Origin of the sequence: Chitiniphilus shinanonensis DSM 23277 (genome assembly GCF_000374805.1) — a bacterium.
Lineage (GTDB): Bacteria > Pseudomonadota > Gammaproteobacteria > Burkholderiales > Chitinibacteraceae > Chitiniphilus > Chitiniphilus shinanonensis.
Genome location: NZ_KB895334.1, coordinates 194,685 through 251,687, shown reverse-complemented (window position 1 = coordinate 251,687; position 57,003 = coordinate 194,685). Strand labels below are relative to the sequence as shown.

At 67.4% G+C, this 57,003-nt stretch carries 49 protein-coding genes; 22 read left to right on the top strand and 27 right to left on the bottom strand.

Annotated elements, in window-relative coordinates:
- Positions 1-37: 37 nt before the first annotated feature.
- From arsC to C556_RS21270, 3 genes are all read right to left on the bottom strand, one after another.
- Positions 38-391: an arsenate reductase (glutaredoxin) gene (gene arsC, locus C556_RS0101205; protein ID WP_018746396.1), complete on the bottom strand. Its 354-nt coding sequence runs from the start codon at positions 389-391 to the stop codon at positions 38-40.
- Positions 392-493: 102 nt separating this feature from the next.
- Entirely contained in the window at positions 494-1,033 is a 540-nt protein-coding gene (locus tag C556_RS0101200) for a YbhB/YbcL family Raf kinase inhibitor-like protein (protein ID WP_018746395.1), read from the bottom strand.
- Between the two features lie 206 nt (positions 1,034-1,239).
- Positions 1,240-2,115: a helix-turn-helix transcriptional regulator gene (locus C556_RS21270; RefSeq protein WP_018746394.1), complete on the bottom strand. Its 876-nt coding sequence runs from the start codon at positions 2,113-2,115 to the stop codon at positions 1,240-1,242.
- A gap of 195 nt (positions 2,116-2,310) precedes the next feature.
- On the opposite strand from C556_RS21270, the gene C556_RS0101190 reads away from it, so the two are divergent.
- A complete protein-coding gene (locus C556_RS0101190; protein WP_018746393.1) occupies positions 2,311-2,850 on the top strand; it encodes a YaeQ family protein in 540 nt (179 codons plus the stop codon).
- Between the two features lie 295 nt (positions 2,851-3,145).
- On the opposite strand, the gene polA is transcribed toward C556_RS0101190, so the two are convergent.
- A complete protein-coding gene (gene polA / locus C556_RS0101185) occupies positions 3,146-5,935 on the bottom strand; it encodes a DNA polymerase I (RefSeq protein ID WP_018746392.1) in 2,790 nt (929 codons plus the stop codon).
- A 399-nt stretch (positions 5,936-6,334) separates the two neighbouring features.
- Here polA and C556_RS0101180 point away from each other — a divergent pair, with 399 nt between their 5' ends.
- From C556_RS0101180 to C556_RS0101160, 5 genes are all read left to right on the top strand, one after another.
- Entirely contained in the window at positions 6,335-6,658 is a 324-nt protein-coding gene (locus C556_RS0101180; RefSeq protein ID WP_018746391.1) for a DUF2782 domain-containing protein, read from the top strand.
- Positions 6,659-6,880: 222 nt separating this feature from the next.
- The gene (locus tag C556_RS0101175) at positions 6,881-7,387 is read left to right on the top strand and encodes a GNAT family N-acetyltransferase (protein WP_018746390.1); all 507 of its coding nucleotides are present in this window, start codon (positions 6,881-6,883) and stop codon (positions 7,385-7,387) included.
- 101 nt (positions 7,388-7,488) lie between these two features.
- Positions 7,489-8,427, top strand: coding sequence for a homoserine kinase (locus C556_RS0101170; protein WP_018746389.1), 939 nt, complete (start codon positions 7,489-7,491; stop codon positions 8,425-8,427).
- A 161-nt stretch (positions 8,428-8,588) separates the two neighbouring features.
- Complete coding sequence (locus C556_RS0101165) at positions 8,589-9,986, top strand: FAD-binding oxidoreductase (protein ID WP_018746388.1); 1,398 nt, start codon at positions 8,589-8,591, stop codon at positions 9,984-9,986.
- A gap of 31 nt (positions 9,987-10,017) precedes the next feature.
- Positions 10,018-11,151: a M14 family metallopeptidase gene (locus tag C556_RS0101160; RefSeq protein ID WP_018746387.1), complete on the top strand. Its 1,134-nt coding sequence runs from the start codon at positions 10,018-10,020 to the stop codon at positions 11,149-11,151.
- A gap of 167 nt (positions 11,152-11,318) precedes the next feature.
- On the opposite strand, the gene C556_RS0101150 is transcribed toward C556_RS0101160, so the two are convergent.
- From C556_RS0101150 to ftsY, 6 genes are all read right to left on the bottom strand, one after another.
- Entirely contained in the window at positions 11,319-11,612 is a 294-nt protein-coding gene (locus tag C556_RS0101150) for a hypothetical protein (RefSeq protein WP_018746386.1), read from the bottom strand.
- A gap of 213 nt (positions 11,613-11,825) precedes the next feature.
- Positions 11,826-12,677: an RNA polymerase sigma factor RpoH gene (gene rpoH, locus C556_RS0101145; RefSeq protein ID WP_026262712.1), complete on the bottom strand. Its 852-nt coding sequence runs from the start codon at positions 12,675-12,677 to the stop codon at positions 11,826-11,828.
- Positions 12,678-12,980: 303 nt separating this feature from the next.
- Positions 12,981-13,886, bottom strand: a complete 906-nt coding sequence (gene ftsX / locus C556_RS0101140; RefSeq protein ID WP_018746384.1) for a permease-like cell division protein FtsX — start codon at positions 13,884-13,886, stop codon at positions 12,981-12,983.
- 73 nt (positions 13,887-13,959) lie between these two features.
- The gene (gene ftsE, locus C556_RS0101135) at positions 13,960-14,613 is read right to left on the bottom strand and encodes a cell division ATP-binding protein FtsE (protein WP_018746383.1); all 654 of its coding nucleotides are present in this window, start codon (positions 14,611-14,613) and stop codon (positions 13,960-13,962) included.
- A complete protein-coding gene (locus C556_RS18790; protein WP_018746382.1) occupies positions 14,610-15,221 on the bottom strand; it encodes a GNAT family N-acetyltransferase in 612 nt (203 codons plus the stop codon). The genes ftsE and C556_RS18790 overlap by 4 nt, the downstream gene beginning before the upstream one ends.
- 115 nt (positions 15,222-15,336) lie before the next feature.
- On the bottom strand, positions 15,337-16,431 hold the full coding sequence (ftsY, locus tag C556_RS0101125) for a signal recognition particle-docking protein FtsY (protein WP_026262711.1): 1,095 nt from the start codon (positions 16,429-16,431) through the stop codon (positions 15,337-15,339).
- Between the two features lie 105 nt (positions 16,432-16,536).
- Here ftsY and C556_RS0101120 point away from each other — a divergent pair, with 105 nt between their 5' ends.
- From C556_RS0101120 to C556_RS0101100, 5 genes are all read left to right on the top strand, one after another.
- Positions 16,537-17,946: a M16 family metallopeptidase gene (locus C556_RS0101120; RefSeq protein ID WP_018746380.1), complete on the top strand. Its 1,410-nt coding sequence runs from the start codon at positions 16,537-16,539 to the stop codon at positions 17,944-17,946.
- Positions 17,936-19,291: a M16 family metallopeptidase gene (locus C556_RS0101115; RefSeq protein WP_083930212.1), complete on the top strand. Its 1,356-nt coding sequence runs from the start codon at positions 17,936-17,938 to the stop codon at positions 19,289-19,291. The genes C556_RS0101120 and C556_RS0101115 overlap by 11 nt, the downstream gene beginning before the upstream one ends.
- Positions 19,288-19,833 carry a 16S rRNA (guanine(966)-N(2))-methyltransferase RsmD gene (gene rsmD / locus C556_RS0101110; protein ID WP_018746378.1) on the top strand — a complete coding sequence of 182 codons (546 nt, stop codon included), beginning with the start codon at positions 19,288-19,290 and terminating at the stop codon, positions 19,831-19,833. The genes C556_RS0101115 and rsmD overlap by 4 nt, the downstream gene beginning before the upstream one ends.
- A 219-nt stretch (positions 19,834-20,052) precedes the next feature.
- On the top strand, positions 20,053-20,301 hold the full coding sequence (locus C556_RS0101105; protein ID WP_018746377.1) for a YfhL family 4Fe-4S dicluster ferredoxin: 249 nt from the start codon (positions 20,053-20,055) through the stop codon (positions 20,299-20,301).
- 4 nt (positions 20,302-20,305) lie between these two features.
- Complete coding sequence (locus tag C556_RS0101100; RefSeq protein ID WP_018746376.1) at positions 20,306-21,364, top strand: hypothetical protein; 1,059 nt, start codon at positions 20,306-20,308, stop codon at positions 21,362-21,364.
- A gap of 131 nt (positions 21,365-21,495) precedes the next feature.
- Here the strand turns inward: C556_RS0101100 and C556_RS0101095 are convergent, their stop codons facing one another.
- The 4 genes from C556_RS0101095 to C556_RS22690 form a co-directional block, all read right to left on the bottom strand.
- Entirely contained in the window at positions 21,496-23,601 is a 2,106-nt protein-coding gene (locus C556_RS0101095) for a glycosyl hydrolase family 18 protein (protein ID WP_211214642.1), read from the bottom strand.
- Between the two features lie 866 nt (positions 23,602-24,467).
- The gene (locus C556_RS0101090) at positions 24,468-26,534 is read right to left on the bottom strand and encodes a glycosyl hydrolase family 18 protein (RefSeq protein WP_040430084.1); all 2,067 of its coding nucleotides are present in this window, start codon (positions 26,532-26,534) and stop codon (positions 24,468-24,470) included.
- A 355-nt stretch (positions 26,535-26,889) separates the two neighbouring features.
- Positions 26,890-28,029: a multifunctional CCA addition/repair protein gene (locus C556_RS0101085; RefSeq protein ID WP_018746373.1), complete on the bottom strand. Its 1,140-nt coding sequence runs from the start codon at positions 28,027-28,029 to the stop codon at positions 26,890-26,892.
- A gap of 33 nt (positions 28,030-28,062) precedes the next feature.
- Entirely contained in the window at positions 28,063-28,260 is a 198-nt protein-coding gene (locus C556_RS22690) for a hypothetical protein (RefSeq protein ID WP_157235686.1), read from the bottom strand.
- 141 nt (positions 28,261-28,401) lie between these two features.
- Between C556_RS22690 and C556_RS0101080 the strand changes: the two genes are divergently transcribed.
- Both C556_RS0101080 and cysK read left to right on the top strand, forming a co-directional pair.
- Positions 28,402-29,289, top strand: a complete 888-nt coding sequence (locus C556_RS0101080; protein ID WP_018746372.1) for a ZIP family metal transporter — start codon at positions 28,402-28,404, stop codon at positions 29,287-29,289.
- Between the two features lie 474 nt (positions 29,290-29,763).
- Positions 29,764-30,696 carry a cysteine synthase A gene (cysK, locus tag C556_RS0101075; RefSeq protein WP_018746371.1) on the top strand — a complete coding sequence of 311 codons (933 nt, stop codon included), beginning with the start codon at positions 29,764-29,766 and terminating at the stop codon, positions 30,694-30,696.
- Positions 30,697-30,892: 196 nt separating this feature from the next.
- Here cysK and C556_RS0101065 read toward each other — a convergent pair whose 3' ends face one another.
- Positions 30,893-33,040 (bottom strand): CHASE domain-containing protein, encoded by a 2,148-nt coding sequence (locus C556_RS0101065; protein ID WP_026262710.1) that lies wholly within the window; start codon positions 33,038-33,040, stop codon positions 30,893-30,895.
- A 664-nt stretch (positions 33,041-33,704) separates the two neighbouring features.
- On the bottom strand, positions 33,705-34,742 hold the full coding sequence (locus tag C556_RS0101055; protein WP_018746369.1) for an oxidoreductase: 1,038 nt from the start codon (positions 34,740-34,742) through the stop codon (positions 33,705-33,707).
- 103 nt (positions 34,743-34,845) lie between these two features.
- On the opposite strand from C556_RS0101055, the gene C556_RS0101050 reads away from it, so the two are divergent.
- Positions 34,846-35,988 (top strand): GNAT family N-acetyltransferase, encoded by a 1,143-nt coding sequence (locus C556_RS0101050; protein WP_018746368.1) that lies wholly within the window; start codon positions 34,846-34,848, stop codon positions 35,986-35,988.
- Between the two features lie 568 nt (positions 35,989-36,556).
- Here the strand turns inward: C556_RS0101050 and C556_RS0101045 are convergent.
- Positions 36,557-37,873: an NAD(P)/FAD-dependent oxidoreductase gene (locus C556_RS0101045; RefSeq protein ID WP_018746367.1), complete on the bottom strand. Its 1,317-nt coding sequence runs from the start codon at positions 37,871-37,873 to the stop codon at positions 36,557-36,559.
- A 45-nt stretch (positions 37,874-37,918) separates the two neighbouring features.
- On the opposite strand from C556_RS0101045, the gene C556_RS22685 reads away from it, so the two are divergent.
- Entirely contained in the window at positions 37,919-38,056 is a 138-nt protein-coding gene (locus tag C556_RS22685) for a hypothetical protein (RefSeq protein ID WP_157235684.1), read from the top strand.
- Between the two features lie 222 nt (positions 38,057-38,278).
- Here the strand turns inward: C556_RS22685 and C556_RS0101040 are convergent, their stop codons facing one another.
- Entirely contained in the window at positions 38,279-39,172 is an 894-nt protein-coding gene (locus C556_RS0101040) for a LysR substrate-binding domain-containing protein (protein ID WP_083930207.1), read from the bottom strand.
- Between the two features lie 158 nt (positions 39,173-39,330).
- Here C556_RS0101040 and C556_RS18780 point away from each other — a divergent pair, with 158 nt between their 5' ends.
- Positions 39,331-41,025: a methyl-accepting chemotaxis protein gene (locus tag C556_RS18780; RefSeq protein WP_083930204.1), complete on the top strand. Its 1,695-nt coding sequence runs from the start codon at positions 39,331-39,333 to the stop codon at positions 41,023-41,025.
- Between the two features lie 200 nt (positions 41,026-41,225).
- Here the strand turns inward: C556_RS18780 and C556_RS0101030 are convergent, their stop codons facing one another.
- The 3 genes from C556_RS0101030 to C556_RS0101020 all read right to left on the bottom strand — a co-directional run bounded on the left by C556_RS0101030 (position 41,226) and on the right by C556_RS0101020 (position 44,795).
- Complete coding sequence (locus C556_RS0101030; RefSeq protein WP_018746364.1) at positions 41,226-42,167, bottom strand: DegV family protein; 942 nt, start codon at positions 42,165-42,167, stop codon at positions 41,226-41,228.
- Between the two features lie 301 nt (positions 42,168-42,468).
- Positions 42,469-43,770: a DUF3422 family protein gene (locus tag C556_RS0101025; protein WP_018746363.1), complete on the bottom strand. Its 1,302-nt coding sequence runs from the start codon at positions 43,768-43,770 to the stop codon at positions 42,469-42,471.
- Between the two features lie 227 nt (positions 43,771-43,997).
- Positions 43,998-44,795, bottom strand: coding sequence for an inositol monophosphatase family protein (locus tag C556_RS0101020; RefSeq protein WP_018746362.1), 798 nt, complete (start codon positions 44,793-44,795; stop codon positions 43,998-44,000).
- 164 nt (positions 44,796-44,959) lie between these two features.
- Here C556_RS0101020 and hemB point away from each other — a divergent pair, with 164 nt between their 5' ends.
- A complete protein-coding gene (gene hemB, locus C556_RS0101015) occupies positions 44,960-45,967 on the top strand; it encodes a porphobilinogen synthase (RefSeq protein ID WP_018746361.1) in 1,008 nt (335 codons plus the stop codon).
- 67 nt (positions 45,968-46,034) lie between these two features.
- Here the strand turns inward: hemB and C556_RS0101010 are convergent, their stop codons facing one another.
- From C556_RS0101010 to C556_RS0100995, 4 genes are all read right to left on the bottom strand, one after another.
- Positions 46,035-46,823, bottom strand: a complete 789-nt coding sequence (locus C556_RS0101010; RefSeq protein ID WP_026262707.1) for a dienelactone hydrolase family protein — start codon at positions 46,821-46,823, stop codon at positions 46,035-46,037.
- Between the two features lie 109 nt (positions 46,824-46,932).
- Positions 46,933-48,309: an LLM class flavin-dependent oxidoreductase gene (locus C556_RS0101005; protein ID WP_018746359.1), complete on the bottom strand. Its 1,377-nt coding sequence runs from the start codon at positions 48,307-48,309 to the stop codon at positions 46,933-46,935.
- A gap of 180 nt (positions 48,310-48,489) precedes the next feature.
- On the bottom strand, positions 48,490-49,044 hold the full coding sequence (locus tag C556_RS0101000) for a thioredoxin family protein (RefSeq protein ID WP_018746358.1): 555 nt from the start codon (positions 49,042-49,044) through the stop codon (positions 48,490-48,492).
- Positions 49,045-49,086: 42 nt separating this feature from the next.
- Positions 49,087-49,575 carry an Lrp/AsnC ligand binding domain-containing protein gene (locus tag C556_RS0100995; protein ID WP_018746357.1) on the bottom strand — a complete coding sequence of 163 codons (489 nt, stop codon included), beginning with the start codon at positions 49,573-49,575 and terminating at the stop codon, positions 49,087-49,089.
- A gap of 98 nt (positions 49,576-49,673) precedes the next feature.
- Here C556_RS0100995 and C556_RS0100990 point away from each other — a divergent pair, with 98 nt between their 5' ends.
- Positions 49,674-50,978: a D-amino acid dehydrogenase gene (locus tag C556_RS0100990; RefSeq protein WP_026262706.1), complete on the top strand. Its 1,305-nt coding sequence runs from the start codon at positions 49,674-49,676 to the stop codon at positions 50,976-50,978.
- 59 nt (positions 50,979-51,037) lie between these two features.
- Here C556_RS0100990 and C556_RS0100985 read toward each other — a convergent pair whose 3' ends face one another.
- Entirely contained in the window at positions 51,038-51,373 is a 336-nt protein-coding gene (locus C556_RS0100985; RefSeq protein WP_026262705.1) for a cupin domain-containing protein, read from the bottom strand.
- A 121-nt stretch (positions 51,374-51,494) separates the two neighbouring features.
- Here C556_RS0100985 and C556_RS18775 point away from each other — a divergent pair, with 121 nt between their 5' ends.
- From C556_RS18775 to C556_RS18765, 3 genes are all read left to right on the top strand, one after another.
- Positions 51,495-51,830: a PadR family transcriptional regulator gene (locus C556_RS18775; protein ID WP_018746354.1), complete on the top strand. Its 336-nt coding sequence runs from the start codon at positions 51,495-51,497 to the stop codon at positions 51,828-51,830.
- Positions 51,827-52,639: a DUF1700 domain-containing protein gene (locus tag C556_RS21265; RefSeq protein ID WP_018746353.1), complete on the top strand. Its 813-nt coding sequence runs from the start codon at positions 51,827-51,829 to the stop codon at positions 52,637-52,639. Before C556_RS18775 ends, C556_RS21265 begins: the two co-directional genes overlap by 4 nt.
- Positions 52,640-52,916: 277 nt before the next feature.
- Positions 52,917-55,097, top strand: coding sequence for a YgiQ family radical SAM protein (locus C556_RS18765; RefSeq protein ID WP_018746352.1), 2,181 nt, complete (start codon positions 52,917-52,919; stop codon positions 55,095-55,097).
- Positions 55,098-55,152: 55 nt separating this feature from the next.
- On the opposite strand, the gene C556_RS0100965 is transcribed toward C556_RS18765, so the two are convergent.
- Positions 55,153-56,112 carry a LysR family transcriptional regulator gene (locus tag C556_RS0100965; RefSeq protein WP_211214641.1) on the bottom strand — a complete coding sequence of 320 codons (960 nt, stop codon included), beginning with the start codon at positions 56,110-56,112 and terminating at the stop codon, positions 55,153-55,155.
- An 86-nt stretch (positions 56,113-56,198) separates the two neighbouring features.
- Here C556_RS0100965 and C556_RS0100960 point away from each other — a divergent pair, with 86 nt between their 5' ends.
- Positions 56,199-56,798 carry a short chain dehydrogenase gene (locus C556_RS0100960; protein ID WP_018746350.1) on the top strand — a complete coding sequence of 200 codons (600 nt, stop codon included), beginning with the start codon at positions 56,199-56,201 and terminating at the stop codon, positions 56,796-56,798.
- The last annotated feature ends 205 nt before the right edge of the window (positions 56,799-57,003 follow it).

The window sequence follows — 57,003 nt, the reverse complement described above, 5'->3', positions numbered from 1 at the left end:
AGCGCGACGCGGGGCCGGGGTCGGACCGTGGCCGCGCTCAGTCGAACAGCGCCAGCACCTGCTCGGGCGGGCGGCCCAGCGCGGCGCGGGCCTGGTCCACCACCACGATGGGCCGCTCGATCAGGCGCGGATGCGCGACCATGGCGGCGATCAGCTGTTCGTCGCCCAGCGCGGGATCGGCCAGCCCCAGCGCGGCGTATTCGTCCTCGCCGGTGCGCAGCAACTGGCGCGGCGACTTGCCCAGCAACTTCAGCAGATGACGCAGGGTGGCCGCGTCCGGTGGCGTATCCAGGTAGCGCACCACCTCGGGAGCAATGCCGCGCGCCTCCAGCAGCGCCAGGGTGTCGCGCGATTTGCTGCAACGGGGGTTGTGGTAGATGGTGACCTGCATGGCGGCGCTCCGGCGAAAAGCGCCAGTGTAGGGCGAATCGGCCTAGGGCCGAACAGCACGCCGCGCCTTCCCGCCGGGGCACGGGAAGGCGCGCGGCGAACGTCAGCGCTGGTAGTAGGCGGTGAACCCGGCCTGACCCAGGCTGGCGCCCTGGATGGCCTTTTCCTGCTCGGCCGGGCTGGCGTCCTCGGCCAGCTTGAGCTGCTTCACCTTCAACGCGTAGACCACGAAGTTGTAGCGGTGGCGGCCATGGCCGATCGGCGGGCAGGCGCCGCCGAAGCCGTTGCCGCCGAAGCTGGTCAGCCCCTGCACCGCCCCCTTGGGCACCTTGGCGCCGGTGCTGACGCCGGCGCCGGTGGGCAGCGCGGTGACGCCGGCCGGGATGTTGTAGACGATCCAGTGATACCAGCCGCCCGCGACCGGCGCGTCGGGATCGTGCAGCACCAGCGCGTAGCTCTGGGTGCCGGCGGGCGCGCCCTGCCACTTCAGCGCGGGCGAGGTGTTGCCGCCGTTGCAGCCGTAGCCGATGTACACCTGCTTGTCGGACAGCGTGCTCTCGGCCGGCGCGTCGCTGCTGGTGAGGGTGAAGTCGGCCCAGGCCAGGGCGGGAAGGAAGGCGAGCATGGCGAGATAGCGCTTCATCGGGGGAATCTCCGGTAGGTGACGTCCCCACGATACGGCGCCCTTCTCGCATCGTCTCGCCTGAAACGTGCAGGTTATCGCCCGTGGCGCTCAGCGGCCCGGCGGGCACGCCGGTGCGGTAACGGAAGCACTAGCAAGCCTCCGGCTCGGTTCCCGTGGCGTGCCGGCAATGGCGCCCCCCCTGCTCGACTCCACTCCCCCCGGACTCAGCCCGCCACGGCTTCGCGTTCCTGTTCGTGCGCTTCGCGCAGGGCGGTGGGGGTGAGGCCGAAGCGGGCGCGGAAGGCGTCGGTGAAGCGCGACGGCGAGGTGTAGCCGCAGGCCAGGGCGACACGCTGGATCGATTGCTGGGTCTGCATCACCAGCCCCAGCGCGCGGCCCATGCGCACGTCGGCCAGCAACGCGGCGAAGCTGGTGTCCTCGTCGGCCAGGCGGCGGCGCAGCGTGGCCTCGCTCACCGCCAGTCGCCGCGCGACCTCGGCCATGCGCCAGTCCTCGGCGGGGTCGTAGTCGATCAGCCGTGCCACGCGCTCGCGCCAGCTGCCCGGCTGCGCCAGCACCAGGTCGCGCGCGACGCCCTGCCGCGCCAGCGCCAGCCACAACGCCTGCCAGCGGTGCTCGACCAGCGCGGCGTCCAGCGGCGTGCGCTGCGGCAGCAGCACCTGCTCCACGTAATCGGACAGCGTCTTCCAGCACACGGCGTCGGGGGTGAACACCAGTTCGTCGTCGAGCGTGGGCGGCAGCTCGCCGGCGTACTGGTCGGCGAAGCGCTTCATCCAGCCGGTGTCGCCGACGATGGTCAGCCCGGCGAAGTAGCCCAGCCGCGGGTCCGGCAGGTTGGTGAAGCTGACCTCCTGCCCGGCGCCGACGCCGATCCACTGGCCAGGCCGGCACAGCACGACCTCGTCGCCGCGGTGGATGCGCTTCTCGCCCGCCAGCACGGCGATCAGGCACGGCGAGAAGAATGGCGCGCGCAGCACGCGGGTTTCGCGGCGGAACTGGAACAGCCCGGCCCGGCCGAGCTGCATGCGCTCGCCGTGGCGGTCGATGCGCAACAGGTGTTGCAGGATGGTGGCGTGCATCGGGGATCACTCCTGGTAATCGCCTCATGATAGGGGCAACGCCCCTGGGAAGGGAGAAGGGCTGCGCCCTTTGGGAAGGGGGAAGGGTCAAGTCAAAAGCAAAGGCAGGAACAGCGCGGCTTTGGATTTTCACCCTTCCCTCTTCTCCCTTCCCTCTTCCCATCCCATACTTGCCGCCTTTCACAGGGAGGGGCGATGGCGCTCAAATCAACCATCTACAAGGTCGAGCTGAACGTGGCGGACCTGGATCGCGGTTACTACGGCAGCCACGGGCTGACCATCGCCCGTCATCCGTCGGAGACGGACGAACGTATGATGCTGCGGGTGCTGGCGTTCGCGCTGCACGCGAGCGAGGGACTGGAGTTCGGCCGGGGCATCAGCGACGAGGACGAGCCGGCGCTGTGGCGCCGCAACCTGGTCGACGAGATCGAGCTGTGGATCGACCTGGGCCAGCCCGACGAGCGCCGCCTGAAGAAGGCGGCCACCCGCGCCGCCGAAGCCTGGGTCTACGCCTACGGCCCGCGCAATGCCGACGTGTGGTGGCAGGGCGTGTCGGGCCAGGCCGGGCGTTACGACAACCTGCACGTGATGGCGCTGGACGGCGACGCCATGGCCGCGCTGGGCACGCTGGCCGAACGCGGCATGACGCTGCACGTGACGATCCAGGAAGGCGAGATTTCGCTGTCCAACGGCGACGACAACGTGGCGATCACGCTGCGGGCATTGCTGGGGTGAGGCCCGAAAAACCAACCCCAAATCTTGAAACACAGAGCACACGGAGAGCACGGAGTTTCACAGAGGAAACCAGAGAGGGAGAGGGGCCAAACGGCGCGTGACGCGGTCGTTGCTATTGCCCTTCCCTCTTCCCAGGGCAACCGGGAAGGAGAAAGGAACAAGAGTGAAAGTTCCGATTTCCCTCCTTTCCCGCCGATTTCCTCCGTGAAACTCCGTGCTCTCCGTGTCCTCTGTGTTTCAAGACCTGGGGTTCCGGGTTTACGCCGTTGCCCTTCCCCCTTCTCTCTTCCCAGCCTTAGTGCGCCTGTTCCCAGTTGTCGCCGACGCCCACTTCGGCCACCAGCGGCACCGACAGGGTGGCGACGCCGGCCATCTGGCGCGGCAGTTCGGCGCTGACCAGCGCCAGTTCGGCTTCGGGCACTTCCAGCACCAGTTCGTCGTGCACTTGCAGGATCACGCGGCTGGCAAGGCCGGCTTCGTCCAGCCAGCGATCCACCGCCAGCATCGCCAGCTTGATCAGGTCGGCGGCGGTGCCCTGCATCGGGGCGTTGATCGCGGCGCGCTCGGCGCCGGCGCGGCGGGCGGGGTTGGCGGACTTGATCTCGGGCAGCCATAGCCGGCGGCCGAACACGGTTTCCACGTAGCCGCGGTCGCGGGCCTCGCCGCGGGTGCGCTCCATGTACTCGGCCACGCCGGGGAAGCGGCCGAAGTAGCGCGAGATGTAGTTCTGCGCCGCGCTGCGTTCGATCTCCAGCTGCGCCGCCAGGCCGAAGGCGCTCATGCCGTAGATCAGGCCGAAGTTGATGGTCTTGGCGTAGCGGCGCTGTTCGCTGCTGACCTCGTCGCGCGCCACGCCGAACACTTCGGCGGCGGTGGCGCGGTGGATGTCCACGCCTTCGGCGAACGCCTTGAGCAAGGCGGCGTCGCCCGACAGGTGCGCCATGATGCGCAGCTCGATCTGCGAATAGTCGGCCGAGACGATGCGGCTGCCCGGCGGGGCGATGAACGCTTCGCGGATGCGCCGGCCCTCGGCGGTGCGGATCGGGATGTTCTGCAGGTTGGGGTCGGTGGACGACAGCCGCCCGGTGACGGCGACGGTCTGGTTGAAGCTGGTGTGCACCCGACCGGTGGCGGGGTTCACCATCGACGACAGCTTGTCGGTGTAGGTGGATTTCAGCTTGGACAGCGAGCGGTGTTCCAGCAGCACCTTGGGCAGCGGGAAATCCTTGGCCAGTTCGGTGAGCACGTCCTCGTCGGTGGACGGCGCGCCCTTGGGGGTCTTCTTCACCACCGGCAGCTTGAGGCGGTCGAAGAAGATTTCGCCGATCTGCTTGGGCGAGCCCAGGTTGAACGGCTGCCCGGCCAGCTCGTACGCCTGGGATTCCAGCGCCAGCAGCTTGTGGCCGATCTCGTGGCTCTGCTGCGCCAGCTTTTTGGCGTCGATCAGCACGCCGGTGCGTTCCATCTTGAACAGCACTTCGCGCACCGGCAGCTCGATGTCGCGGTACAGCGCCATCAGTTGCGGCAGTTCGGCCAGGCGCGCGGTCAGGCGGCCGGCCAGGCGCAGCGCGATGTCGGCGTCCTCGGCGGCGTAGGCGGTGGCGGTGTCCACCGGCACTTCGTCGAAGCCGATCTGCTTGGCGCCCTTGCCGCACACTTCTTCATACAGGATGGTGGTCTCACCCAATTCGCGCGCGGCCTGATCGTCCAGGTTGTGGCGCTCGTGGCTGGCCAGCACGTAGCTCATCAGCAGGGTGTCGTCGGCGACGCCGCGCAGGGCGATGCCGTGGTTGGCGAACACGTGCTGGTCGTACTTGAGGTTCTGTCCCAGCTTGAGATGCGCGGTGGACTCCAGCCACGGCCGGAGTCGCGCCAGCGTGGGCTCCAGCGGCAGTTGCTGCGGCATGTCCGGGCCGCGGTGCGCCAGCGGCAGATAGGCCGCGCGGCCCGCCTCCAGCGCCAGCGAGATGCCGACGATGCGCGCCTGCATCGGGTCCAGGCTGGTGGTCTCGGTGTCGATCGACACCACCGGCGCGGCCATGATGCGCGCCAGCCAGTCGTCGAGTTGCGCCTCGGTGGTGATGGCTTCGTAGTGCCGCTCGACGGTGGCCGGCTGGTCGATCTCGATGGTGGGCGCGGGGGCCGGGGCGGGGGCGTCGCCGAAATCCAGCGCGCCGCTGGCGCCGGCCGTCGGCTCGGCGCTGGGGAAGGCCGCGGGCGTGGCCAGCCTGGCCTCGGCCTCGGTGGTCCAGGTGCGGAAATGGTAGCGGCGGAACATCGCCAGCAGGGTGGCCCAGTCCTCGGCGACGGGGGCCAGGTCGGGCAGGCCGTGCGGCAGTTCGTCGGCCAGCGGCACGTCGCACTTGATGGTGACCAGCGCCCGCGCGGTGGGCAGCCAGGACAGCGTGTCGCGCAGGTTGTCGCCGACCACGCCCTTGATGGCGTTGGCGTGCAGGATCAGCTGGTCCAGCGTCTGGTACTCGGCCAGCCATTTGGCGGCGGTCTTGGGGCCGCACTTGGGCACGCCGGGCACGTTGTCCACCGCGTCGCCCACCAGGGAGAGGTAGTCGACGATCTGGTCGGGGCGCACGGCGAACTTGGCGAACACACCGGCTTCGTCCAGCACCTCTTCGGTCATCGAGTTCTCGATGCGCACGTGCTGGTTCACCAGCTGCGCCATGTCCTTGTCGCCGGTGGAGATGATGGTCTCGATGCCCAGCTGCGTGGCCTGCAACGCCAGGGTGCCGATCACGTCGTCGGCCTCCACCCCGCTCACGCACAGCAGCGGAATGCCGAACGCCTTCACCGCGGCGTGGATCGGCTCCACCTGCACCCGCAGTTCGTCGGGCATCGGCGGCCGGTTGGCCTTGTAGTCGGCGTAGATATCGTCGCGGAAGGTCTTGCCCTTGGCGTCGAACACGCAGGCGATGTAGTCGGCGGGCGTGCCCTTGCGCAGCCGCTTGAGCATGTTGACGAAGCCATACAACGCGTTGGTGGGCGTGCCGTCGGGCGCGGACAGCTCGCGGATCGCGTGGAAGGCGCGGTAGAGGTAGGACGAACCGTCGATCAGCAGCAGCGTGGGCATGGGGCGATAACCTGGGCAGCGAGGCGTGCTTACCGCCTGCTATACTCGTTGTAAGAAATGGGAAGGCCCCGTGTCGTGATTTCACGGCCGTGCAGCAGCGACAGGGGCGGAACCCGGCCATTATAAAAGAGCGGTCGACAAAACCCAGCGAAGCGGTTCTGGCAAGACGTGCGCTACCAAGACAATGCAAGGCGTACGGCAAGTGAGCACGGCGCCGCCAGCAGGGTTCTGTTCACCGCTCCAGGCACTGCGCGGCTTGACCGACCGCAGCAGACCGCCCGGCCGGACCACGTATCCTTCCCGGCTTTTTCAGCCCGCGCGCAGGCCGCGACGCAGGCACCAGGACAGGCGCCGGACGACCTCGCCGCGCCGCCCGGAAACCCGTAACCGGAGAACCCCATGCCCGTCAGCCCGCGCTATCTCGCTTGCCTGTTCAGTCTGCTGGCCGCCTTCGCGGTGGCCGCCGACGACACCCCGCCGCCGATGCCCGACGAAGGCGCGGACGCCGCCACCGTCGAAGAGCCGGAAGTGCGCATCATCGAGAAGGACGACGCCACCGTCGCCGAGTACCGCATCCAGGGCAAGCTCTACATGATGCGGGTGACGCCCAGGGTCGGTAAGCCCTACTACCTGATCGACCGCGAAGGCAACGGCCGCTTCGACCGCGAGGACATCGGCGGCCCGAATCTCTCGGTGCCGCGCTGGGTGCTGTTCGAATGGTGAGTGCTGGTTGGTAACAGCAAATCTGTGAACACAGAGATCACGGAGAACACAGAGGGCACGGAGAAGATCAAAACCGTATGGAGCGAAAACCCAGGCGTCATCCGCTGACAACTGGGTGTGCCTCTCTCCAGGTTTTCTCTGTGTCCTCTGTGTTCTCCGTGCACTCTGTGTCCACAGGTTTTTTCCCCCTCTCCCCGCCCACCCCGCCCACCCCGCCCCCCCATGCCGACCGATTCCCGCTATACCCATCGCATCGCCAACCGCGCCGACCTGCCGCGCATCATCGAGATCTACAACGCCACCATCCCGTCGCGCCAGGTGACGGCCGATCTGGCGCCGGTCAGCGTCGCCAGCCGCGAGCCGTGGTTCGCCGCCCATCCGCCGGAGCGCCATCCGCTGTGGGTGGCCGAGCGCGACGGGCGGGTGGTCGGCTGGTTGAGCTTTTCGGCGTTCCACAGCCGCTCGGCCTACGACGGCACCGCCGAGCTGGGCATCTACGTAGACGAGGCCGAGCGCGGCCATGGTCTGGGGCGGCAAATGCTGCGCGACGCCATGGCGCAGGCGCCGGCATTGGGTTTCCATACGCTGGTCGGGCTGATCTTCGGTCACAACGCGCCCAGCCTGGCGCTGTTCGAGGCGCACGGCTTCGCGCGCTGGGGCCACCTGCCCGAGGTGGCGATCCTCGACGGCGTGGCGCGCGACCTGGTGATCGTCGGCCGCAAGGTGTGAGCGCTGTCGTGGACTGGCCCTGAACGCGCGCCGGCCATCGTCATCCGGCACCGGCTTGCGTAAACTGCGGGCTTTTCGCGGCCCCTGATTCCGAGCGCAACATGTCCGTCTTCACCACCGTCACCGCCGACGACCTGCAACCGTTCCTGAAGCGCTACGCCATCGGGACGCTGGTCGATCTCAAGGGCATCGCCGCCGGCGTCACCAACACCAACTACTTCGTCACCACCACCCACGGCCGCTACGTGCTGACGCTGTTCGAGACGCTGCGCGCCGACGAGCTGCCGTACTACGTCAACCTGATGGCGCACCTGGCGCAACACGGCATCGCGGTGGCGGCGCCGATCGCCAACCTGGACGACGCCTATACCGACACGCTGAACGGCCGCCCGACGCTGCTGGTGACCTGCGTGCCCGGCCAGGTGATCGACAGCCCGTCTCCGGCGCAATGCGCGCAGGTGGGCGAGATGCTGGCGCAGATGCACCGCGCGGCCGCGCACTACGCCGGCCACATGGACAATCCGCGCGGGCTGGCGTGGTGGCAGGCCACCGCCGAATCGGTCTATGCCTTCATGCCGCCCGCCGAGGCCGACTTCCTGCGCCGCGAGCTGGCGACGCAGGCGCAGGCCGACTTCTCGCACCTGCCACGCGGCGTGGTGCACGCCGACCTGTTCCGCGACAACGTGCTGATGGACGGCGATCAGGTGGGCGGCTTCATCGACTTCTACTACGCCTGCAACGACGTGCTGCTGTACGACGTGGCGATCACCCTCAACGACTGGTGCGTGACCGCCGACGGCGACATCGACCCGGCGCGCGCCCGCGCCTTCCTGGCCGGCTATCAGGGCGTGCGACCCTTGAACGACGCCGAGATCGCGGCGTGGCCGCTGATGCTGCGCGGCGCGGCGATCCGCTTCTGGACCTCGCGCCTGCTCGATTTCCACAAGCCGGCGGCCGGCGAGATGACCTTCGCCAAGGATCCGGGCCATTTCCACCGCGTGCTGTCGCAACACGTGGCGCGGCACGATTTCTGGCTGTGACCGAAGAGCGGGATGCGGGCGGCGCCACGCCGGATGAAGGCATCGCAAGCGGCGGCGCCAGCTTGCAACCATCGCCCCGCGACCCCATCTGAACAGGCATGTCCGGCCCGGCGCCATCACCCGGCAACCGGCCCGCTGCGCTCCGCCCGATAGGCCACCTCGTGAACGAATTCCTTTCCTCCCTCGCAACCCTGCTCGGCGACGGCGGCGTGCTGGTCGGCAGCGCCACCCACGGCTACCTGCTGGACCAGCGGCGGCGCTGGCAGGGCGCGGCGCTGGCGGTGGCCCGCCCGCGCGACACCGCCGAAGTCGCGGCGCTGGTGAAGCTGTGCGCAGCGCACGGTGTCAGCCTCGTGCCGCAGGGCGGCAACACCAGTCTGTGCGGCGCGGCCACGCCCGACGCCAGCGGGCGGCAACTGGTGGTGTCGTTCGAGCGGATGGGCCGCATCGTCGAAGTGGACGCGGCCAACGACACCATCACGGTGGAGGCCGGCGCCACCATCGCCGAGGTGCAGGCGGCGGCGCGCTCGGCCAACCGGCTGTTCCCGGCCGAATGGGCGGCGTCGGCGTCGGCGCGGGTCGGCGGCGCGCTCGGCACCAACGCCGGCGGCGTCAATGTGCTGCACTACGGCAACATGCGCGAGCTGACGCTGGGGCTGGAGGTGGTACTGGCCGACGGCAGCGTATGGAACGGCCTGCGCGGGCTGCGCAAGGACAACACCGGCTACGATCTCAAGCATCTGTTCATCGGCGCCGAAGGCACGCTGGGGCTCATCACCCGGGCGGTGTTGCGGCTGTACCCGGTGCTGTCGGCGCACGCCACCGCGCTGGTCACGGTGGCCGATCCCGCCGCCGCGGTGACGCTGCTGCGCGGCTTGCAGGCGGCGATCGGCGACCGCGTCACCTCGTTCGAGCTGATCTCGCGCCGTTGCTGGGCGCTGCTGGCCGAGCACTGCCCCGAGCTGCCGCACCCGCATGCCACGCCGCCGGACTGGTGCGTGCTGGTGGAGGTGTCCGACGCCGGCGACAGCGAGTCGCTGCTGGAACGCTTCGCCGAGGCGCTGCTGGCGCTGGGCTTCGAGGACGCGCTGGTGGCGCAGTCGTCGCAGGACGCCGCGGCCTTCTGGACGCTGCGCGAATCGATCCCCGAGGCGCAACGGCGGCGCGGCGTATCGATCAAGCACGACGTGGCGGTGCCGATCTCGGCCATCCCCACCTTCCTGGTCGAGGCCCAGGCGGCATTGAAGGCTGAATTTCCCGCCGCCGACATCGTGGCTTTCGGCCATGTGGGCGACGGCAATCTGCACTACAACGTGTTCCTGGACGACAAGACCAACGCGGTCTATGCCCACGAGCCGGCGATCAACCAGGTGATCTACCGGCTGGTGGCGGATCTGCATGGCACCTTGTCGGCCGAACACGGCATCGGCGTGCTCAAGCGCGACGAGCTGGCGCACTACCGCGACCCGCTGGAGCTGGCGCTGATGCACGCCGTGAAGCGCGCGCTCGACCCGCGCAATCTGATGAACCCGGGCAAGGTGCTGCAGGCCGAGGATTGACCGCGCCCCGCCCGCTTTGGCGAGCCAACGCATGATCCATCTTTCCACCGCCTTCGATTCTGGCGCCGTCTCCGTGCTGTCGAGCGCCGATCCGGCCGACATCCGCCTGGCGCTGCGCCCCGACAACGCCGCCGACTTCAAGCAATGGTTCCACTTCCGCGCCAGCGGCGTGCGCGGCGTGGCCTGCGGCTACACCCTGACCGACGCCGCCGACTCGGCCTATCCCGACGGCTGGGACGGCTACGCGGTGCGCGCCTCGTACGACCGGCAGCATTGGTTCTGCGTGCCCAGCCGCTACCGCGACGGCCAGTTGCAGTTCGAGCACACCCCCGAGTACGACACCGTCCACTACGCCTACTTCGAACCGTATTCGTGGGAACGCCACCTCGACCTGGTGGCCGGCGCCCAGACCGCCGCGCCGTGGTGTGCGGTGGAGCGGCTGGGCCTGACGCTGGACGGGCGCGAGCTGGACCTGCTGCGCATCGGCGAGCCGGCGCCCGGCAAGCGCAATATCTGGGTGATCGCACGCCAGCATCCCGGCGAGAGCATGGCCGAATGGTTCGCCGAAGGGCTGATCGAAGCGCTGCTCGACGGCGAACACGCCCCGGCGCGCGCGCTGCTGGAACGCGCGGTGCTGTACGTGGTGCCCAACATGAATCCGGACGGCAGCGTGCGCGGCAACCTGCGCACCAACGCGGCCGGCGCCAACCTCAACCGCGAATGGGCCGAGCCGACGATGGAACGCAGCCCCGAAGTGGCGCTGGTACGGCACAAGATGCTGGAGATCGGGGTGGACGCCTTCCTCGACGTGCACGGCGACGAGGCCATCCCCCACAACTTCGTCGCCGGCTGCGAGGGCAATCCGTCGTTCTCGGCGCGGCAGGGCCGGTTGCAGCAGGCGTTCAAGGCGGCGTGGCTGGCGGCCAGCCCGGATTTCCAGGTGAAGCACGGCTACGAGGAACGGCAGTTCGGCCCGGAACAGATGACGCTGGCGACCAACTGGGTGGGCGACCGTTTCGACTGCCTGGCCTTCACCATCGAGATGCCGTTCAAGGACACGGCCGACCGGCCGCTGCCGGCGGTGGGATGGAACGGGGAACGCAGCCGGCAGTTCGGCGCGTCGGTGCTGCTGCCGCTGCTGTCGGTGCTGGATACGCTGCGCTGAGACGGCGCTCGCGGTACGCGTGGCCGCAATGCGTGCTCTGTCTTGCCGCGTGCCGGCGGGCGCCTGGTGCGAATCGTCTTCGCACCCGCGTTTGAAGGGCGATTCGCCCTAGGGCGTGTCATCCCGAACTGCACCGAACGCTGCCGCGAAACCATTGATGACACGCCCTAGACCTTGAGCGAGATCGAGGTGACGTGATCGGTGGCGCGCCGGCCATGCTGGCGCCGGTCCTGGCTGGCACGGGTATCCAGGGGGGTATCGACCTTGTCGTGACGACGCTGGGCCTGGCGGCGATCCTCGCCGCTGCGACGTTCCACGCCGTCCCACACTGTTTCGGCACGCGCTTGCGAGGCGTCGGCGGGGGTCGGCTTGGGGCCGGCCTGCTGCGGCGGCGGCCCGGCGGTGTCGGCGCCGATGAAGGCCAGCACCGGCTCGATCAGCTGCTGGTTGAATAGACGCATGATAATTCCTTCCGAATCAATGGCTTTGAGCGATATATCGGGAGGTTGTCAGCTTGCTTGACGATGGATGGGACCAGCGGTCGTTTTGCCCGCACAAACGGGAAACATTCGCGTTTCTTTGCAAGAAAGCGCTGCCAACGTGGGGCTTCCACCCGGCCCGCGCCCAAGAAAAAAGCCCGCATACAGCGGGCTTTTTCATCAGAGGCAGTCCGGTCAGGCCGGCACCAGCGCCTGTTTCATCTTTTGCAGCGCCTTGGATTCGATCTGGCGGATGCGCTCGGCCGACACCTTGAATTCGGCGGCAAGGTCGTGCAGCGTCTTGCCCTCGCCTTCGTCGGCCAGCCAGCGCGCCTCGACGATACGGCGGCTGCGGGCGTCCAGCGTGTCGAGCGCTTCGGTGATGCCTTCGGACTGCAAGCGATCGTAGGCGCGGCGCTCGATGGTCGCCACCGGCTCGTTGTCGCTGTCGGCCAGCCAGTCGATGGGCGCGAAGCCGTCCTCGTCGCCGTCGTCGGCCATCAGCGCCACGTCCTGGCCGGACATGCGCATTTCCATCTCCAGCACTTCCTCGCGCTTGACGCCCAGGTCGTCGGCGATGGCCTGCGCCTCGGTATGGGTCAGCGCGGCCAGGCTGGATTTCATCGAGCGCAGGTTGAAGAACAGCTTGCGCTGCGCCTTGGTGGTGGCCACGCGGACCAGACGCCAGTTGCGCAGGATGTATTCGTGGATCTCGGCCTTGATCCAGTGCACCGCGAACGAGAACAGGCGCACGCCGCGCGTGGGCTCGAAACGCTTTACCGCCTTCATCAGACCGATATTGCCTTCCTGGATCAGGTCCGCCTGCGGCAGCCCGTAGCCCGCGTAACCGCGAGCGATCGAGACCACTACCCGCAAATGGGACATCACCAGCCGGCCGGCCGCTTCCAGATCGTTGCCGCGGGTCAGCCGGGTTGCGAGTTCGGTCTCTTCCTCTTGCGTGAGCATGGGGATGGCATTGACGCGCTGGATGTACGCTTCGATGCTGTCGCCGCCCGAGATCACGGGAAGGGTGAGACTGTGACTCATGCGAATCTCCTATCAAACAGAAGCCGGGGCTGATTCACCCCGGCGTTTATGTTAGCACTCGAACCGTAGGAGTGCTAAGCCGTCGGGAAAGTTCATTCCGCCGCTGGGCACCACGCGGCGCAATGCCATCGGAGGCTTCCGATTCAAGCACAGGCGGCAGTGGGGGTGCACGTCAAAAATTCTCATGGCGCGGATAGCTTTTCACTATACGTCGCGGAGAAAAACCCTTCTCCGAGAAGGGCTTACAGGGCGAAGGCGGGCGCGCCGGCGCACGTACGGCGCGAGGTTCGCCCGCCAGGCGCCCTAGTGATGCCGCCGCAGGTGGCGCCAGACGGCGACCCAGGCGCCCGCCAGACTGAGCAACACGGTGATCGCGCACACCACGGCCACCTCGGCCGGGTTGGGCAGGCGCAGCAGGAAGGTTTCGCCGTAGGTGGCGGCCAGGTCGCGCACGGCGGGGTTCAGCCACGACAGCGCGGCGGCGACGATGCCGCAGGCCGCCAGCCCGCCCAGCAGCCCCTGCAAGGCGGCCATGTACAGGAACGGCCGGCGGATGAAGATGTCGGTGGCGCCGATCAGCTTGGCCACTTCGATCTCCTCGCGCCGGGTCAGGATCTGCATGCGGATGGCGTTGCCGGTGATCAGCGCCAGCGCCGCCGCCAGCAGGGCCACCACCACCTGCAACAGCACTTCGCCCAGGGCGATCAGGCGCTCCAGCCGTTGCGCCCAGGCCGAATCGAGCTGTACTTCCTCCACCCCGGCGTGGCGGGCCAGCGTGTCGCGCAATTGCTCCAGCTCCGCCGACGACGCACCCAGGCGCGCGGTGACGATGAAGGCGTCCGGCAGGGGATTCTCGGTCAGTCCGGCCATCAGATCGGCACTGCCCACACGCTCCTGCAACTGCTTGAGCGCTTCGTCACGCGGCACGAACCGCACCTGCGCCACGCGCCCGTCGGTGGCCAGTTGCTCCTTGAGCTTGCCGATCTCGGCCGGCGTGGCGGCGTTGCGCAGGAAGATCGACAACTGCGGCTCGACCGGCACCTTGCCGGTGACGGCGGCGACGCTGCTCAGCAGCAGGTAGAAGCCGAACGGGAACGACGCCGCGATGGCGATCACCAGCAGGTTGAGCAGAGTGTTGACCGGCGTGCGGACCATGCTGCCGAGGGTGCGGACCAGGGCCAGGCGATTCAGGCGCAGCCAGTGTTTCATGTCGGGGACCTATCGCAACGGAAGGAACGCCACGCCGGGGCCTGGCGCGAGGATCGGCTGGGGCGGCGCGCGTTCATGCGGTGAACTCGCCATGCTTGAGCCGCAGGATGCGGCGGCCGTAGTCGGCCATCAGCGATTCGTCGTGGGCGGCGATCACCAGGGTGACGCCCACCTGGTGGAACGACTTGAACAATTCGAGGATATCGTGCGCGTAGTCGCGGTCGAGGTTGGCGGTGGGCTCGTCGGCCAGCAGGATGGCGGGGCGATGCACCACGGCGCGCGCGATGCACAGCCGCTGCTGCTCGCCGCCGGACAGTGCGATCGGGTTGAGCGATTCCTTGCCGGCCAGGCCCACCTTGTCCAGTGCGGCCAGCACGCGGCGACGCACCTCGGGGCCGCTGAAGCCGATGATGTCCAGCGGTAGCCGCACGTTGTCGAACACGCTGCGGTCGAACAGGATCTTGTGGTCCTGGAAGATCAGCCCGATGTGGCGGCGCACGTAGGGCAGCGCCTTGCGGCTCAGCCGAGACACGTTCTGGTGGTTGACCAGCACCGCGCCGGAGGTGGGGCGTTCGATGCCGGCAATCAGCTTAAGCAGGGTGGATTTGCCCGCGCCGGAATGCCCGGCCAGGAACACCAGCTCGCCGCTGCGGATCTCGAAGCTGAGCTGCTTCACCGCATCGATGCCACCGGGGTAGCGTTTGCTGACTTGTTGAAACTGGATCATGAAGTCTCGATTCCCGACGACTCGGATTCGGAAGGACGGCTTGGCGCCGCGCCCCGCGCCAGCAGGGCATCCTGCGCATCTTGCCATTGCTGTGCATTCAGGCAAAACCGCAGGATGGAGACCGGCTCCCGATCCGGTCGACATTGCTCATGGACCTCGTCGTACTGGGTCATGCCCAGCCGCCGCAGCAACGCGGCCGATGCCACGTTCTCGGCCAGGCAATCGGCGTACAGCGTGTCCAGTTGCAGTGCCGCGAAGCCGAAGCGCACCACGGCCTGCGCCGCCTCGCCCGCCAGCCCCTGGCGCCAGAACGTGCGCCCCAGCCAGTAGCCCAGTTCGGCCTCGACGCCGCTGCGCCGCATCAGGCCCATCGCGCCGATGGGCAGGCCGTCGCGCAGCAGCACGAAGTTGTATTCGATCTCGGCGGCGGCCAGATCGGACTGCGCGTCGATCCAGCGCACCGCGCTGTCCGCCACGTAGGGATACGGCATGCGGCGCGTCATGCGCGCCACTTCCCAATCGTTGGCATGGTGGACCAGCCCCGCCACGTCCTCGGCACGCGGGGCACGCAGCAGCAGGCGAGGGGTTTCCAGCACGGGCAGGTACATGGTGCCTGTTCAGCTTCCTTGCAGGGTGACGGACAGATCGCGGCGGGCGCGATCCGGGACGGGTACGCCGGCCGCGACCCCGGCCACGCTCGGTGGTCGGGCCGAGGCGGCGCGGTCAGTCGAACAGCGCATCAACATAGTCGGCGGCGACGAAGGGGCGCAAATCGTCGATGCCCTCGCCCACACCGACGAAACGCACGGGAACGGCGCGCTGCTTGGCGATGGCGGCGATCACCCCGCCCTTGGCGGTGCCGTCCAGCTTGGTCAGCACCAGGCCGGTCAGGCCCAGCGCGTCGTCGAACGCCTTCACCTGGTTGACCGCGTTCTGGCCGGTGTTGGCGTCGAGCACCAGCATCACTTCGTGCGGGCCGGTGGGATCGGCCTTCTGCACCACGCGCTTCACCTTCTTGATTTCCTCCATCAGGTGCAGCTGGGTCGGCAGGCGGCCGGCGGTATCGACGATCACCACGTCCACCCCGCGCGCGCGCGCGGCGTTCACCGCGTCGAACGCCACCGCCGCGGCGTCGCCGCTGTCCTGCGCGATCACCTGCACGCCGTTGCGCTCGCCCCACACCACCAATTGCTCGCGCGCGGCGGCGCGGAAGGTGTCGCCGGCGGCCAGCAACACGCTCTTGCCCTGCGACTGGAAGTACTTGGCCAGCTTGCCGATGCTGGTGGTCTTGCCGGCGCCGTTCACGCCGGCCACCATCAGGACGAACGGCTTGTGTTCGCCCAGCGACAACGGCACTTCCAGCGGGCCGATCAGCTCGTTCAACGATTCTTTCAGCGCGCCCTTCAGTTCCTGACTGTCCTTCAAGCCTTTCAGCGAAACGCGATCCCGCACGTTCTTGAGCAGATGGCCTGTGGCATCGACGCCCATGTCCGCCGTCAGCAATACGGTTTCCAGCTCTTCGTAGAGGTCTTCGTCGATCTGCCCACCGCCGAACAGGCCGGCCAGGTTCTTGCCGAGCGCGTTGCGCGTCTTGGCCAAGCCGGCCTTCAGTCGTTCCGCCCAGGAAAGACGTGGTTTATCCTGCGGCTGGGCGACCTGGAGCGGCGCGGACGGCTCGACCGGCGCCGGGGCCGGCTCCGGGCTTTCCAATGGCGCCGGGGTGGCGGACACTTCGACAGCTTGGGATTCCTCCGCTGGTTGCGGCGGGGTTTCCGGTGTCTCCTGCTTACCAAGCTTTTGTTTGAAAAAACTGAACATAGAAGGGGTTGCTTCCTTTCGGCATCCAGCATGGCAAGCCCATGCTGACAAGTTGGTAGAATTCTATCCTCCGTTGCCCTCCCCGCCCACCTGAAGGCCACATCGATGTCACGTCATGCCGCGTTTGCCTGTTGTTGCGCCAGCCTGCTGCTGGCCATGTTCACCCCCGCCTGGGCCGCGAAGACGGTAGGGGGGCTCAAGCCGAGCAATCCGGTGGTGGAGCCGACGCTGGTGCACCCGTTGCTGGCCACCCGCGTCGAGCACCTGGACAACGGCATGACGGTGGTGCTGCACGAGGATCACCGCGCGCCGGTGGTGGAGTTGCAGGTGTGGTACCGCATCGGCGCCATCGACGAGCCGGCGGGCCTGACCGGCATTTCGCACGCGCTGGAGCACATGATGTTCCGCGGCACCGCCAAGGTGCCCACCGGCGAATACCACAGCCGTGTCGCGCGCCTGGGTGGCGAGAACAACGCGTTCACCACCCGCGACTACACCTATTACTACCTGACCCTGCCCGCCTCCGACCTGGAAACCGCGTTCGACCTGGAAGCGGATCGCATGCAGCACCTGGCGCTGGCCGAGCCGCTGTTCAAGACCGAGATCGAGGTGGTCAAGGAAGAGCGCCGGCTCAACACCGAGAACAACGCATTCCGCGCCTTCGGCGAAAGCATGCAGGGCGTGGTCTATCCCGAATCGCCGATGCGCAACCCGGTGATCGGGCACATGGACGACCTGAACAAGATGCAGGTATCGAGCCTGCGCGACTGGTACGGCAAGTGGTATGCGCCGAACAACGCCATCGTGGTGCTGGCCGGCGACTTCGACCCCGCCCGGACGCTGCCGCTGCTGCAACGCTACTTCGGCGCGATCCCGAGCCGCGCCCTGCCCGCCCGCGCAGCGCCGCAGGAACCGGTGCAGCAGGCCGGCAAGCGCGTGGTGCTGAAGAAGCCCTCGCGCTCCAGCCTGGTCAGCTTCCAGTGGCGCATCCCCGCCGATGCCCCGCCGCGCGATCTGGCCGCGCTGGACGTGCTGGCCGAGATGCTGTCGCACGATTACCAGGATCGCCGCCTGGCGCTGGCCAGCGACAGCCTCTACGCCAACTTCGACTATCCCACCCGGGGCGAACCGCTGTTCGTGTTCAACGCCACGCCGTCCAAGGACGCGTCGCTGGGCGAGCTGGAATCGGCAATGCAGAAGCAGGTGGCTTTGCTGCGCGGCGCCGGCCTGTACGGCCAGATGCTGGAACGGGCGCAGCAGCGTCTACAGGCCCGCAGCTATTTCTCCTACGACGAGTTGTCCAACCGCGCCAGCGAGCTGGGCATGCTGACGTTGTACGGCTTCACCCCCGAGCAGTACGTCGCGCACCTGAACCTGCTGCAACAGGTGACTCTGAAGGATCTGGAACGGGTGGCCGACACCTATCTCAAGGACGAGCACCGCGTGGTCGGTGTGCTGGAAGCCCAGCCGATCGACAAGATCGTCGCCACCCAGGAAATCAAGCATGACCGTTAAGCAGTGGATGGTGGCCGGCGTCGCCGCCTTGTGGGCCGCCGGCGCGGCCGCGTTTCCGACCATCCAGCACTGGCAGACCGCCAACGGCGTGCCGGTCTACCTGGTGGAACGGCACGGCCTGCCGGTGATCGACCTGCGCCTCGACGTGGACGCGGGCGAAAGCCGCTCCCCGCTCGACGAGCCCGGGGTGGCGTCGATGACGGCCTATGGCCTGATGGACAAGGAATACGACGGCAACGAGCTGCGCTCGCCGCTGGAGATCCTGACCGACACCGGCAACCAGTACTGGGCGGACATCCGCCGTGACCGCGCCACCATCAACCTGCGCGTGGTCAGCACCCGCAGCCCGATGACCATGGTCAGCACCGTGGCCAAGCAACTGGCCGACGCCAAATATCCATTCGAATCGTTCAAGTACCGGCGCGACGCGGTGATCGGGCAATTGACCGACGACCCGGCCAAGGCATCCGCCGAGGACGCGCTGACGATGGCGCTGTACGGCAAGCATCCGCTGGGTAACCTGGACCGCCGCACCCCGGCCACGGTCAAGAAAGTGGGCAATTCGGACACGCGCGGCTTCCAGCGGCGCTACTACGTGCCCGGCAACCTGATCATCACCCTGGTCGGCGACGTCAGCCGCGCGGACGCGGAAAAGATGGCCGAGCTGCTGACCGCGCACCTGCCCAAGGGCGAAGCCGCCGCACCGCTGCCCGCGCTGGCGATCCCGCCCGGCCCCGCGGACACCGCGCCGATCCGTCTGGTGCGGCAGAAGAACCAGAGCACCATCGAAATGGCGCAGTTGCTGGACATCGACCGCCAGTCGCCGGACATGCCCGCCATCATGCTGGGCAACTACATGCTGGGCAGCTCCGGCTTCCAGTCGCGGCTGATGCGCGAACTGCGCGAGAAACGCGGCCTGACCTACAACGTGAACAGCTCGCTGGGCATTTTGCGCGGCCACAGCATGCTCGACATCGAGATCAGCACCCGCAGCGAGCAGGAGCAGCAGGCGCTGCAACTGCTGCGCGACGAAGTCGCGCGCTTCACCCGCGAAGGGCCGAGCGACGCCGAACTGTCCGAGGCCAAGGATCGCTACCTGCGCAGCATGAGCTTCTGGGGCAGCACCAACGAATCGCTGATCGGGCTGGTGGCCAACCTGGGCTATTACGGTCTGCCGCTCGATTACTACGATCGGCTGTCCGAGCGCATCGCGGCGCTGACCGCCGCCGACATCAAGACGGCCTGGCAGCGCCACGTCGATCCGGCGCGCTTCCTGGTCGCGATCGAAGGCCCCGAGCCGGCCAAGACCGAGGCCCCCGCCGCCGCGCAGGCCTCGGCGCCATGAGCCAGGCGCGCAACCAGTTGCGCATCGTCGGCGGCGAATACCGGCGGCGCGTGCTGCGGTTTCCCGACGCCGAGGGGCTGCGCCCCACGCCCGACCGCGTGCGCGAAACGCTGTTCAACTGGCTGGGCCAGGATCTGACCGGCAAGACCTGCCTGGACCTGTTCGCCGGCAGCGGCGCGCTGGGCTTCGAGGCCGCCAGCCGCAACGCCAGGCGCGTGGTGATGGTGGAGAAAGCCAGGCCGGTGCACGCGGCGCTGGCCGCCAACCGCCAGTTGCTGAACGCCAGCCATATCGAGCTGGTGCACGGCGACGCACTGGCCTGGCTGGCCCGCACCGGCGAGCGCTTCGACGTGGTGTTCCTCGACCCGCCATTCGCGTCCGATCTGCTGGGCAAGGTGCTGGCGCTGTTGCCCGAACGGCTGGCCGACGACGCGCTGGTCTATGCCGAATGCGCGCACTGGCCCGAGCTCGCCGACTGGGACATCGTGCGCGAGGGCAAGGCCGGCACCGTGCACTACGCGCTGCTGCGCCGCGCGGCCTGAGCGACCGCGCCCTTTTCCAGCCCGCCGACCTGCCGCACCCCGGCATTTTTCCCGTCGCCCCGTCGCGGCGGCCCGGCCGGCTTTGCAATGCGGCAAAGAAAACGCAGCCGCCTTCCCCTTGTCATTGTTTGCCGGCCCCGAAAGTGGGACAATCGCGCGATCTAGGCTAGTCCCATGTTTTTACTGGTTTTTTTATCCGCTTTACCGAGGAAGTAATCGATGTCCCTGATGATCACCGACGAATGCATCAATTGCGACGTCTGCGAACCCGAGTGCCCCAACCACGCGATCTCCCAAGGCGCCGAGATCTACCAGATCGACCCCAACCTGTGCACCGAATGCGTCGGCCACTACGACGAGCCGCAATGCCAGCAGGTCTGTCCGGTGGACTGCATTCCGCACGACCCGGATCGGCAGGAAAGCAAGGAAGCGCTGATGCAGAAGTACCTGGCGATCAGCGCGGCCTGACGCGATGAGCATGGTGCCGCGCGCCCACGATCTGCGCTCCGAGATCGACCAGACTCTGGCCGTGGCCGGCACCCTGGCCAATGTTTCACCCAATCAGGCCCTGCAACTGGCCGGCCAGGCGCAGATGCTGGCCGAATCCATCGAATACCACCCCGGCCAGGCGCTGGCGCTGTATACCCAGGCCGCCGCGCACAGCGCGCGCAACGTGCTGAACGAGGCGGACCAGGCGGCCCGCCGCGCGCTGGAGATGGCCGAGACCCACGCGTTGTGGTCGCTGTGGTTCGATACGCTGGACCTGGCCTCCGGCATCTCCTACGACCTCGAACAATACGACGTGGCGGTGGACAACTGGCTCAAGCAGCTGGAGCGCGGTTTCGACCGCAACGACCCGCTGGCCATCCTGCGGGGCTACCTGGGCCTGGGCAAGGCGTTCTTCATCTATGGCGATCCGGTCACCACCACCGCCATGCTGGAGAAGGCCCGCGAATACCTGCCGCAGATCAGCCGCAACGACGTGGCGTTCTGCCTCTACATCAACTTGGCGGCCGACGCCTGTCACCGCGGCGATTTCGCCGCCGCACTGGTGGAGCTGGCCGCCGCCGAAGCCCTGCTCGACGACATGGGCTACTGCCAGTACGAACACGAGCTGTACTACTACCGCGGCCACATCTATCGCCGCCAGGGCAAGTTGCAGGCCGCGCTGCGGCAACTGGAGCGCTCGCTGGTGCTGAACGCCGGCACCAGCAACCAATGGGGGCGCACCGTCAACCTGATCGAGCTGGGCGAAACCTGTCTGGACCTGGGCCAGCTGCACGCGGCGCAGTACTACCTGAACAGCGTCGAGGAAGTACCGATGCTGTATCTGCAGATGCAGATCCATGGCGTGCTGGCGCGGGTGAGCGCCGCCGTCGGTCGTACCGACCGCGAGTTCGTGCACTGGCAGAAGCACTTCGCGCTGGCCGAGCAACTGGCCGAAGCCGGCGCCCAGCCGCATGTGGCCAAGCTGCGCAGCAAGGCGCTGGCCGAACGCATGCGCATCGTGGAAAACCGCCGCCAGGGCTGAAGCGCCCATCCGCCCGACGACAACGGCCCGACAGGGCCGTTTTTCCTATCCAGCGTTCCCGTACCCGTGGCCATAAAAAAACCCCGCCCAGAGGGCGGGGTTCAGTCGTGGATCCAGAGGACAGGACCAGCTTATTGGCGGACCTTGGCGATTTCCTTCACCAGTTCGCCGTCGGCGGTGTCGCCATCCAGCGCCCAGGCGAAGGTGCCGCCCAGACCGTTGGACTTGATGTAGTCGACCTTGACCGCGATGTCCTGCGGGGTGTCGTAGCTCCACCAGTTGCTGCCGTCGTACTTCCACGATTGCTTGGTCACCGGGTGGTAGCGGACGGTACCGGCGGCGTTCTTCAGCACCTTGTAGTCCTCGTTGCCGGCCTCGTAGGTACCCTTGGCGGCGCCAGTGGCGGCCTGGTACAGACCGTCGCCGTTCGGGCCCGGCTGCACGCCGGTCCAGCCGCGACCATAGAACGGGATACCGACCAGCAGCTTCTTGCCCGGCACACCCTTGGCCAGCAGCGACTTCACCGCGGAATCGGTGTTGTAGTGAGTCGCCAGGCTGGGTTGGCCGGTCTTGCTGTCGATGGCGTTGGGGTTGGTCGGATCGGGGTACAGGTGCGACTGGAAGTCGGTCGGGCCTTGCGCCGACCAGGTGCCGTTGTAGTCGTACGACATGATGTTGATCCAGTCGAGGTGCTTGCTGTACTCGCCCGGTTCGGTCATGTCGATCTTGTCCTTACCGGCGCCGATGGCGACGGTCAGGGCATAGTGCTTGCCATCGTTGGCACCGATGGCGTTGAGCTGCTCGCGGAACTCCTTCAGCAACAGCGTGAAGTTCTGCTTGTCGGCCGGACTGACGGTGTTGTACGGCTGGCCGACCACGCCCGGGAATTCCCAATCGATGTCGATACCGTCGAACACGCCGACACCCGAACCTTCACCACCGGCGTTGCTGCCCGAATCGAACGGCAGGTTGCCCTTGATGTAGAGGTCGATACAGCTGCTCACCAGTTGCTTGCGCAGCGCGTCGGTGGCCGATGCCTTGGAGAACCACTTGGACCAGGTCCAGCCACCCAGCGAGATGAACACCTTGATGTTCGGGTACTTGGCCTTCAGCTTCTTCAGCTGGTTGAAGTTGCCCTTCAGCGGACCCGCCTTGCCGGTGCGCGGATCATCCCAGGCAAAGCCGTAGGGATCGGCCACGCCGTCGATGGCGGTGCTGCCATCCATGCCCTTCTGGTAGTCGGCCCAGGAATCGCCACCGGTACCGGCACCCGGCGCGTTCGGATCGGTCGCGCCCGGTTCCAGCTTGTTGACCATGCCGCACTCGTAGCCGCCGTTCTTCTCGTAGATGTTGCCGAAGGCGTAGTTGATGAAGGTGAGCTTGGCAGCGGAACCGCTGGTGTCGATGTGCTTGACCTGGTAGTTGCGACCGTAGATGCCCCATTGCGAGAAGTAGGCACCCACTTGTGCGCCGGCGATCGGGGTCGGCGTCGGGCCAACCGGCGTCGGAGTCGGGGTGACGACAGGCGTCGGGGTCGGCGTCACGACCGGGGTCGGCGTCGGGGTCACGACCGGCGTCGGAGTCGGCGTCACCACCGGGGTCGGGGTGGGCGTCACAACCGGCGTCGGAGTGGGCGTTACCACCGGGGTCGGCGTGGGCGTTACCACCGGGGTCGGGGTGGGGGTGACAACCGGCGTCGGGGTCGGGGTCACGACCGGGGTCGGCGTGGGGGTCACGTCGCCGCCGGAGCAGACGCCGAGATCTTCCCAGACGCCCCAGGCACCGCTCTTGCTGGGATCGTCGCCCTGGGTCCACCACTTGGCCTTGTAGTTACGGCCGTTGTAGGTCACCTGCGAACCGCCGTTGTAGACCGCGCCGGCGCTCCAGGCCTGATAGCAGCCGGCAGCGGGGGTCGGGGTCACGACGGGCGTCGGGGTCGGCGTCACCACCGGGGTCGGGGTGGGCGTGACAACCGGCGTCGGGGTGACGACCGGGGTCGGGGTCACGACGGAATCACCCACCTTGGTCCACAGCGTGGGCGATTGAGCCGGGTTCCAGTTGGTACCGACGTGGGCGGTATGAGTGACCAGCGCGCGATAGTCGGCACCGTTGTAGCTGACCAGCGTACCGGCCGCGTAGGTGTTGCCTTCCTGCCATGCCGGGTAAGCGGCAAAGGCATACGCCGCTGCCAGTGCCGCCGGCAGGGCCAGCAGCGTCATGCGATGGAATCGCGTCATCTAAACATCCTCCTTGCTCAGGTTTCTCTGAATTTGCTTGCAAATGCAGCAAGCATTTTTTGCATCCACCGTGTTCCGACCCCGGTTGCGTTGCATGTTGCGTGAGGCGTGGGAGCGAGGCCGTGTTGTGACGTGTTTTGGCAGAGCGTGTAGGACATATTCGCGAAACTACACACGATCTGTCAAAAAAAGAAAAATCGTATTTTTTTATTTAAATTCAAATAGTTAATTGATGATTTGTTTTTTCTGATATTGCCGCTCATACGTCGACGAACGGAATAATGTCGTGCCATGAAACACACGGGTTTTCACGTGGGAATGAGGCATTTATAACTACGCACCCCCATGGAACGGGTTTTCCGATAAGTAAGCAATTTACTTATCAATCAAATTCATCTTGGATTTTACTTACATTTCTTACAAACGGATCGGCTGAATCCGAGCAACCGACCCCCTCAGCGGACGAGCAGACGCCACCTCCTCGCGGAGAAAGCTCCCCGCCTGTGGCGACTGTCCCAAAGGTCAACGCGCCTGCGCTGGAGGCATGGCAAACAGTAAGGTCCATCGGGGCAGGATCGGGTTGGCAGCCAGGCATGGCGGCCCGAGAAGGCGGGCCACCGTCCGCGCCGGGCGCGATCCTGCAAGCGTGGCCGGCGTCCGCGCCAGGCGGTGCCCCGTCGGCGCAACCGTCAGCAGCAGGGATAGGGCGCAGCAGCCGGTGCGCGACGGACGCACCGCCAACGCAGCGGGAAGCACGGCGCGGTGGCGCCGGGCGAAGCAGGCAAAAAAAAGCCCCTGTCAGCGACAGGGGCGAGTGTTTGCGCGGAGAGTGTGGATGCGCAAAATCTGTTTGGTTGGATCCGCTGTTATTGACGGACCTTGGCCATTTCCTTGGTGAGTTCGGCGTCGGCGGTATCACCGTCGAGCGACCAGCTGAACACGCCACCCAGGCTGTTGCTCTTGACGTAGTTCACCTTGAGCGCGATGTCCTGCGGGGTGTCGTAGCTCCACCAGTTGCTGCCGTCGAACTTCCACGATTGCTTGGTGGTCGGGTGATAGCGCAGCGTACCGGCGGCGTTCTTCAGCACCTTGTAGTCCTCGATGCCGGTCTCGTAGGTACCCTTGGCGCCGGCGGTGGCGGCCTGGTACAGACCATCGCCGTTCGGGCCGGCTTGCACGCCGGTCCAGCCACGGCCGTAGAACGGCAGGCCGACCAGCAGCTTGTTGCGCGGTGCGCCCTTGGCAACCAGCAACTGGATCGCTTCGTCGGTGTTGTAGTACGACACCAGGCTACGCTGACCGGTCTTGCTGTCGATGTAGTTGGGGTTGCTCGGATCCTTGTACAGGTGCGACTGGAAGTCGGTCGGGCCCTGAGCCGCCCACGCGCCGTTGTAGTCGTAGTTCATGACGTTCACCCAGTCGAGGTACTTGGTGTACTCGGCCGGTTCGGTCATCTCGATCTTGTCCTTGCCGGCGCCGATGGCGACGGTCAGGCCGTAACGGGCGTTGTTGGTGGCGCCGATGGCGTCGAGCTGTTCGCGGAACTCCTTCAGCAGCAGCGTGAAGTTCTGCTTGTCTTCCGGCGCCACGGTGTTGTACGGCTGGCCGATCACGCCCGGGAATTCCCAGTCGATGTCGATACCGTCGAACACGCCGGCCGCAGTGCCTTCGCCGCCCGCGTTGGAGCCAGCGTCGAACGGCACGTTACCCTTGATGTACACGTCGATGCAGGAACGGACCAGCTGCTTGCGCAGGGCATCGGTCTTGGCCGCAGCGGAGAACCACTTGGACCAGGTCCAGCCGCCCAGCGAGATATAGACCTTCAGGTTCGGGTACTTGGCCTTCAGCTTCTTCAGCTGATTGAAGTTGCCCTTGAGCGGACCGGACTTGCCGTTGCGCGGGTCGTCCCACTGCGGCCAGCCCCAGATGTCGCCCACGCCGTCGATCGAATCGCCACCGCCGATGCCGCGCTGGTAGTCGGACCAGGCGTCACCACCGGTGCCGGCGTCCGCAGCGTTCGGGTTGGTCGAACCCGGTTCCAGCTTGTTGACGATGCCGCACTCGTAGCCGCCGTTCTTCTGATACAGGTTGCCGAAGGCGTAGTTGACGAAGGTGAGCTTGGCCGCGGCACCGCTGGTGTCGATGTGCTTCACCTGGTAGTTGCGGGCGTACACACCCCACTGGGTGAAATAGGCACCCACTTGCGCGCCGGTGATCGGCGTCGGGGTCGGGGTCACGACCGGCGTCGGGGTGGGCGTCACCACCGGAGTCGGCGTCGGGGTCACGACGGGGGTCGGGGTCGGCGTCACGACCGGGGTCGGAGTGGGCGTCACCACCGGGGTCGGCGTCGGGGTCACGACGGGGGTCGGAGTCGGCGTCACGACCGGAGTCGGCGTCGGGGTCACCACCGGCGTCGGGGTCGGGGTGGGCTGGCTGGAGCAGGCGCCCAGATCCTTCCACACGCCCCAGTCACCGGATTGCGCGGGGTTGTCGCCTTGCGTCCACCACTTGGCTTCGTAGTTGCGGCCGTTGTAGGTCACCTTGGTGCCGCCGGTGTAGACGCCGCTGGCAGTCCAGGCCACGTAGCAGGACGCGCCGGGGGTGCCGGTCGGGGTCGGGGTCACGACCGGGGTCGGGGTGGGGGTAACGACGGCGGTCGGGGTCGGGGTCACTACCGGCGTGGGCGTCGGCGTGGCGGTGCCGGACGAAACGCCCAGATCCTTCCACAGCGTGAGCGACGCGGCCGGGTTCCAGTTGGCGCCGACATAGGCGGTATGGGTGACCAGGGCCTGGTAGTCATGGCCGTTGTACGAAACAAAGGTACCGGCGGTGTAGGTATTGCCTTCCTGCCATGCGGGGTAGGCGGCAAATGCCTGAGCGGCTGCGAGCGCCGCCGGGATCACCGCGAGGGTGAAGCGCGTGAATTGCGACATGAACAAAATTCTCCATCCTTATCGGCTCAGGGCATGCCGCCCGCCGCTATGTCTTTGGGATAATACCAATCGTGGAATCTGGCACGGCCTGCGAAAGATGCATCGACGTATCGCAACCATGCCGCCATGGCATGCAGGTCGCATGGTGATTCATCCGGGTTGTCAGTGTCAACCAAGTAAGCATTCACTAATTATTGTTAATAATCAGTTGGTTATGATTTTCAGGGGCACGGCGTTGTGATGCCGTCCAGCTGGCGACAAACGGAAGCAACTTCGCCATAAACGGCCATGCTGACAAAACAAGTGGTGGTATTAGCCCGGTTTGCCCAAGAACGCCCCGCTTGACGGGGCGGACTTACAGCGCGGCAAGGATGGCGGCCCGACGCGCCTGCGCCACCCGTGCAGGAATCTGCGAGGGGTCGGGACACGCCTTGGCCACCGCGCCGGCATCCACGCCGCGCGCGGCGTCCAGCAGCCGGAGCAGATGGGCGGCCTGGAGATAGGCCAGCGTTGCGTCGTCCGCCCGCAGATCGGCGGCGCAGACATCGAGCAGCTGGGCGAAGCGCTCCGGCTTGCGCAGCGCGTCGGTGCGGCCGAACAGGGCGAGCAGCGCATCGGCGTCCAGCGTCGGCGCATGGTGGATGGTCTGGCGCTCCCGCCGGGCCATCAGCGCCAGATCCCGACATTCGGAGGGCGCACGCAAGCGTTTGCTCAACGCCTCGACAAGGACGGTTTCACCCTGCGCCGCTTCGCCATCGCCCAGCCGGGCGCACAACGAGGCGTAGCGGATCGCCAGCGACTGCTCTTGCGCGGCGGTGTAATCGAGCACGCGCATCACGCGCTCGCCGACCTCGGGCGCATGCCACAGTGCGTCCAGTTCGGGCGCCACCCGGGCCAGCGCGCCACAACGGCGCAGCACGTCGAACATGGCGCTCGGGCGCGCTTCCATCAGGCCGCGCGCCAGCTCCTGCCAGACCCGCTCCGCCACCAGATGGTCGGCTTCGCCGTCGGTCACCATGCCTTGCATCAGCGCCAGCGTCTCCGGCGCCACGGCAAAGCCGAAGCGCGCGGCGAAGCGCGCCAGCCGCAGGATGCGGACCGGGTCTTCGGCAAAGGCGGGCGATACATGGCGCAACAGCCGGTCGCGCAGGTCGTCGCGGCCGCCGAACGGGTCGATCACGTTGCCCTGCTCGTCTTCGGCCATGGCGTTGATCGTCAGGTCGCGCCGCGCCAGGTCCTCCGCCAGGGTGACGCTGGGGTCGGCGAATACGGTAAAGCCCTTGTAGCCCCGACCGCTCTTGCGCTCGGTGCGGGCCAGCGCGTACTCCTCCTGGGTGCGCGGATGCAGGAACACCGGAAAATCCTTGCCGACGGGGCGAAACCCCTGCGCCTCCATCTGCGCGGCATCGGCGCCGACCACCACCCAGTCGACATCCTTGACCGGCAGCCCCAGCAGCCGATCACGTACCGCGCCGCCCACCTTGTAGATCTTCATTGCGTGTTCCGTTGTCGTCGTGCCGCCCCGATCTTAGGGGGAATCGGCGCGCTCAGGCGAGCCATGCGCGGCCGTCGCCATGGCGACCTGGCGTTCGCCGGCCGCGCGGCCTGGCGGCAAGGGGCGGAAGCTTGCGACCGCGCCATCGAAACGGATGCAGCCGTGCTCCGGGTTCGCCCCCTTATCGGAGCGCCCGCCTTGAATCTGTTTGTTGTTGAGAATGGTTTTCATTAAGATAAATCAGATGGGTGCCGAAATTGTCCGGCACGCCGAATGATTCACCGCCGCGGCCATCTGTCCGCTTTGCGCCGCATTCACCCGGATGCGGCATGACACGGCCCATCGTCGCGACGCGCCGTCTGGAGAACGCTCATGAGCACCCTGCTTTCCCGCGCCTATCTGCTGCGGAAGATGCTGGGCTTCGGCATCGTGCTGGCCGCGATTGCGCTCGTCATCCAGCTGTTGTGGCAACGCGTCGGCCTCGGCGGCCCCGCGGTGAACGGCGCGCTGGCCGGCGGTCTGGTGGCCGCCGCCGCCACCGCGCTGGGCACCATCCCGGTGCTGCTGTCGCAGCGGTTGTCCGAACGTACCCAGGACACCCTGTTCGGCTTCGGCGCCGGGGTGATGCTGGCAGCCAGCGCGTTCTCGCTGGTGGTGCCCGGCATCGCGGCCGCCCAGAGCCAGGGCGCCGGCCCGTGGCAGGCCGGGATGACCGTCGGCGCCAGCATCCTGCTCGGCGCCGCGCTGTTGCTGCTGCTCGACCGCGTGTTGCCGCACGAGCATTTCATCAAGGGCGTGGAAGGGCCGCAGGCGCTGGCGCTACGCCGCGCCTGGCTGTTCGTGTTCGCCATCGCGCTGCACAACCTGCCCGAGGGGCTGGCGATCGGCGTCGCCTTCGCCGGCACCGATCCGACCAGTGCCGGCGCGCTGGCCACCGGCATCGCCATCCAGGATCTGCCGGAAGGACTGGTGGTGGCCGCCGCGCTGTTGGCGGTGGGCTATTCGCGCCTGCTCTCGGTCGGGCTGGGCATGGCGTCGGGGCTGGTGGAGCCGGTGGGCGCGGTGTTCGGCGCCGCGGTGGTCAGCCACTCGGCCGCGCTGCTGCCCTGGGGACTGGGGTTCGCGGCGGGCGCGATGCTGTTCGTCATCAGCCACGAGATCATTCCCGAGTCGCATCGCAAGGGGCACGAGGTCTACGCCACCGGCGGACTGATGGTGGGCTTCGTCATCATGATGGTGCTGGACACCGCACTGGGCTGAGCGCTGCCAGTGATAGCCATCGCGGCGTACACTGCAAACCAGGGCGTGTCATCAATGGTTTCGCGACAGCGCTGGATCGAAAAAGCGCCAGCCACAAGGCGCACGACACAGCCAATAACCGGTTATTGGCAAGGCGTGAAACGCCGTGGATGGTGTTTTTTCGACCCAGCCCTGCGGGTTCGGCGCATTTCGGGCGCCACGCGGTGTCGCTGGCCGCTTGCGGTATCCATACCGCGGCGCAACCAGCTCCTGGCGCGGCATCCCGAACTGCACCGAACGCTGCCGCGAAACCATTGATGACACGCCCTAGGCTATCGCCATCCCTCCCACGCGCGTCGCCAACATGCCAGCTCCTGGGAAATCGGCCAGAATCGCGAAGCGTCGCCCCACGCGACCCGCCCGGCCCCGGCAAGCAGCCGCCCCCGAATCCAGTGCGTCCCGCCCAGGGGCGCACCCACTCACCAGGAGTCCGCCATGCGTATCGCCAACGATGTCACCCAGCTGATCGGCAACACCCCCCTCGTCAAGCTCAACCGTTTGACCGAAGGATGCGTCGCCACGGTGGTGGCCAAGCTGGAGTACATGAATCCCTCGCATTCGGTGAAGGACCGCATCGCCGTCAGCATGATCGACGCCGCCGAGGCCGCCGGCCTGATCGGCCCGGATACCGTGATCGTCGAACCGACCTCGGGCAATACCGGCATCGGCCTGGCGATGGTGTGCGCGGCGCGCGGCTACAAACTGGTGCTGACCATGCCCGAGACCATGTCGCGCGAACGGCGCGCGCTGCTGCGCGGCTACGGCGCCGAGCTGGTGCTGACGCCGGGGCCGGAAGGCATGGGCGGCGCCATCGGCCGTGCCAAGGCGCTGTGCGACGAGCACCCCAATTACTTCATGCCGCAGCAGTTCGAGAACCCCGCCAACCCGGAAATCCACCGCCGCACCACCGCCGAGGAGCTGTGGAACGATACCGACGGCCAGATCGACATCCTGATCTCCGGCGTGGGCACCGGCGGCACCATCACCGGCGTGGCCGAGGTGATCAAGGCGCGCAAGCCGTCGTTCCAGGCGATCGCGGTGGAACCGGACGCCAGCCCGGTACTGTCCGGCGGCGCCAAGGGACCGCACCCGATCCAGGGCATCGGCGCGGGCTTCGTGCCGGCCGTGCTCAACACCACCGCCTACGACGAAGTGATCCGCGTGGCCAACGACGACGCCTTCGCCGTGGCCCGCGCGATGGCGACGCGGGAAGGCATCCTGTGCGGGATCTCCGCGGGTGCCGCCACCTGGGCCGCGTTACAGGTGGCGCGCCGCCCGGAAAACGCCGGCAAGCTGATTGCGGTGATCATTCCGTCGTTCGGCGAACGCTATCTGTCGACCAAGCTGTTCGAAGGCCTGGTGGAGTAAGCGCCACCGACAGGCCCTCCTGGCGGGATCGCGCGGAGCGCCGAGCCTTGCCGGCCGTGTGGCTTGCGTTGTCCGCCGGGTTCGCTGCACCGGGTCGGTGGCGCTCACCGCCCCGGGCGGCCGACCTGCCGGCGCACCCATCGCGCGCCGGGGTCGGCCCGCCCCGCAACGGCCGCCCTCCCCTGGCCGGCCGTTCTCACCGCTCCGCTTCGGGCTCCGGCGGCCTCAATGGCACGCCTTCGTCGCGGAAGGCGATCACCACCCCCGCCAACCGGCCGTTGGCCTCGCGCATCGCCACCGCGCTTTCCTCCACGGCGATGCGCAGGCTGTACTTGTTGAGCAGCACGCAACGACGCGGTCGCACCGTCTGCGCCTGCCCGACCAGCAGCGGCCCGCACAGGTTGGGCAGCGGCACGCTGTGCACGTCGTCCACCATCACCAGCACGCGTTCGACCGGCAGGCCCGTCGCCTCTTCGGCGGAATAGCCGGTCAGCGCCATCGCCGCCGAGTTGAGGTACTGCACCCGCCCGGCCGCGTCGAGGGCGATCAGCCCTTCGCCGAGCGCTTCCAGGATGCGCTCGTGGCGCACCGCCTGCGCCTGGGTGTGTTCCTGCAGGGTGACCGCCTCGGTGATGTCGCGCGCCACGCCGCGATAGCCCTGGAACCGCCCGGCGGTGTCGTAGTGCGGCCGGCCGCTCAGGCTGACCACGTAGAACCTGCCCTCCATCGGCACCCGCAGGATGAAGTCGCGGTAGGGCTGGCGCCGGTCCAGCCGCTGCCGGTGGGCCTCCCATTCCTGCTGGGTCAGCGCGCCGTCGGCGATCTCCCAGCTGCGCTTGCCCAGCAGCACGCTGAGGTTGAAGCCCACCCGGGCGAACTGACTGCTCGACACATAGGTGATGCGGTGCTCGGTATCCAGCTCCCAGTACCAGTCGCACACGATCTCCAGCAACTCGGACATGCGCTGCCGCCGCATGGTCAGTTCGACCTCGCGCCGCTGCTCCTCGGTCACGTCGCGCACGATGGTGGCGCGGTGCCCCGGATAGCCGGACAGCGGCAGGATGGTCAGCGCCAGGTGCCGTTCCTCGCCGTTGCGGTCCGGCAGCACCAGGTGCAGCGCGTTGTGCTCCTCGTGCGACGACAGCTCGGCGGCGCTCCAGATCTGCTCGCTGCGCCCCAGCAGCGGTTCCTCCTCGCCCAGCCAGCACTGCGCCGCCCGGTTGCCGTACACCACCACGTTGGCCGCATCGCGCAGCACCACCATGGCCGGCAGGTGCTCGACCAACGTCAGGATGCGATCGACGCCGCGCAACATCGCGGGTTCCTGCTTGCGCTGCGGCATGCCCTGCCAGCCAAAGGCCATCGCCAGCAACAGGCTCAGGCTGAATCCCGCCGGCCACAGCCAGAACAGATCCGACCGGGAGGCCGGGGTTTCCTCCAGCACCAGCCGCCATTGCGCGCCTTGCAGGTTGATCAGCACCTCGCTGTTCAGCCCACGGGACACCGCCGCCGGCCCGCCCTCCAGCATGCGCCGGGCGTGGTCGGTGGGCCCCCAGGCCGGGTCCTGCCAGCTTTGCCACAACGAGTAATGCATCCCGGGAGGCAGCGCCAGCTTGACCCAGCGCTCCACGTCGCTCAGTAACACGGTGATCGACAGGAAGCCATGGAACGCGGCGCGACGTTGCGCCGCGGTATCGAGCGGCAGATCGGGTCGGTACAGCGGATAGCGCAGAGCGAAGACCGGCGGATGCTTTCTCAGCGCCAGCAAAGGGATCGGCGGGCTGAGCACCGGCTGGTTGCGGTCGCGGATGGATTCGAGCGCCTTCAGGCGAGTGGGCAGGCCACCGATGTCGAAACCCATGTAGGCGTGCGTGACATTGTTGTCGGGGTAGAGATAGTCGATCAGGTAGTAGCTGCCGCGGCTGCCGAAATTACGCAGGGTGACCTGACCGGCGCTGCCCAGCGCCGGCTGCTGCTGCCGGGCCAGGAAGGCATCCACCTGGGCAGCGGGCACCTCGCGGATGTACGCCGCCATCAGGTAGTCGCCCAGTTCGGGGGACAGTCGCTGCTGGCGCAGCAGCTGGATGAAGGTGCGGCGATCCAGGCCGGGGTTGACCAGGAAGGCGCCGCGCAGGCCGCGCGCCATCTCGCTCAGCCGGTCCATGCGCGCCTCGATACGCACCGCGGCCAGCGTGGCCTGCTGGTCGAGCCGCTGCTGCACCAGCCGGGTCTGCATGCGATACATCCACAGGTGCATCAGCCCGGTGCACAGCAGGCCGACGCACAGCACGGCGACAAGCACGGCGGCGCGGTTGCTGAACAGGTGCTGGACGAAGCGACGCATGGCGATGCCCGGAGCAATGCCGGTGTACCGGCGGGTACAAATCACTATGCGCGCGCACATGCAGCCGTTCCCCACCCGGCCGGTGGGCCAACCGGGGGGCCCACCCTCGGGAATGACGCCAAGGACATGCCTGGCGCCGCGGTGCCCGGCGAATGGGACGAATCCGAAAGCGACGACCGGAAAAGCGGCCGGGGCCACCGCGACGTGGTCCGGCACAAAAAACTGCCCGCGGGTTGCAGCACGCCGGTGCGCGGGGCGTCGAACACGATCTCGTCGCGACCCGACACCGGGATGATGCAGTCGTCCGGACATCCCACACCGCGCTGACGCTGGTCGGCAGGCACAGCAGGCCGCCGCCCGCCAGCGTGGTGTCGCCACCCACGCCCACCGTCAGGTTGACCATCGGGCTCTGCAACAGGCAGGTGCTGAGCGAGGTACCGCGCCCGGTGCCGGCCAGCGCCTTCAGCGTCGGCGCCGCCCGAATGCCGGCGCGCGCAGCAACCGGCTCAGCGCCTGCTGGCGGGCGAAGAAGCGGTCGAGCGCGGGGTGATCGGCCAAGTCGGCGGGGCAGGATCCGGGCGTCGTCGCGTTGCAGCGTCGGCGACGCGGCCCGAGGGCGAATCGGCCTTCACACGCGGGGGCGGAGGATGAAGGCCGTTTCCGCTCAGAGCCGCACCAGGCTGTTGGTGTCCGAGGCGCGGATGGCGGCCTCCAGCACCAGCATCACCGCCACCGCGTCCTCGGCCGGGACGGGATTCGGCGCCCGGCCGTGGATCGCTTCGGCCACCGCGGCATAGAACGCCGGATAGTCGCCGCGCGGCATCGGTACCGCCTCGGATTGCGGATGGTCGTCCACCCAGCGATGCAGCCGCCCGGGAATCGGATCCACGCCCCAGTCGGCGTGTGCCGGAGTCAGGCCCGCCTTGAGCTGGTTCTCCTGCTCGTCCAGGCCGTGCTTCTCGAAGCTGGCCAGCGTGCCGTGGACCAGGAAACGCGGCGTACCGCCGGATACCAGCATGCTGGCGCCGAGCACCGCGCGCAGCGTCGGGTAGTGCAGCACCACCAACGCGTCGTCCACCGCCTTCCCGCCGTCGCGGCGGATCGCCAGGTTGGCGCTGACCGCCTGGGGCACGCCGAACAACGCCACCGCCTGGTCCACCAGGTGCGGCCCCAGGTCGAACCACAGCCCCGCGCCCGGGCCGGCGCCCTCGCGCCAGCGCTGCCGCACGGTGGGGCGGTAACGGTCGAAGCGGCTCTGGAACTCGGTCACCCGCCCCAGCACGCCGTCGGCGAGCAGGCGGCGCAATGCCAGGAAATCGGCGTCCCAGCGGCGGTTGTGGAACACCGAAAGCTGGCGCCCCGCCTCGCGCGCGGCGTCCACCAGCGCTTCGGCCTCGGCCACGTCCAGGGTGAACGGCTTGTCGACCACCACGTGCTTGCCGGCCGCCAGTGCCGCCCGCGCCAGCGGTGCGTGGGTGTCATTGGGGGTGGCGATCACCACCAGATCGATATCGGGCCGGGTGATGAGCGCGGCCGGATCGGTCTTCACCGCCACGTCCGGCCAGTCGGCGATGACATCCGCCGGACGGGAACTGGCCACGGCGACCAGCGACAAAGCGGGCGTGGCATGGATCAGCGGGGCGTGGAACGTCTTGCCGGCATAACCGTAACCGATCAGACCCACCCGCAAAGGCTTGGACATGCTGCGCAGTCTCCAGACAGAACGGGCAGATGTTATAACCATGGCCGATATGCGTCGCTAGGGCATATCACCAAGCCGATCCGCTTTACCTTCCACCGCCGCCATGATCCGTCCGCACGCCACCATCGCCGAACTACCCGCCGCCGACTGGGATGCCCTGGCCGGCGATGCGCCCATGCTGCGTCACGCCTTTCTCGACGCGCTGGAGCAGAGCGGCTGCGTCGGCGGCGACAGCGGCTGGCAGCCCAGCCACCTGGCGCTATGGCGCGACGGCACGCTGCGCGCCGCGATGCCGCTCTATATCAAGCAGCACTCCTACGGCGAATACGTGTTTGACTGGGCGTGGGCGCGCGCCTACACCGAGCACGGCCTGTCCTACTATCCCAAGCTGGTGGGCGCCGTACCGTTCACCCCCTTGCCCGGCCCGCGCTTGCTGGCCCGCGACGACGCCGACCGGCTGGCGCTGATCCGCGGCGCGCTGGAGCTGGCCGACCAGGGCGGGATGTCGTCGCTGCACCTGCTGTTCGGCGACGACGCCGACCTCGCCGCCTGCGACGCCGCCGGGATGACGCGGCGCGAGCAGGTGCAGTTCCACTGGCAACGCCAGCCCGGCTGGCACGATTTCGATGATTTCCTCGACAGCCTGTCGCGCGACAAGCGCCGCAAGATCCGCCAGGAGCGCCGCAAGGTGACCGAGGCCGGCGTGCGGGTGCGCCGCAAGCTGGGCCGGCAGATCGGCGCGGACGACTGGGCGTTCTTCATGCGCTGCTACGACAGCACCTACCGCGAGCACCGCTCGACGCCCTACCTGAACCTGGATTTCTTCCTGCGCGCCCACGCCGCGCAGCCCGACGCCTGGGTGATGGCGCTGGCCTACCGCGACGACGCGCCCATCGCCGCCGCGCTCAACCTCGCCGGCCCGACCCGCTTGTACGGCCGCTACTGGGGCGCCCAGTGGGACGCCGGCGGCTGGGTGCCCGGCCTGCACTTCGAGCTGTGCTACTACCAGGGCATCGAGCACGCACTGGCCAACGGCCTGGATACCGTGGAAGGCGGCGCTCAGGGCGAACACAAACTGGCGCGCGGCTTTTCCCCGGTGATGACCCATTCCGCCCACTGGCTGGCCCACCCCGCCTTCGCCGACGCCGTGGAACGCTTCCTCGACCGCGAACGCCGCCTGGTCGGCGCCTACCACGACGAACTCAACGCCCACCTGCCGTTCCGCGTGGAACAGGACGGGACGTAAAGGCATAAGCCACGCCACAACCGCCAAGGTCACCTATCCATCGCCACAGCAAAGCCGAGACTCGCCACCTCGCCCGCCACGCCACGCCACGATCTTCAAGGTTTGCGCATTACCCAATCCCAGACAAAAGTATCCACCGACACGAGCGCAGCGAGGCTCCCTCGCGGCGGCGAGGGCGGGGGGAGTGGAATCAATCAAGAAGCGCCGTTACTGGCAAACCAAGCAGGATGCGCTCCCGGCTTGGCCGGGAGTTTGCAGACGCTGGCTACGGGGCGATGCCGGAAGAGAAACCAAGGCGCGGTGGCGAGGGCGGGGGGAGTGGAATCAATCAAGAAGCGCCGTTGCTGGCAAACCAAGCAAGACGTGCTCCCGGCTTGGCCGGGAGTTTGCAGACGCTGGCTGCGGGGCGATGCCGGAAGAGAAACCAAGGCGCGGCGGCGAGGGCGGGGGGAGTAGGAACAATCAGGATTGAGTCGGTGCGGGCAGGCCATCAACGCCGAGCGCCCGGCTCAGCCGGGCGCCCGCACCACGCTCACCGTTCCAACTCAAGCAAACCCAAAAACCCGACTCAATGTAGCTTGATGGCCGGCCGCGCCACGCGGCGTAGCTTGTCCCCCATCCACAGCAGCGCGGTCAGCACCCAGCCGTGCACCGCCGCCTGGTGGATGCGATAGAGCGAGGCATAGATCAGCTTGGCGCCGCGTCCTTCCACGTAATAGTTGCGCTTGGGGCCGACGATGGCCGCCAGGCTGCCCACGGCGGTGTGCTTGCCCAGCGACACCATGATGCCCTGCGGCTTGAACACGAACGGCTTGACCGGACGCCCCGCCAGGCGGTCGCCCAGGGCCTTCACCAGCCATTCCGCCTCCTGGTGCGCCACCTGCGCAGTCGCCGACAGCGGCTTGCCGCCTTCGCCGTCCGGCGCACTGGAACAATCGCCGATGGCGAAGATGGCGGGGTCGGTCACTGTCTGCAAGGTGGTGGTCACCTCGATCTGGTTCTGCCGGTTGACCGCCAGGCCCAGTTCGGCCAGCCACGGCGACGCCTTCACCCCCGCCGCCCACACCGCCACGTCCACCGCCAGCACCGTGCCATCGGCCAGCACCACATTGCCCGGCTGCACCTCGGCCACGCGGCGGTGGGTAAACAACTGGATGCGGCGCTTTTCCAGCTCGGCCCGCGCATAGTCGGCCAGCGCGGGCGGCGCCGCGGCGAGAATGCGGTCGCCGGCTTCGATCAACGTGATCTCCAGCTGCGCCGGGGTGAAATTCGAGCCGTAGTGATGCAGCTCGCAGATGGTGTGGTGGATCTCCGCCGCCAGCTCCACGCCGGTGGGGCCGGCACCGATGATGGCGATGCGCAGCGGCGTGCCCGGATGCGCGTTCGCGCTGGCGGCGAAGGTCAGCGCCAGGATGCGCTTGCGCAGGCGCTCGGCGTCCTCCGGGGTGTTCAGGAACATGCAGTGCTCGGCGGCGCCCGGCGTGCCGAAGTCGTTGGCAATGGCGCCCACCGCGATCACCAGCGTGTCGTAACGCAGGCGACGCGGTTCGGCCATCACCACGCCATCCTCGTCGCGCACCTCGGCCAGCACGATTTCCTTGCTGTCGCGGTCCAGACCCGTCATCCAGCCGTATTCGAAGCGGTAGCCGTTGCGCCACGCGTGGGCAAAGTAATTGACCTCGTCCTCGCCGGTATTGAGCGCGCCGGTCGCCACCTCGTGCAGCAACGGCTTCCAGATGTGAGTGGATGCGCCATCGACCAGGATGACTTCCGCCCGTTGCGCGCGGCCGAGCGAACGGCCCAGACCGGTGGCGAGTTCGATCCCGCCGGCGCCCCCCCCGACGATCACGATGCGATGCGGATTCGCTGCGTTGCTTGCAGTCATGGTGTTGCTCCAGTGTCGGAAAGAGGTGTCCCCGGAGCCTGAGGGATGGCCCTACTGATGAAGGACCGGAATCGCTCCAAGCATGGCGTAAATCACTCGCTTTTGCGGCTGGAAAATGTCACAGCCCTGGCCAAAGCACCGGAAATGCAGGGTCGTACTGCGGCCGATTTGCTCAAAATATAAGCGGCAAGCGATGGATGAGGGAACGGAGTGATAAATATCGGTTTGCGAGAAAGGCTCACCGAGAGGGAAGGAAAGGCGGGAAAAAGCAAAAAACAAGGCCCGCATCCTGTATGCGGAGCCAGCGGTCGGAACGGCCTCAGGCGGGATGGAATCGGGCAAAACCCGGCGGGGGTTTGGCAGCGGCGGCCAACCACCGGAACGCAGCCTTGTCGACGCGGTAACTCATCCTAAATGCCTTTTGCATTCGATCCTGAACTCGTCCATCGCTTCGACCATGAACGGGGTGCGCGGCCGGCCGTGCAGCGTGATCATCGCGAACTGGAGCTTGGGCAGCGGCTCGATCACCGAGATGACGCGCATCTCGGGATGCAGGTCGGCATTGCCGCGGCAGGGCAGCAGGCACAGGTAGTTCGCGTGCAGAATCAGGCCCTTGCCGGCGCCGTAGCTGACACAGTTCACCACGTGCTCGGGTGGCTCCTTGCCGGTGCTGGCGAAGGCGGTTTCCAACAATGCGCTCGAATCCGCACAGCCGCCGACCGTGGTCCAGTTGTACTGGAGCATGCCGTCGAGCGAGGTCTCGCGCATGGCGGGATGGTCATACCGTGCCACCACCTGCCACGGGATCTGGAACAGCGGTTCGATATCGAATTCCCCACCCTGCTCGCTATGCACCAAGCCATTGATGCAGAAGTCGATTTCGCCTTCCCGCAGTTGGCGCAGGCTGTCGTGCAACAGGCCCTCGTTGGCGATGATCGACGCATCCGGGTAACGCGCATGCAGCCGCTCCACCACCTGTGGGAACACGCCCCGCGTGACATAGGGCGCCATGCCGATGGCCACGCGCGGCAGGCTGCCGGCATACAACTGTGCGACCTCGTCCTCCAGCGATTGCAGCTCGGCCACGATGTAGCCGGCACGCTGGGCGACGAGCTTGCCGGCCTCGGTCAATTGCGACCCCCGGTGGCTGCGCTCCAGCAGCGAATGCCCCAGCGACGATTCCAGCTCGCGTACCGCCTTGGTCACCGCAGGTTGCGATAACCCCAGTGTCCGCGCCGCCGCCCGGATGCTGCTCACTTTCGATATGGTTGAAAGCGCAACTAATTGATGGATTTTCATGACACTCTCTCAATTCAACTCTGACTGCAAATAGGGTGACAACCGTAAGTTGTCACGACCACCTTTGGATTGCTTTTTTTTAATTACTACCTCGACATATCCTAAAGGCGAACGTTCATTGCCTCAAATGCGTAGTCATCCGACTCAAGAGAGGAATCGTGAAAATCAGCCATCGTCTTACACTATTAATCACGGCTTTTGCCGTCCTGTTCGCACTTTCGATTGGCAGTCTGCTGCTCTCCGGCTATCAGTCCGAGCAAGCAATGCGTGAAGTTGGCGAAAACAAGTTGCCAGCCACTTCGGCCATCCTGCAGGTGGATCAAGGACGCACCAACCTCATGCGCGCGGACCTGGACATCAGTCTGATATTGCATATGACGCCGGAACAGCGCCGCAAGGCGGTGGCCGACACAGAGGCCCTGATCGAGCGGGCGATGCGCAAAACGACCGAAAACCTCAAGGTCTACGAATCGCTGCTGCTGCCGGAGGAAGTGGACGATGTCAGGAACTTCAACGAATTGAAGCAGATATGGGATGAATGGGTGGCGCTATATCGCCAGCGTAATCTGCCTTTGCTCGACAAGTTGAAGGAGAATTACGATCGGCCCGACATCGTCCAGCTATATGCTGAATACGAATCCACAGCACCACAACAAAATGCCATATATCAGAAATTGCGCCCGATCGTTGATGGCATGGTCGAATTCAACGCCAAGGATTCCGAACAAACCGTTGAACAGGCATTATCGTCGCAACGGAAAATGACCATCTCGTTGATTACCGTTGGGACAGTATTGCTGGCTGGTTTGTGCCTATTCGGCTTCCTCACCTACCGCACCATCATGCAGGGCGTGAACAGCGTGCGCTCGGTGGCGCTGCTGGTGGAACGCAGCAACGATTTCACGCAACGGGCGCCGGTGAATGGGCGCGACGAGATCGCCGAGACGGTCACCGCGTTCAACAGGCTGCTCGGCCGCATCCAGCAGGCGTTGCAGGTGATCCGCAGCGGCACCGACGAATCGCGCGACGCCATCCGCACCGTGGCCACCGCGTCGGAACAGGTGGCGGTCAGCTCGGCCAAGCAAAGCCAGTCGGCATCGGCCATGGCCGCGGCCGTGGAACAGCTCACCGTCAGCGTGTCGCACATCAACCAGAGCGCATCCGACGCGCTGACCGTCGCCAACTCGGCGCGCGACGAATCGATCTCCAGCGCCGGGATCATCAACGATTCGGTCGTGCGCATGCGCCAGATCGCCGCCACCGTGAACACCGCGGCGGCCACCATCGGCCAGTTGGGCGAGGAATCGCAGAAGATCTCGTCCATCGTCGCCACCATCAAGGAAGTGGCCGAGCAGACCAACCTGCTGGCGCTGAACGCCGCCATCGAAGCGGCGCGGGCCGGCGAGCAGGGGCGCGGCTTCGCGGTGGTGGCGGACGAAATCCGCAAACTGGCCGAACGCACCGCCAATTCCTCGCTGGAAATTTCCAGCATGGTCACCCGCATCCAGCAAAGCAGCAGCGGCGCGGTGCAGGAAATGCAGCAGGTGGCGAAGGAGGCCAACGACGGCCAGCAACTGGCCGAACAGGTCGGCGAATGCATCGGCCGCATCGAGGCGCTGGCCTCGCGCGTATCCGATTCGATCGGCGATATCTCCGGTGCGCTGCGCGAACAGAGCGCGGCCAGCCAGGACATCGCGCGCCATGTGGAAACCGTGGCCCAGATGACCGAGGAAGGTCACGCCGCGTCGCAACTCACCTCGGAGAACGCGCAGTCGATGGCGGTGGCCGCCGAACGCACCAGCGAGCAGATCGCCCAGTTCAAGATCGGGGCGGCTTCGCTCCAGCCCGGTTGACGACTTCCATGGGCCATCCGGCCGCGAGGCGAAGGTATCCCCCGTACCCGAACCGAACGACATCGCGATGGCCCACCTTCTCCATCCGTCGCGAACCCACCAACGACATATCAATGCTCAGGGATAGCGCTCATAAGGCGCGATAGCGATTGCAACGATTCGCGACAGCTTGGTGCCGGTGCAAACCGGCACTTTTTTTGTCAATCGAAACGGGTCTCGCGGGGGCTGGCGAAGGCCAGCGCCAGGCCCTCGACCCCGATATTGACCGCGGCGGTGGCGCTCATCTCGGCCACGTGCAGCGTCACGCGGTGCTGCCTGGCCACCCGCACCAGTTCCGTCCAGCCCGGCAGCGTGGTCACACGGTCCACCTCGCCACCGTAGCTGACGCAGATGGTCGGCGCCGTCAGCCCGTTCTCGATCTGTTGGCAGGCTGCGGCGAACAGGCGCTCGACTCCGGCCTCGAAGCCACGCACCCGGCCCACCGGCTCGGTCTGGCCCTGGAACCCACGGATGATCGGCTTGATGTCGAGCGCGCTACCCAGCACGTACGACGCCAGCCCGACGCTCTTGTCGCCCTTGCTGCGCGCCTGACGGCGCAACTGGTCCAGGTTCTCCGGGATCAGGAACGCCTGGGTCAGCTGCTGCAACCGCTCGATGTGGCGAATGATCTCCAGCGTGGAGCGTTCCTCGCGCACCAGCCGCGCCACCTCGGCCACGATCAGGCCCTGCCCCGGGAACAGCGTGCCCGTATCGAACACCCGCAGCGAAAACGGCCCGGACACCCCGGCGGCCTCGCGCACCGGCTTGTAGCTGTTGAGGATGCCGAACGACGCCTGGGTGGCGTATTCGTGGATGCGGCTGCGGCTGGACATCACGGTCAGGCAGAAGATGTAGTCGTATTCGACGACCAGCCGCTCCAGGAACAGTGCACGGATTTGCTCGACGGAAAGCGGGGCGGATTCGAAGCTGTTTTCCCCCTGCCGAATCCGCCAATAGAACTCCAGCGTGGCGCTGGGATTGCGGGTATCGACGAATTGTTGCGACGCCGAGGAAATGGTGATCGGCAGGATCACGATGCCGTTTTCGTCGATAAACGAACGCGGCAAATCACAGCAGGAATCGGTAACGATGCCAATGCGCACAGCTTCTCTCCAGAAGTTTCCCAAACATGCATAAGCAGCCACGATTGGTATTATCCTGGTCCTGGAATAGGACCAGTTTTTTGGTCTTATTCCAGGATCATTGGATGGAACGCACCGCCGTGCAATCGGGTTTTACCTGATTGCCAATTTCCCCCGGGGAAGCTGACAGCCGTGTTAGCGACAGTCAGGGTATGTCGGCAGGACACCTTGAAGTTTTCACTCTAGCCTGACTGCGCGCCCCCGTACGGAAGTACGGCCCGCACTCAAACCCGGCTAACTCTTTGTCTTACATCGAAAATTGCTACGCTTGCGCAACAAGCGAGCGACGGAAGCGGCGCAGGCCCCACGCCACGGTCAGCGCCACCACCGGAATGGCGATGGCGGTCAGAAGCTCCGCATCGACCGGCACGCCGACCGCCTTCACGCCCTTGCCCAGATAGCCCACCAAACCAACGGTGTAATAGGTGATGGCAGCCACTGAAAGCCCTTCCACCGTTTCCTGCAAGCGCAGCTGCAAATGCGCCCGCCGATCCATCGACGCCAGCAACTGCTGGTTCTGCCGCTCGTGGGTGATCTCCACCCGGGTGCGCAACAGCGACGAGGCGCGCGCCACCCGGGCGGCCAGCACCCGCTGGCGCCGCGCCACCGATTCGCAGGTGTCCATCGCCGGGCTCAGGCGGCGCTCGACGAACTCGGTGAACGGCTGTACGCCCTGGACGCGCGTTTCGCGCAGCTCGGCCACGCGGCGCCGCACGATCTCGTGGTAGGCGTGGGCGGCGGAAAAGCGGAAGTCGGTGCGCGACAGTGCGCTCTCGATGCGCGCCGCCAATTGGGTCAGCCGATCCAGCAACAGCGGTTCGTCGTCCTGCCGCGCCGCCGACATCGCGCTGGTCAGCTCGGCCAGCTCCCGATCCGCATCCGCCAATTCGGGCGAGATGCTCTTGGCCACCGGCAAGGCCAGCAGCGCCAGCATGCGGTAGCTGTCGATCTCGAACAGCCGCTGCAACATCCGCCCGGCCTGCCGCCGGCCCATGGTGCCATTGCCCACCACATAGCGGCTGAAGCCGTCGGGGCCGATGCGAAAGTCGGTGAACGCGCGCCCGGCGCCATCGCCCAGGCCGGCACCGATCAGGTCGTTGCCACCGAAATAGCGCGCCGAGATCTCCTCGATGCCGGTGGGCAGGGCGTCGTCCGACAGCAGCAGCGCGTGCGCGGCGTGCAGTACGTTGCCAGGCAACTGCGCCAGCCAGTCGGCCGGCAGCTCGGCCAGCGCGGTGACGGCGAACGACTCGGCCACACCGCCGTCGGCGATCACCGTCATCGACGAATACTCGGCGTGGCGCGCCCATTTGAAGCGCAGCGCGCCGAGCCGGGTGGAGAAATGCACGCAACCCGGCTGCGGCGGTGGTACATCCGCCCAGGCGCACAGCTCCCCGACCAGCCATTGCTCCTGCTCGGCGCTGGCGTTGCGGTGAAGATAGGCGACGAAGCTGAGCCGCGCCGGGGTGGCCAGCGGCTCGAACGGCCGGGCGTGGGCCTCGTCGTTCAGTTCGCGGCGCAGCGGGTGATCGGATAACGGTGAGCAGACGGCGGGTGCGTTCATGCGAGGCTCCTCGAAAGGTTCGCCATCGTCGAAAGATGGCGGAGGACAGGCGGCCGCCATCGGCGGTCATCGCATGTTGCATCGCAACATAAAAGCGGCGAGGTGCAAACCCTCGCCGATGAAAGGCAAGCAGGTTGACTCAATATCCGACCACGCTGTGGGCGCAGCGCGGAGCGTGCTCGCGGAGCCCGACATCGCCCCTTGCCGGAAGGGCCGTCGGCACACGCTCAGTGGTTGGCGCGGGCCCAGGTTTTCCAGGCGCGGAACAGCGATGGCGTGCGCGCCGCCACCACCGAGCGCGCCCAGATGTGGTGGTGCCAGTAATCGTCGCTGGTCAGCGCGGCGTAGAGGCACCCCGCCTCTTCGGCGATCAGCGCGCCGGCCGCGTAATCCCACAGCTTCTGCGCGCCGTGCAGCATCAGGTCCACCCGGCCGGCCGCCAGATAACACCAATCGATGGTCGAGGCGCCGAAGTTGCGCAGGCTGCCGAACGGCGGCACCGTGGTCACCCGCGACGGCAGCCGCCCGCTGAGCCACTTGGGTTCGACGATGGCCACCGCCTCGGCCATCTGGGTGTCGCCCTGCACCAGCGGCAGCCGCGTGCCGTTCATCCACGCGCCGTAGCCCGACAACGCGTAGAAACACTCGTCCATCACCGGCAGGTAGACCACCCCCATCACCGGCCGGCCGCAACGCATCAGCGCGATCGACACCGCGAAGTGCGGCAGGCCGTGGACGAAGTTGGTGGTGCCGTCGATCGGGTCCACCACCCACAGCCCGGACATGTTCTCGTCCCACAGCTTCTGCTGGCGATCCTCCTCCATCTCCTCGCCCAGCATCGGAAACGGCTCCAGCTCGTACAGCAGCCGCGCCAGCGCCAGCTGGGTGGCGAGGTCGGCCTCGGTGAACAGGCTGCCGTCCTGCTTGCGTTCGGTGCGCACCGACAGGAAGCGCGGCATCACCTCCTCGTGGGCGACCCGGCGCGCGATGGCGCATAGGCGGTCCAGCTTTTCCAGATCGGGCACGGTGTCGCTCCAAGGTCGGGGTTGGGTCGATTGTAAAGACCAATGGCGTTGCCATGCAGCAAAGTAAAACCCACACCGCTGCCGCGACCGGGTTTTTCACAAGCGCGGCCCCACCAATGCATGGCGTAGAATCCGCGTTTTCCGCTGTTCCGGAGTGCCTGGCCATGACCGTTTCCCGCCTCTACCCCGCCTTCCGCGCCCGCCGCATGCGCCGCGACGATTTCTCGCGCCGCCTGATGCGCGAGCACGTGCTGACACCCGCCGACCTGATCCTGCCGGTGTTCGTACTCGACGGTCAGGGTCGCAGCGAAGCGGTGGCGTCGATGCCGGGCGTGCAGCGCCAGAGCATCGACCTGCTGTTGCAGACCGCGGCCGAGGCGGTGCGGCTGGGCATTCCCGCGTTGGCGCTGTTCCCGGTGACCGACGCCGCGCTGAAGAGCGAAGGCGCCGAGGAGGCATGGAACCCGCAAGGGCTGGTGCCGCGCGCGGTCCAGGCGTTGAAAAGCGCGTTCCCCGGGCTGGGCGTGATCACCGACGTGGCGCTCGATCCGTACACCAGTCACGGCCAGGACGGGCTGACCGACGCCAACGGCTACGTGCTGAACGACGAGACGGTGGCCGCACTGGTCAGGCAGGCGCTGTGCCACGCCCGCGCCGGCGCCGACATGGTGGCGCCGTCGGACATGATGGACGGCCGGGTGGCGGCGATCCGCCAGGCGCTGGAGGCCGAGGGCCTGATCCATACCCGCATCCTGGCGTATTCGGCCAAGTACGCATCGGCGTTCTACGGCCCGTTCCGCGATGCGGTCGGCTCCGCCGGCAACCTGGGCAAGGGCAACAAGTACACCTACCAGATGGACCCGGCCAACAGCGACGAAGCACTGCACGAGGTGGCGCAGGATCTGGCCGAGGGCGCCGACATGGTGATGGTCAAGCCCGGCATGCCCTACCTGGACATCGTGCGCCGGGTGAAGGACGAGTTCGGCGTGCCCACTTTCGTCTACCAGGTGTCGGGCGAATACGCGATGCTGCGCGCGGCGATCCAGAACGGCTGGCTGGCCGAGGAGGCGGTGGTGCTGGAATCGCTGCTGGCGTTCAAGCGCGCCGGCGCGGATGCGATCCTCACCTACTTCGCGCTGGATGCGGCGCGCTGGCTGACCGCGCAGCGCTGAGCGCACCGACCTTGCAAACGGCACCCCGCGGGGTGCCGTTTTTCATGTCCGCGATCCGGGCTACCGGCTACACCCCATGCCGGCGGAACCACGCCAGCGTGCGCTGCCAGCCGTCCTGTGCCGACGCGGCGTGATAGTTGGGGCGGTAGTCGGCGTAGAAGGCATGACCGGCCTCCGGGTAGACATGGATCTCCGACGGATCGCCGGCCGCCCGCAACGCTGCCTGGAACGCGGCGACGGTATCGAGCGGGATGCCGCTGTCGCGCCCGCCGTACAGGCCCAGCACCGGCACTTGCAGTTCGGCCGCGACGTCGGCCGGAAAACGCGGCTGGTTGGCGGTGGCCTCGCCCACCAGCCGGCCGTACCAGGCCACGGCGGCACGCAACCGTGGCTGGCGCGCGGCGTAGAGCCAGGCGATGCGCCCGCCCCAGCAGAAGCCGTTCAGCGCCACCCGCGCCGCGTCGCCGCCGTGTGCGACGGCCCAATCCAGCGCCGCGTCCAGGTCGGCGAATATCTGTTCGTCCGCCACCCGCGCCACCACCGGCCGGATCTGGTCGAACTCCCCCAACTGGCGCACGTCGCCCTGGCGCTGGAACAGCTCCGGCGCCACCGCCAGGTAGCCCGCCTTGGCGAAGCGCCGCACCACGTCGCGGATATGCTCGTGCACGCCGAAGATCTCGTGCACCACCAGCACCACCGGGAACGGGCCCGCGCCCTGCGGCCGGGCGAAGTAGGCGTCGATCTCGCCCAGGCGGATGTCGCCGGTCTCCAGCCCGGCGTCATCGGTGACGATCAAGGTGGCCGTGACAGGAGGCGTGGCGTGGGCAAAGCCAGCGGGCGTGGGGGCTTGGGTCATGGCGTGTCCGTGAAAGGGTCTGGATGGCGTGGGCGTCGGAAAGCCGGAGGGCCGCGCCCGGCGGCGCGAGCCTTTCCGACAAGGTAGTGGAAGAAAGTGCCTGCCGCGCTCAGGCCGCGGCCCGGTTGCGCCGAGCGGCGTGATGGTTGTCCGGCCGGCCCAGACCCAGGTGCTCGCGCAGCGTACGGCCCTGGTATTCGCTGCGGAACAGGCCCCGCTCGCGCAGGATCGGCAGCACCAGCTCGATGAAGTCGTCCAGCCCGGTGGGCAGCACCGGCGGCATCAGGTTGAAACCGTCGGCCGCGCCCTGTTCGAACCACGCCTGCAACTGGTCCGCGACCTGTTCGGCCGAGCCGACCACTTGCCAATGGCCGCGCGCGCCGGCGATCGACAGGTACAACTGGCGGATGGTCAGCCCTTCGCGCCGCGCCTTGTCGATCAGCAGCGCCTGGCGGCTCTTGCCGCCGTTGGACGCCGGCAGCTCGGGCAACGGGCCGTCCACCGGGTACGCCGACAGGTCGAAGCCGCCGATCATGCCGGACAGCAGCGCCAGCCCGACCTTGGGGTCGATCAGGTTCTGCAATGCCTCGAACTTCTCCCGCGCCTCGGCCTCGGTGCGCCCCACCACCGGGAACACGCCGGGCAGGATCTTCAACGAATCGGGGCTGCGGCCGTAACGCGCCAGCCGGCCTTTCACGTCGGCGTAGAACGCCTGGGCATCGGCCAGCGTCTGCTGCGCGGTGAAGATCACCTCGGCGGTGCGCGCCGCCAGCTCCTTGCCCGGCTCGCTGGAGCCGGCCTGCACCAGCACCGGGTAGCCCTGCGGCGGCCGCGCCACGTTCAGCGGCCCGCGCACCTTGAAGTGCGCGCCACGGTGGTGAAGCGTGTGCAGCTTGTCCGGGTCGAAGTACACGCCGCTGTCCTTGTCGCGCTGGAAGGCGTCGTCCTCCCAGCTGTCCCACAGGCCCTTCACCACGTCGATGAATTCCTCGGCGCGCTGATAGCGGTCGGCGTGTTCGACGTGCGCGTCCAGGCCGAAGTTGGGCGCCTCGTGCTGGTTGGCCGAGGTGACCAGGTTCCAGCCGGCGCGGCCGTTCGACAGCCAGTCGAGCGACGCGAACTTGCGCGCGAGGTGGAACGGTTCGTTGTAGGTGGTGGTCACGGTGGCGATCAGGCCGATGCGCTCGGTGACCGCCGCCAGCGCCGACAGCAGCGTGATCGGCTCGAAATGCGCGCCACGCGCGCTGCGCGACAGGGCCTCCAGCCCCTGGCGGTCGGTGCCGCCGACCCCGGCGCCGCCCCACACCGCCGCGCTGTCGGCGAGGAACACGCCGTCGAACTTGGCGGCCTCGGCCGCCTGCGCCACGCGCACGTAGTGTTGCAGGTCGTGGCCGCCGTCGGCCGCGGCGTCGGGGTGACGCCACGCCGCCACGTGATGGCCGGTGGCGGGAATGAAGGCATTGAGGCTGAATTGTCGTTGGCTCATGGCAGGCATCCGGTCGGGCGCGCCCGGCTGGCGCGCGAAGCCCGATGTCTTGCAGGAAGCGTGCCATCCGCCAGGCCGCGCCGGCCCTGGCGCGGCAGCGTGGCGCTGTTGCGAATCCAGCACCGTCGCCAGCGCGTTGCGGGCTTCGCAGCAGATCGCCCGCGCCTCAGTCGCGCCGGCTCATGCCTGCTTCCACTTGATGCCGCAGCCGATGCTGGGCCGCTGGTCCGCCACCACCGGGTGGCCGCTCGACAGCGCGTGTACCGCGTGGCGGATGTCCTCGCCGGTGGCCGGCGCGCCGCCGGGGCGGGTGTCGTCGAACTGGCCGCGATAGACCAGCCGGCCGTGCATGTCGAACAGGAACAGGTCGGGGGTGCACGCGGCGCCGAATTCGCGGGCCACCGCCTGGGTTTCGTCGTACAGGTAGGGGAAGGTGTAGCCCTCGGCGCGCGCCACCTCGACCATATGCTCGGGCGCGTCGTCCGGGTACTGGGCGATGTCGTTGGCGCTGATCGCCACCATGCCGACGCCCAGCGCGGCGAACTCCTCGCCCATCGGCGCCAGCGCGGCGTTGATGTGCTTGACGTAGGGGCAGTGGTTGCAGATGAAGATCACCAGCAGCCCCTTGGGGCCGGCCAGTTCGCTGTCGGCATGGAACACACCGTGGCCATCGGGCAGGGCGAAGCGCGGCAGGGCGCTGCCCAGCGCCAGCATGTTGGAAGCGGTCAGGGCCATGGGAAAACTCCTCGATATGGGTGGCGGTCGCTGCGGTTGGGATCAATCCGGCAGCGGCAGGTTCAGTGTCTCCTTGACCTCTTCCATCACGATGTAGCTGCGCGATTCGGCGGCGCCGGGCAGGCGCAGCAGGATGTCGCCCAGCAGGCGGCGATAGTGGGTCATGTCCGGCAGGCGCGCCTTGAGCAGGTAATCGAAGTCGCCGGCGATCAGGTGGCATTCCAGCACCTCGCCGATGGTGGCGACGGTGCGGCGGAAGTCGTCGAAGATCTGCGCCGATTTCTGCGACAGCTTCAGCTCGACGAACACCAGCAGCGGCGCTTCCAGCTTCTGCGGATTCAGCCGCGCATGGTAGCCCAGGATCACGCCCGATTCTTCCAGCCGCTTCACCCGTTCGGCGCAGGGGGTGGCGGTCAGCTCCACCCGCTCGGCCAGTTCGGTGATCGACAGGCGCGCGTTGCCTTGCAGCGCGCGCAGGATCTTGTAGTCGATGCGATCCAGTTCGCGTCCCACCCGGTATTGCGTGCGCATACGGAGCCTCCAAAAACGCCGCGATCTACAGGGAAAACCCCTGGCTATCTCTCAATATACTCACAGCAATCGCTAATATTCCATGCGCGAGGTGCGCCATGAAAGTCGTTGTGATCGGGGCAGGGGTCATCGGGGTGACTACCGCCTGGTATCTGCGCCAGGCCGGCTGCGAAGTCACCGTCCTGGAACGTCATGCCACGGCGGCGGAGGAAACCAGCTTCGCCAACGCCGGCCAGGTGTCTCCGGGCTACGCCGCGCCCTGGGCTGCACCCGGCGTACCGCTCAAGGCGCTGAAATGGCTGGCCACGCCGCACGCGCCGCTGCATATCCAGCCCGACGGCAGCGGCTTCCAGTTGCGCTGGATCGCCGCGATGCTGGCCAACTGCGTGCCCGAGGCGTATGCCCGCAACAAGGGGCGCATGGTGGCGCTGGCCGAGTACAGTCGCGACCAGTTGCGCACGCTGCGCACCAGCGTCGATCTGCACTACCAGGAGCGTAGCCTCGGCACGCTGCAACTGCTGCGCACCGAGGCGCAGATGGCCGCCGCGCGGCGCGACGCCGCGATCCTGGCCGATCTGGGCGTGCCGCACGAAGTGCTGGACATGGACGAACTGGAAACCGTGGAACCGGCGCTGGAGCCGGTGGCGCACAAGCTGGTGGGCGGGCTGCGCCTGCCCAACGACGAGACCGGCGACTGCCACCTGTTCACCCGGCGCCTGGAGCAACTGGCGCGCGAGGCCGGGGTGGAGTTCCGCTACCTGGTCGAAGTCACCCGCCTGGGCAAGCGCAATGGCCGCATCGATTTCGTCGAGCTGGACGACGGCGAGGCGCTGCATCCGGACGTAGTGGTGCTGGCCTGCGGCAGTTTCAGCCGGCACCTGGCGCTGCCGCTGGGGCTGTCGCTGCCGGTGTATCCGGTGAAGGGCTACTCGCTGACGATTCCGCTCACCAACCCCGACGCCGCGCCGCGCTCGACGGTGCTGGACGAAACCTACAAGGTGGCGCTGACCCGCTTCGACGACCGCCTGCGCGTCGGCGGCATGGCCGAGCTGATGGGCTACGACCACTCGCTGGACCCGCGCCGCGTCGAGACGCTGAAGATGGTCGCCAGCGACCTGTTCCCGCTGGCCGGCGACGTGGAGGCCGGCAAGCCGTGGAGCGGCCTGCGCCCGATGACGCCGGATGGCACGCCGCTGGTGTGCGGCACCGGGATCGGCAACCTGTATCTGAACACCGGCCATGGCACGCTGGGCTGGACCATGGCCTGCGGCTCGGCCAAGGTGCTGACCGACCTGATCCTGGGCCGGGCGCCCGAGGTCGATGCGTCCGGGCTGGCGCTCACCCGCTACGGCCGGCGCGCGCAGAACGCCGACCACGTCACCGACGAAGCCGCGGTGGCCTGAGCGCCATCCGCTTCGCCGCCGCGCGGCCCATCCAGACATGGGCCGCGTCGGTGCGCCGCTCAGGCGCCTTCCTTCCAGTGCGTGCCCTCCCACCACACCGCCAGCCACACCGTGCGCGCGGCGGTGTAGGTGACGCGATGGCGCCGCCCCGGCGCGATCAACAGGTGGTCGCCCACCCGTAGCGTCAGGTCCTCCGCCATATCGGCGAAGCGCACCCGCGCCTCGCCTTCCAGCACCACCACCCATTCGGTTTCCTGCTGGTCGTACCAGAAGCCATCGGGCGACGCCTGGCCGGTCGAGACGATGCGCTCCACCCGCACTCCAGGGCCGGCGGCCAGCGTCTGAAACCACTCCCGATCCAACCCCGGCGGGATCGCCGTAAACAGATTGTCCATCGTCCATCTCCTCGTGGTGTGGCTCCAGCATAGCGGCTGCCACCTACTATCCAAAGCACGATACCTTGCATTGCAAGGTATGGCGGCGCTATGATGGATCGTCGGATTTCGATGAATCGCCATGAAGACACAATTGAAGAAGGGCGTGCTCGACCTTTGCGTGCTGGCGGTGCTGGACCGGGGCGACAGCTATGCGTACGAGCTGGTCAACCAGTTGGCGCAAGGCATGCAGATCAGCGAGGGCACCATCTACCCGCTGATGCGCCGGCTCCAGGCCGAAGCCTGGGTCGAGACCTACCTGGTGGAATCGTCCGCCGGACCCTCGCGCAAGTACTACCGGCTCACCGCCGCCGGCCGCGCCGAGCTGGACGCCATGCGCCGCGAATGGCGCGATTTCGTCAGCGAAGTGGACCTGGTGCTCTCCCCCGCACCGCAGACCGAGGAAGCGTTGTCATGAACCAGAGCGAATTTCTCCAACGATTGCAGGCCGGCCTGCGCGGCCTGCCCGCCGCCGAGATCGAGGACATCCTCAGCGACTACCGCGAGTATTTCCAGGACGCGCTGGCCGCCGGCCGCAGCGAGGCCGACACCGCCGCCGCGCTGGGCGAACCCGAACAACTGGCGCGCGAGCTGCGCGCCCGCCGCAGCGTCAAGGATTGGCAGGCCCAGCGCTCGTTCAGGACCGCCTGGCGCGCCTTCGTCGATGCCTCGGGCCTGGGCCGGCTCAACGTGCTGCTGGCGCTGGTGCGGGTGGCGTGGCTGGCGATCCTGGCCTACCTCACCGCGCTGGCCGCCGGCCTGACGCTGGCCGGGGTGGCGTTGCTGCTGTTGGGCGGCATCGCCACCTTCGGCGGCTACGACACCGAATCGCTGATCGCCCGCTGGGCCGACGGCGGTGGCCATCGCGGCGTGGTCCACCTGGACGACGGCGAGGGCGGCACGGTGTCGGTGCAGCCCGGCCCGGACGGGCGCGCCAACGTGCTGATCCGCTCGCACGAGGGCGAAGTGCGGCTGGAAGCCGGCGCCGCCAGCGGCGCGCGCGACCTGACCGTCACCGACGGCCACGGCAACGTGCGGGTGCAGGGCCTGCGGCTGACGCCGTACCCGCTGCTGTTCGTCGGCGGCTTTGCGCTGGTGCTGGGCATCGGCGGCCTGTGGCTGGGCATCCGCCTGCTGCGCCAGAGCGCCCGCGCGCTGATGACGCAACTGGGCGACGCCGCCAGCGCCAGCGCCAGCGCGCCGCCGCAGGATCATGTGCCGGCTTGAGTTGAAGGTGATGGAAAGGCAAACCCCACATCTTGAACCACAGAGGGCACAGAGAACACGGAGTTTCACGGAGAAAACCGAATCCTGAGCAGGAACGGGGCGCGGCAGCGCTTCGATTGGTCTTTCTCTGCGACCCTCTGTGCTCTTCGTGTTCTCTGTGGTTCAAGATGTGGGGTTTGCCTCAACCTTCTATCCCAATGAAAAACAAGGGTTTTCAGCCAGGGCCGGCCAAATCTGCGACAATGCCGGCCTGATCCGTTCGCCTCCCTGGTTTTTCATGTCCGCCGTCGCCACCCCGATCTACGATTACGCCCCGCCGCGTCGCGCCAAGCCCGCGCCGTTCCTGCCGACGACCCGCGCCGAGATGGCCGCGCTGGGCTGGGACGAATGCGACATCGTGCTGGTGACCGGCGACTGCTACATCGACCATCCCAGCTTCGGCATGGCGCTGGTGGGGCGGCTGCTGGAGGCGCAGGGCTTCCGCGTCGGCATCCTGACCCAGCCGGAATGGGACAGCGCCGAGCCGTTCAAGGCGCTGGGCCGGCCGCGGCTGTTCTTCGGCGTGACCGCCGGCAACATGGATTCGATGATCAACCGCTACACCGCCGACCGCAAACCGCGCTCGGACGACGCCTATACCCCCGACGGCGTGGCCGGGCGGCGGCCGGATCGCGCGGTGACGATCTACTCGCAGCGCTGCCGCGAAGCGTATCCGGGCGTGCAGCTGATGATCGGCGGCATCGAAGGCAGCCTGCGCCGCATCGCCCAGTACGACTACTGGAGCGACAAGGTGCGGCAATCGGCCATCGTCTATGCCAAGGCCGACATCCTGCTGTTCGGCAACGCCGAACGCGCGCTGGTGGAAGTGGCTCACCGCGCCGCCGCCGGCGAGAAGCTGCGCGAGATCCGCGACGTGCGCGGCACCGCCTTCATGACGCCACACGGCTGGATGCCGGCGCGCGACTGGGCGGTGCTCGACTCCAGCACCGTCGACACTCCCGGGCGCGTCGAACCGCACCCCGATCCCTATGCCATGGAAAGCGACAAGCAGGCGGCCGCCTGTAGCGACCCGGCCGCGCCGCAGCCGATCCGCATCCAGAGCAAGGCCGAACGCATCGCGGCGCGACAGGCCGAGCGCCAGCGCACCGTGGTGCGCATCCCCGCCTACGAGGCGGTGGCCTACGACCCGGTGCTGTACGCGCACGCCAGCCGCACGCTGCACCTGGAATCCAACCCCGGCAACGCGCGGGCGATGGTGCAGCAGCACGGCGAACGCGACGTGTGGCTCAACCCGCCGCCGATCCCGCTGACCACGGCCGAGATGGACTACGTCTACGGCCTGTCCTACGCCCGCAACCCGCACCCCGGCTACGGCAAGGCGCACATCCCGGCGTGGGAGATGATCCGCTTCTCGATCAACATCATGCGCGGCTGCTTCGGCGGCTGTACCTTCTGCTCGATCACCGAGCACGAGGGCCGCATCATCCAGAGCCGCTCGGAGCAATCGATCCTCAAGGAGATCGAGGACATCCGCGACAAGACCGCCGACTTCAAGGGCCACATCAGCGACCTGGGCGGCCCCACCGCCAACATGTACCGCCTGGCGTGCAAGGACCCGCAGATTGAGCAATCCTGTCGCCGGTTGTCGTGCGTCTACCCTGGCATCTGCGAGAACCTGAACACCGACCATTCGCACCTGATCCAGCTCTACCGCAAGGCGCGCGCCATTCCGGGCGTCAAGAAGATCACCATCGGCTCCGGCCTGCGCTACGACCTGGCGGTGGAATCGCCCGAGTACATCAAGGAACTGGTCACCCACCATGTGAGCGGCTACCTGAAGATCGCCCCCGAGCACACCGAGGAAGGCCCGCTCTCCAAGATGATGAAGCCGGGCATCGGCAGCTTCGAGCGCTTCAAGGCCATGTTCGAGCACTACAGCAAGCAGGCCGGCAAGCAGCAGTACCTGATCCCCTACTTCATCGCCGCGCACCCCGGCACCCGCGACGAGGACATGCTCAACCTGGCGCTGTGGCTGAAGAAGAACAACTTCAAGCCCGACCAGGTCCAGGCGTTCACCCCCACGCCGATGGCGCTGGCCACCACCATGTGGCACACCGGGCGCAACCCGCTGAAGAAGCTGGCGCGCACCTCGGAGAAGGTCCGCATCGTGAAGGACGCCAAGCAGCGCAAGCTGCACAAGGCATTCCTGCGCTATCACGACCCGGACAACTGGCCGACCCTGCGCGAGGGCCTGATCGCGATGGGCCGCGCCGACCTGATCGGCAACAGCCCCAACCACCTGGTGCCGCCGCAGCAGCCCGGCGAAAAGCGCGTGGCCGGCCCGCGCCCCGACAGCCGGCCCGGCCAGCGCCCGAGCCAGCCGCGCCCGCCGCAACGGCCCGGCCAAAGCAAGGGGAAGGGCAAGCAGGCACCGGGCAAGGGCCGTCGCGGAGCCTAGGGCGAATCGACCTTTTCCGGCCCGGCGCTGCCGCGAAAAGGTCTTGAACCGGCGCTCAGCCGCGCAAACCCAGCAGCGCCTGTTGCGCCGGCTGGGCGAACCAGTCCGCCAGGAAGTCGATCAGCGCCCGCACCTTGGCCGGCTGCGGTAGCCGGCGCGGGTAGACGAAGTACATCGGCAGCGCCGGCAATTCGAACTCCGGCAGCAGCCGCACCAGCGCCCCCGCCGCCACATCGGCCGCCACCAGGTAGCTGGGCACGCGCGCCGCGCCGGCATCGGCCAGCGCGAGGTTGCGCAGCAGACTGAAATCGTTGGCGCGCCACGGGCCATCCACCGTCACCGTCAGCAGCGCGCCGTCGCGCTCGAACGCCCAATGCGCCGGCTCGCGGAAATGGTGGTTCACCAGACAAGGCCAGTCGGCCAGCGCCGACGGCTGCGGCGGCAGCCCATGCCGCGCCACCGCGGCCGGGCTGGCGACCACCCAATCGCGCACCACCGCCAACGGCCGCGACACCTGCCGCTCCGGCGGTGCCAGGTTGAGGCGGATCGCCAGATCGTAGCCCTCGGCCTCCAGATCGCGCGGGATCGCCGACAAATCCAGCTCCACCGCCACCTCGGGATGGCACTCGCGGAACGCCAGCAGCGCCCGCGCCATGAACACCCCGCCGAAGCTGGTCGGCACGCTGAGGCGCACCGTGCCGGCCACCTTGCCGCCGACCTCGGCCACCGCGCGCTGCGCCGCAGCCACCCGTTCCGGCCAGTCGCCGCAATGCGCCAGGTACACCCGTCCCGCCTCGGTCAGCGCCAGCCGGCGCGTGGTGCGGTACAGCAGTTGCGTGCCGAGCGCCGCCTCCAACTGGCTGACGCGCTTGCTGGCCGCCGCCTTGGTGCAGCCCAGCGCCTCCGCCGCGCGGGTGAAGCTGCCCTGCGCCACCACGGCGGCGAAGGTGACGGCCCATTGCAGTTGCTGCTCCAGGTGATCCAGCGCAATTGTTTCCATATGTTTGACAGTCAAGACGATATACAGCCGATTATCGTCGCTTTGCATTGCTTTAGCATATCAATCGTCGCAACCCGATCCATCTTTCAAGGAGTAAGCCCATGCGTATCCTGCTTGTCGGTGCACACGGCACCATCGGCCGCGCCGTCGCCGAACAACTCGCCCCGCGCCACGAACTGATCACCGCCGGCCGCCACAGCGGCGACCTGCGCATCGACCTCACCGACTTCGCCAGCGTGCAGCAGGCGCTGCGCGACGCCGGCCCGCTGGACGCGGTGATCGCCGCCGCCGGCAACCTGCACTTCGCCCCCCTGGCCGACTTCACCCCCGCGCAATATGGCATCGGCCTGGCCGACAAGCTGATGGGCCAGGTGCACCTGGTACTGGCCGGCCAGCACGTGTTGCGCGACGGCGGCAGCTTCACCCTCACCAGCGGCATCCTCACCGACGAGCCGATCCGCAACGGCAGCAGCGCCAGCATGGTCAACAGCGCGCTGGAAGGCTACGCCCGCGCCGCCGCCATCGAACTGCCGCGCGGCCTGCGCATCAACGTGGTCAGCCCCAATGTGCTGGTGGAATCGCTGCCCGCCTACGGACCGTTCTTCTCCGGCTTCGAGGCCGTGCCGGCGGCGCGGGTGGCGCAGGCGTATGTGCGGAGTGTGGAGGGGGCTCAGACTGGGCGGGTTTATCGGGTGCATTGAGGAGGGGGCGGCAGCGATGCTGTTGCTGCCGCTGCTGGAACTGCAAAGGCTTTAAACGCTGAGCGCCTGCGGCGCGGATGACTTGACGCCCTCAGCGGCCGGGCGGGCCGGTTCATTTCTTTTGCACGGCCAAAAGAAACGAACCAAAGAAAAGGCCGCCCCGCATACGCGCCCCTTCGGGGTTCCCTCGCGCCGGACAATCGGG

Excerpts from the sequence above, each read along its gene's own strand:
- arsC (WP_018746396.1), bottom strand. The coding sequence starts at position 391 with ATGCAGGTCACCATCTACCACAACCCCCGTTGCAGCAAATCGCGCGAC.
- C556_RS0101200 (WP_018746395.1), bottom strand. The coding sequence starts at position 1,033 with ATGAAGCGCTATCTCGCCATGCTCGCCTTCCTTCCCGCCCTGGCCTGG.
- C556_RS21270 (WP_018746394.1), bottom strand. The coding sequence starts at position 2,115 with ATGCACGCCACCATCCTGCAACACCTGTTGCGCATCGACCGCCACGGC.
- C556_RS0101190 (WP_018746393.1), top strand. The coding sequence starts at position 2,311 with ATGGCGCTCAAATCAACCATCTACAAGGTCGAGCTGAACGTGGCGGAC.
- polA (WP_018746392.1), bottom strand. The coding sequence starts at position 5,935 with ATGCCCACGCTGCTGCTGATCGACGGTTCGTCCTACCTCTACCGCGCC.
- C556_RS0101180 (WP_018746391.1), top strand. The coding sequence starts at position 6,335 with ATGCCCGTCAGCCCGCGCTATCTCGCTTGCCTGTTCAGTCTGCTGGCC.
- C556_RS0101175 (WP_018746390.1), top strand. The coding sequence starts at position 6,881 with ATGCCGACCGATTCCCGCTATACCCATCGCATCGCCAACCGCGCCGAC.
- C556_RS0101170 (WP_018746389.1), top strand. The coding sequence starts at position 7,489 with ATGTCCGTCTTCACCACCGTCACCGCCGACGACCTGCAACCGTTCCTG.
- C556_RS0101160 (WP_018746387.1), top strand. The coding sequence starts at position 10,018 with ATGATCCATCTTTCCACCGCCTTCGATTCTGGCGCCGTCTCCGTGCTG.
- C556_RS0101150 (WP_018746386.1), bottom strand. The coding sequence starts at position 11,612 with ATGCGTCTATTCAACCAGCAGCTGATCGAGCCGGTGCTGGCCTTCATC.
- rpoH (WP_026262712.1), bottom strand. The coding sequence starts at position 12,677 with ATGAGTCACAGTCTCACCCTTCCCGTGATCTCGGGCGGCGACAGCATC.
- ftsX (WP_018746384.1), bottom strand. The coding sequence starts at position 13,886 with ATGAAACACTGGCTGCGCCTGAATCGCCTGGCCCTGGTCCGCACCCTC.
- ftsE (WP_018746383.1), bottom strand. The coding sequence starts at position 14,613 with ATGATCCAGTTTCAACAAGTCAGCAAACGCTACCCCGGTGGCATCGAT.
- C556_RS18790 (WP_018746382.1), bottom strand. The coding sequence starts at position 15,221 with ATGTACCTGCCCGTGCTGGAAACCCCTCGCCTGCTGCTGCGTGCCCCG.
- ftsY (WP_026262711.1), bottom strand. The coding sequence starts at position 16,431 with ATGTTCAGTTTTTTCAAACAAAAGCTTGGTAAGCAGGAGACACCGGAA.
- C556_RS0101120 (WP_018746380.1), top strand. The coding sequence starts at position 16,537 with ATGTCACGTCATGCCGCGTTTGCCTGTTGTTGCGCCAGCCTGCTGCTG.
- C556_RS0101115 (WP_083930212.1), top strand. The coding sequence starts at position 17,936 with ATGACCGTTAAGCAGTGGATGGTGGCCGGCGTCGCCGCCTTGTGGGCC.
- rsmD (WP_018746378.1), top strand. The coding sequence starts at position 19,288 with ATGAGCCAGGCGCGCAACCAGTTGCGCATCGTCGGCGGCGAATACCGG.
- C556_RS0101105 (WP_018746377.1), top strand. The coding sequence starts at position 20,053 with ATGTCCCTGATGATCACCGACGAATGCATCAATTGCGACGTCTGCGAA.
- C556_RS0101100 (WP_018746376.1), top strand. The coding sequence starts at position 20,306 with ATGAGCATGGTGCCGCGCGCCCACGATCTGCGCTCCGAGATCGACCAG.
- C556_RS0101095 (WP_211214642.1), bottom strand. The coding sequence starts at position 23,601 with ATGACGCGATTCCATCGCATGACGCTGCTGGCCCTGCCGGCGGCACTG.
- C556_RS0101090 (WP_040430084.1), bottom strand. The coding sequence starts at position 26,534 with ATGTCGCAATTCACGCGCTTCACCCTCGCGGTGATCCCGGCGGCGCTC.
- C556_RS0101085 (WP_018746373.1), bottom strand. The coding sequence starts at position 28,029 with ATGAAGATCTACAAGGTGGGCGGCGCGGTACGTGATCGGCTGCTGGGG.
- C556_RS22690 (WP_157235686.1), bottom strand. The coding sequence starts at position 28,260 with ATGAAAACCATTCTCAACAACAAACAGATTCAAGGCGGGCGCTCCGAT.
- C556_RS0101080 (WP_018746372.1), top strand. The coding sequence starts at position 28,402 with ATGAGCACCCTGCTTTCCCGCGCCTATCTGCTGCGGAAGATGCTGGGC.
- cysK (WP_018746371.1), top strand. The coding sequence starts at position 29,764 with ATGCGTATCGCCAACGATGTCACCCAGCTGATCGGCAACACCCCCCTC.
- C556_RS0101065 (WP_026262710.1), bottom strand. The coding sequence starts at position 33,040 with ATGCGTCGCTTCGTCCAGCACCTGTTCAGCAACCGCGCCGCCGTGCTT.
- C556_RS0101055 (WP_018746369.1), bottom strand. The coding sequence starts at position 34,742 with ATGTCCAAGCCTTTGCGGGTGGGTCTGATCGGTTACGGTTATGCCGGC.
- C556_RS0101050 (WP_018746368.1), top strand. The coding sequence starts at position 34,846 with ATGATCCGTCCGCACGCCACCATCGCCGAACTACCCGCCGCCGACTGG.
- C556_RS0101045 (WP_018746367.1), bottom strand. The coding sequence starts at position 37,873 with ATGACTGCAAGCAACGCAGCGAATCCGCATCGCATCGTGATCGTCGGG.
- C556_RS22685 (WP_157235684.1), top strand. The coding sequence starts at position 37,919 with ATGGCCCTACTGATGAAGGACCGGAATCGCTCCAAGCATGGCGTAAAT.
- C556_RS0101040 (WP_083930207.1), bottom strand. The coding sequence starts at position 39,172 with ATGAAAATCCATCAATTAGTTGCGCTTTCAACCATATCGAAAGTGAGC.
- C556_RS0101025 (WP_018746363.1), bottom strand. The coding sequence starts at position 43,770 with ATGAACGCACCCGCCGTCTGCTCACCGTTATCCGATCACCCGCTGCGC.
- hemB (WP_018746361.1), top strand. The coding sequence starts at position 44,960 with ATGACCGTTTCCCGCCTCTACCCCGCCTTCCGCGCCCGCCGCATGCGC.
- C556_RS0101010 (WP_026262707.1), bottom strand. The coding sequence starts at position 46,823 with ATGACCCAAGCCCCCACGCCCGCTGGCTTTGCCCACGCCACGCCTCCT.
- C556_RS0101005 (WP_018746359.1), bottom strand. The coding sequence starts at position 48,309 with ATGAGCCAACGACAATTCAGCCTCAATGCCTTCATTCCCGCCACCGGC.
- C556_RS0101000 (WP_018746358.1), bottom strand. The coding sequence starts at position 49,044 with ATGGCCCTGACCGCTTCCAACATGCTGGCGCTGGGCAGCGCCCTGCCG.
- C556_RS0100995 (WP_018746357.1), bottom strand. The coding sequence starts at position 49,575 with ATGCGCACGCAATACCGGGTGGGACGCGAACTGGATCGCATCGACTAC.
- C556_RS0100990 (WP_026262706.1), top strand. The coding sequence starts at position 49,674 with ATGAAAGTCGTTGTGATCGGGGCAGGGGTCATCGGGGTGACTACCGCC.
- C556_RS0100985 (WP_026262705.1), bottom strand. The coding sequence starts at position 51,373 with ATGGACAATCTGTTTACGGCGATCCCGCCGGGGTTGGATCGGGAGTGG.
- C556_RS18775 (WP_018746354.1), top strand. The coding sequence starts at position 51,495 with ATGAAGACACAATTGAAGAAGGGCGTGCTCGACCTTTGCGTGCTGGCG.
- C556_RS21265 (WP_018746353.1), top strand. The coding sequence starts at position 51,827 with ATGAACCAGAGCGAATTTCTCCAACGATTGCAGGCCGGCCTGCGCGGC.
- C556_RS18765 (WP_018746352.1), top strand. The coding sequence starts at position 52,917 with ATGTCCGCCGTCGCCACCCCGATCTACGATTACGCCCCGCCGCGTCGC.
- C556_RS0100960 (WP_018746350.1), top strand. The coding sequence starts at position 56,199 with ATGCGTATCCTGCTTGTCGGTGCACACGGCACCATCGGCCGCGCCGTC.